This is a genomic window from Gordonia sp. WA4-43, assembly GCF_020520305.1.
Classification (GTDB): Bacteria; Actinomycetota; Actinomycetes; order Mycobacteriales; family Mycobacteriaceae; genus Gordonia; species Gordonia hongkongensis.
In genome coordinates this window covers 1-57,671 of the sequence record NZ_CP084736.1, presented here as the reverse complement: position 1 = coordinate 57,671, position 57,671 = coordinate 1, and the positions used below count along the sequence as shown (strand labels likewise).

At 67.7% G+C, this 57,671-nt stretch carries 45 protein-coding genes, 1 tRNA gene, 2 rRNA genes and 1 other annotated feature (1 of these 49 running past the window's edge); of the genes, 21 read left to right on the top strand and 27 right to left on the bottom strand.

Annotated elements, in window-relative coordinates; genetic code table 11:
• On the bottom strand, positions 1-4,008 hold the 5' end (the start) of the coding sequence (locus LEL84_RS00240) for a type I polyketide synthase (protein ID WP_226513027.1). It extends 5,256 nt beyond the left edge of the window; only the first 4,008 of its 9,264 coding nucleotides appear in the window; the start codon lies at positions 4,006-4,008; its stop codon lies beyond the left edge, outside the window.
• A 584-nt stretch (positions 4,009-4,592) separates the two neighbouring features.
• Between LEL84_RS00240 and LEL84_RS00235 the strand changes: the two genes are divergently transcribed.
• Together LEL84_RS00235 and LEL84_RS00230 are read left to right on the top strand one after the other, a co-directional pair.
• Complete coding sequence (locus LEL84_RS00235; RefSeq protein ID WP_065629038.1) at positions 4,593-5,018, top strand: HIT family protein; 426 nt, start codon at positions 4,593-4,595, stop codon at positions 5,016-5,018.
• A complete protein-coding gene (locus tag LEL84_RS00230; RefSeq protein ID WP_226513026.1) occupies positions 5,015-5,821 on the top strand; it encodes an SIR2 family NAD-dependent protein deacylase in 807 nt (268 codons plus the stop codon). Before LEL84_RS00235 ends, LEL84_RS00230 begins: the two co-directional genes overlap by 4 nt.
• Positions 5,822-5,833: 12 nt before the next feature.
• Here LEL84_RS00230 and LEL84_RS00225 read toward each other — a convergent pair whose 3' ends face one another.
• The 3 genes from LEL84_RS00225 to LEL84_RS00215 all read right to left on the bottom strand — a co-directional run bounded on the left by LEL84_RS00225 (position 5,834) and on the right by LEL84_RS00215 (position 12,427).
• Positions 5,834-10,015, bottom strand: coding sequence for an AAA domain-containing protein (locus LEL84_RS00225; protein WP_226513025.1), 4,182 nt, complete (start codon positions 10,013-10,015; stop codon positions 5,834-5,836).
• A gap of 105 nt (positions 10,016-10,120) precedes the next feature.
• Complete coding sequence (locus LEL84_RS00220) at positions 10,121-10,453, bottom strand: rhodanese-like domain-containing protein (RefSeq protein ID WP_058250009.1); 333 nt, start codon at positions 10,451-10,453, stop codon at positions 10,121-10,123.
• A 201-nt stretch (positions 10,454-10,654) separates the two neighbouring features.
• Positions 10,655-12,427, bottom strand: coding sequence for a DEAD/DEAH box helicase (locus LEL84_RS00215; RefSeq protein WP_065629041.1), 1,773 nt, complete (start codon positions 12,425-12,427; stop codon positions 10,655-10,657).
• Between the two features lie 236 nt (positions 12,428-12,663).
• Here LEL84_RS00215 and LEL84_RS00210 point away from each other — a divergent pair, with 236 nt between their 5' ends.
• From LEL84_RS00210 to LEL84_RS00200, 3 genes are all read left to right on the top strand, one after another.
• Positions 12,664-14,451 carry an AMP-dependent synthetase/ligase gene (locus LEL84_RS00210; RefSeq protein ID WP_065629042.1) on the top strand — a complete coding sequence of 596 codons (1,788 nt, stop codon included), beginning with the start codon at positions 12,664-12,666 and terminating at the stop codon, positions 14,449-14,451.
• A gap of 71 nt (positions 14,452-14,522) precedes the next feature.
• A complete protein-coding gene (opgC, locus tag LEL84_RS00205; protein ID WP_226513024.1) occupies positions 14,523-15,824 on the top strand; it encodes an OpgC domain-containing protein in 1,302 nt (433 codons plus the stop codon).
• 8 nt (positions 15,825-15,832) lie between these two features.
• A complete protein-coding gene (locus LEL84_RS00200) occupies positions 15,833-16,990 on the top strand; it encodes a trans-sulfuration enzyme family protein (RefSeq protein ID WP_068971349.1) in 1,158 nt (385 codons plus the stop codon).
• 1 nt (position 16,991) lies between these two features.
• Here the strand turns inward: LEL84_RS00200 and LEL84_RS00195 are convergent, their stop codons facing one another.
• A complete protein-coding gene (locus LEL84_RS00195) occupies positions 16,992-18,545 on the bottom strand; it encodes a methyltransferase (RefSeq protein WP_226513023.1) in 1,554 nt (517 codons plus the stop codon).
• A gap of 46 nt (positions 18,546-18,591) precedes the next feature.
• Complete coding sequence (locus LEL84_RS00190) at positions 18,592-19,350, bottom strand: HNH endonuclease family protein (protein WP_319005252.1); 759 nt, start codon at positions 19,348-19,350, stop codon at positions 18,592-18,594.
• 191 nt (positions 19,351-19,541) lie between these two features.
• Between LEL84_RS00190 and LEL84_RS00185 the strand changes: the two genes are divergently transcribed.
• The 3 genes from LEL84_RS00185 to LEL84_RS00175 all read left to right on the top strand — a co-directional run bounded on the left by LEL84_RS00185 (position 19,542) and on the right by LEL84_RS00175 (position 22,294).
• On the top strand, positions 19,542-21,227 hold the full coding sequence (locus LEL84_RS00185) for a hypothetical protein (protein WP_226513022.1): 1,686 nt from the start codon (positions 19,542-19,544) through the stop codon (positions 21,225-21,227).
• Between the two features lie 112 nt (positions 21,228-21,339).
• Complete coding sequence (locus LEL84_RS00180) at positions 21,340-21,699, top strand: histone-like nucleoid-structuring protein Lsr2 (RefSeq protein WP_226513021.1); 360 nt, start codon at positions 21,340-21,342, stop codon at positions 21,697-21,699.
• A gap of 310 nt (positions 21,700-22,009) precedes the next feature.
• The gene (locus LEL84_RS00175; RefSeq protein ID WP_068971347.1) at positions 22,010-22,294 is read left to right on the top strand and encodes a hypothetical protein; all 285 of its coding nucleotides are present in this window, start codon (positions 22,010-22,012) and stop codon (positions 22,292-22,294) included.
• Between the two features lies 1 nt (position 22,295).
• Here LEL84_RS00175 and LEL84_RS00170 read toward each other — a convergent pair whose 3' ends face one another.
• A complete protein-coding gene (locus LEL84_RS00170) occupies positions 22,296-22,514 on the bottom strand; it encodes a hypothetical protein (RefSeq protein WP_058250001.1) in 219 nt (72 codons plus the stop codon).
• A 2,355-nt stretch (positions 22,515-24,869) separates the two neighbouring features.
• Positions 24,870-24,954 (bottom strand) — tRNA-Leu (locus LEL84_RS00165).
• A 96-nt stretch (positions 24,955-25,050) separates the two neighbouring features.
• Here LEL84_RS00165 and LEL84_RS00160 point away from each other — a divergent pair.
• The 5 genes from LEL84_RS00160 (at position 25,051) to LEL84_RS00140 (ending at position 28,345) form a co-directional block, all read left to right on the top strand.
• Positions 25,051-25,488: a hypothetical protein gene (locus LEL84_RS00160; RefSeq protein ID WP_058250000.1), complete on the top strand. Its 438-nt coding sequence runs from the start codon at positions 25,051-25,053 to the stop codon at positions 25,486-25,488.
• Positions 25,485-25,835, top strand: coding sequence for a DUF3817 domain-containing protein (locus tag LEL84_RS00155; RefSeq protein WP_058249999.1), 351 nt, complete (start codon positions 25,485-25,487; stop codon positions 25,833-25,835). Before LEL84_RS00160 ends, LEL84_RS00155 begins: the two co-directional genes overlap by 4 nt.
• 49 nt (positions 25,836-25,884) lie before the next feature.
• Entirely contained in the window at positions 25,885-26,991 is a 1,107-nt protein-coding gene (locus LEL84_RS00150) for a glycosyltransferase (protein ID WP_137810872.1), read from the top strand.
• A 146-nt stretch (positions 26,992-27,137) separates the two neighbouring features.
• Positions 27,138-27,710, top strand: coding sequence for a TetR/AcrR family transcriptional regulator (locus tag LEL84_RS00145; RefSeq protein WP_137810873.1), 573 nt, complete (start codon positions 27,138-27,140; stop codon positions 27,708-27,710).
• Complete coding sequence (locus LEL84_RS00140) at positions 27,707-28,345, top strand: GNAT family N-acetyltransferase (protein ID WP_058249996.1); 639 nt, start codon at positions 27,707-27,709, stop codon at positions 28,343-28,345. The genes LEL84_RS00145 and LEL84_RS00140 overlap by 4 nt, the downstream gene beginning before the upstream one ends.
• A 29-nt stretch (positions 28,346-28,374) precedes the next feature.
• Here LEL84_RS00140 and rdgB read toward each other — a convergent pair whose 3' ends face one another.
• From rdgB to clpS, 11 genes are all read right to left on the bottom strand, one after another.
• Complete coding sequence (gene rdgB, locus LEL84_RS00135) at positions 28,375-28,989, bottom strand: RdgB/HAM1 family non-canonical purine NTP pyrophosphatase (protein ID WP_226513020.1); 615 nt, start codon at positions 28,987-28,989, stop codon at positions 28,375-28,377.
• Positions 28,989-29,744 (bottom strand): ribonuclease PH, encoded by a 756-nt coding sequence (rph, locus tag LEL84_RS00130; RefSeq protein ID WP_058249994.1) that lies wholly within the window; start codon positions 29,742-29,744, stop codon positions 28,989-28,991. Before rph ends, rdgB begins: the two co-directional genes overlap by 1 nt.
• A gap of 35 nt (positions 29,745-29,779) precedes the next feature.
• Entirely contained in the window at positions 29,780-30,544 is a 765-nt protein-coding gene (locus LEL84_RS00125; RefSeq protein ID WP_058249993.1) for a cyclic nucleotide-degrading phosphodiesterase, read from the bottom strand.
• A 78-nt stretch (positions 30,545-30,622) separates the two neighbouring features.
• Positions 30,623-31,429 carry a glutamate racemase gene (gene murI, locus LEL84_RS00120; RefSeq protein ID WP_226514206.1) on the bottom strand — a complete coding sequence of 269 codons (807 nt, stop codon included), beginning with the start codon at positions 31,427-31,429 and terminating at the stop codon, positions 30,623-30,625.
• Positions 31,429-32,058, bottom strand: coding sequence for a rhomboid family intramembrane serine protease (locus LEL84_RS00115; RefSeq protein WP_137810875.1), 630 nt, complete (start codon positions 32,056-32,058; stop codon positions 31,429-31,431). Before LEL84_RS00115 ends, murI begins: the two co-directional genes overlap by 1 nt.
• A 25-nt stretch (positions 32,059-32,083) precedes the next feature.
• Entirely contained in the window at positions 32,084-33,055 is a 972-nt protein-coding gene (locus LEL84_RS00110; protein ID WP_137810876.1) for a PLP-dependent cysteine synthase family protein, read from the bottom strand.
• 2 nt (positions 33,056-33,057) lie between these two features.
• Positions 33,058-33,345 (bottom strand): MoaD/ThiS family protein, encoded by a 288-nt coding sequence (locus tag LEL84_RS00105; RefSeq protein ID WP_065629054.1) that lies wholly within the window; start codon positions 33,343-33,345, stop codon positions 33,058-33,060.
• A gap of 2 nt (positions 33,346-33,347) precedes the next feature.
• Positions 33,348-33,755, bottom strand: a complete 408-nt coding sequence (locus LEL84_RS00100) for a Mov34/MPN/PAD-1 family protein (RefSeq protein ID WP_137810877.1) — start codon at positions 33,753-33,755, stop codon at positions 33,348-33,350.
• A gap of 112 nt (positions 33,756-33,867) precedes the next feature.
• Positions 33,868-34,968, bottom strand: coding sequence for a P1 family peptidase (locus LEL84_RS00095; protein ID WP_137810878.1), 1,101 nt, complete (start codon positions 34,966-34,968; stop codon positions 33,868-33,870).
• Between the two features lie 48 nt (positions 34,969-35,016).
• Positions 35,017-35,592 carry a DUF2017 domain-containing protein gene (locus tag LEL84_RS00090; protein WP_137810879.1) on the bottom strand — a complete coding sequence of 192 codons (576 nt, stop codon included), beginning with the start codon at positions 35,590-35,592 and terminating at the stop codon, positions 35,017-35,019.
• A 70-nt stretch (positions 35,593-35,662) separates the two neighbouring features.
• Positions 35,663-35,986, bottom strand: coding sequence for an ATP-dependent Clp protease adapter ClpS (gene clpS, locus LEL84_RS00085; RefSeq protein WP_058249987.1), 324 nt, complete (start codon positions 35,984-35,986; stop codon positions 35,663-35,665).
• A 19-nt stretch (positions 35,987-36,005) separates the two neighbouring features.
• Here clpS and LEL84_RS00080 point away from each other — a divergent pair, with 19 nt between their 5' ends.
• From LEL84_RS00080 to glgB, 5 genes are all read left to right on the top strand, one after another.
• Positions 36,006-37,310 (top strand): nicotinate phosphoribosyltransferase, encoded by a 1,305-nt coding sequence (locus LEL84_RS00080; RefSeq protein WP_065629058.1) that lies wholly within the window; start codon positions 36,006-36,008, stop codon positions 37,308-37,310.
• 49 nt (positions 37,311-37,359) lie between these two features.
• The gene (locus LEL84_RS00075; RefSeq protein WP_068971708.1) at positions 37,360-37,971 is read left to right on the top strand and encodes an isochorismatase family protein; all 612 of its coding nucleotides are present in this window, start codon (positions 37,360-37,362) and stop codon (positions 37,969-37,971) included.
• Between the two features lie 124 nt (positions 37,972-38,095).
• Positions 38,096-40,192: an ATP-dependent DNA helicase gene (locus LEL84_RS00070; protein ID WP_137810880.1), complete on the top strand. Its 2,097-nt coding sequence runs from the start codon at positions 38,096-38,098 to the stop codon at positions 40,190-40,192.
• 163 nt (positions 40,193-40,355) lie between these two features.
• Positions 40,356-42,356, top strand: a complete 2,001-nt coding sequence (locus LEL84_RS00065) for a maltotransferase domain-containing protein (RefSeq protein WP_068971709.1) — start codon at positions 40,356-40,358, stop codon at positions 42,354-42,356.
• A gap of 7 nt (positions 42,357-42,363) precedes the next feature.
• Positions 42,364-44,586 (top strand): 1,4-alpha-glucan branching protein GlgB, encoded by a 2,223-nt coding sequence (glgB, locus tag LEL84_RS00060; RefSeq protein WP_068971710.1) that lies wholly within the window; start codon positions 42,364-42,366, stop codon positions 44,584-44,586.
• Between the two features lie 74 nt (positions 44,587-44,660).
• On the opposite strand, the gene LEL84_RS00055 is transcribed toward glgB, so the two are convergent.
• The 4 genes from LEL84_RS00055 to LEL84_RS00040 all read right to left on the bottom strand — a co-directional run bounded on the left by LEL84_RS00055 (position 44,661) and on the right by LEL84_RS00040 (position 48,617).
• Positions 44,661-45,617, bottom strand: a complete 957-nt coding sequence (locus tag LEL84_RS00055; protein ID WP_189340122.1) for a tetratricopeptide repeat protein — start codon at positions 45,615-45,617, stop codon at positions 44,661-44,663.
• A 95-nt stretch (positions 45,618-45,712) separates the two neighbouring features.
• Positions 45,713-46,864 carry an MFS transporter gene (locus LEL84_RS00050; protein WP_171011699.1) on the bottom strand — a complete coding sequence of 384 codons (1,152 nt, stop codon included), beginning with the start codon at positions 46,862-46,864 and terminating at the stop codon, positions 45,713-45,715.
• 92 nt (positions 46,865-46,956) lie between these two features.
• Complete coding sequence (locus tag LEL84_RS00045; protein WP_226513019.1) at positions 46,957-47,352, bottom strand: DUF3817 domain-containing protein; 396 nt, start codon at positions 47,350-47,352, stop codon at positions 46,957-46,959.
• A 62-nt stretch (positions 47,353-47,414) separates the two neighbouring features.
• Positions 47,415-48,617: an acetyl-CoA C-acetyltransferase gene (locus LEL84_RS00040; protein ID WP_226513018.1), complete on the bottom strand. Its 1,203-nt coding sequence runs from the start codon at positions 48,615-48,617 to the stop codon at positions 47,415-47,417.
• Positions 48,618-48,702: 85 nt separating this feature from the next.
• Here LEL84_RS00040 and mce point away from each other — a divergent pair, with 85 nt between their 5' ends.
• Complete coding sequence (gene mce / locus LEL84_RS00035; protein WP_058249978.1) at positions 48,703-49,173, top strand: methylmalonyl-CoA epimerase; 471 nt, start codon at positions 48,703-48,705, stop codon at positions 49,171-49,173.
• Positions 49,174-49,325: 152 nt separating this feature from the next.
• A complete protein-coding gene (locus tag LEL84_RS00030; RefSeq protein ID WP_065629063.1) occupies positions 49,326-50,294 on the top strand; it encodes a hypothetical protein in 969 nt (322 codons plus the stop codon).
• A gap of 77 nt (positions 50,295-50,371) precedes the next feature.
• Here LEL84_RS00030 and nucS read toward each other — a convergent pair whose 3' ends face one another.
• Together nucS and glsA are read right to left on the bottom strand one after the other, a co-directional pair.
• Positions 50,372-51,055, bottom strand: coding sequence for an endonuclease NucS (nucS, locus tag LEL84_RS00025; RefSeq protein WP_058249976.1), 684 nt, complete (start codon positions 51,053-51,055; stop codon positions 50,372-50,374).
• A gap of 46 nt (positions 51,056-51,101) precedes the next feature.
• On the bottom strand, positions 51,102-52,535 hold the full coding sequence (gene glsA / locus LEL84_RS00020; RefSeq protein ID WP_226513017.1) for a glutaminase A: 1,434 nt from the start codon (positions 52,533-52,535) through the stop codon (positions 51,102-51,104).
• 90 nt (positions 52,536-52,625) lie between these two features.
• Here glsA and LEL84_RS00015 point away from each other — a divergent pair, with 90 nt between their 5' ends.
• Entirely contained in the window at positions 52,626-53,504 is an 879-nt protein-coding gene (locus LEL84_RS00015) for a universal stress protein (protein ID WP_226513016.1), read from the top strand.
• A gap of 67 nt (positions 53,505-53,571) precedes the next feature.
• On the opposite strand, the gene rrf is transcribed toward LEL84_RS00015, so the two are convergent.
• Positions 53,572-53,688, bottom strand: a 5S ribosomal RNA gene (gene rrf / locus LEL84_RS00010).
• A 113-nt stretch (positions 53,689-53,801) separates the two neighbouring features.
• A 23S ribosomal RNA gene (locus tag LEL84_RS00005) occupies positions 53,802-56,935 on the bottom strand.
• Positions 56,936-57,363: 428 nt separating this feature from the next.
• Positions 57,364-57,671, bottom strand: a sequence feature (16S ribosomal RNA rRNA prediction is too short).

Genomic DNA, 57,671 nt, shown 5'->3' with positions numbered 1-57,671 from the left:
CGGCGCGGCGAGCAGGCCGGTCGCGCTCATCACGAGGTTGTCGCCGACCTTGGCGCTGACCTCGACGACCTCGCGGCCGTTGTCGAGACCCACGCGGTCGACGCGCACCGAGATGCGGTCACCGAGCCGGACCATGCCGAGATAGCGTGCGGTCCAGCCGATCAGCGGACGAGGCGACGGCGTCGGATTCTTCGCGTCGGTCGCGGTGACGACCTGCTGCGCGGCGGCCGACAGCCACATCCCGTGGACGATCGGGTCGCCGAGACCGGCCAGCTTCGCGGCCGCGGCGTCGGTGTGGATGGGGTTGCGGTCACCGGACACGACGGCGAAACCGGTCATCCGGTTCGGCGCGGTGATGGTGGCCGTCCGGAGCAGCTTGCGGGTGGCCGACTGTTCGGCGGCGGGTGCACCGCCGGCCCGGGCCGGGTCGGTGAGCTCGGCGGCGCCCAGACGCCCACGGATCGCGAAACGCTCCTCGAGCGTCGCGATCGGGCCGGCTGGTCCGGCGATCTCCACCGTGACCTCGACGACACGACCGACGTCGGCATCCCGGACCGCGCCGGTCCGTGCGGTGACGGTCAGTTCGGTTGCGGTGGCGGGGATCTCCCCGGTCAACGCGATCGCGTGATCGAGGTGGACCAGGTCGAGCAGACCCTCGACGACCGGGTCACCGGAATCGGTGCGGGCGGCGCCGATGACGCTGAACACGCTCGGCCAGCACGCGCCGACCAGGGTGTCGGGCACGGCGAAACCGAACGGGTCGGTCGGGGTGGTCGGACGCAGGTGCGGCGGCAGGGAGAACCCGGTCACCGCAGCGTGATCGGCGACCGAATCCGGCTGCCAGGAGACGGTCGTGACCGACACGCCGTCGGTCACCTCGGCCAGGCTGCCGCCGGCGGCCACGGTGAGGATCTCGCGCATCGCGGTCGACGCATCGTCGAGGCCCACCAGCGGCGAACCACCGTCGCGCAGGCTCCCGCCGGCCAGCAGTGGGATACGCACGGAAGCGCCCGAGATGGTGACGACGAGGTCGAAACGGGTGGCGTCGGAGTCGGCGGAGACCTGCTCCAGGACGGCGCCGCTGACGGCGTGTTCGGCCCGCTCGGGTCCGACCACGGTCCAGGCGTCGCGATCGCCGAGCAGCGCGATCGGGCTCGCCACGATCCGGCCGGCCCAGCTGACGTCGTCGGACTCCAGCACCGAGGTCAGCACGCCGGCTTCCTCGGCCAGCCCGGCACGGTGCCGGGAGGCGACGGCGACCGGGCGCTCCCCGGCGGCCTGCAGATCGGACGCGACCCGGGCCTCGAACCGATCGAGCAGTTCACCCACGGGCTCGTCGACGCGGGTGATGCCCGCGACGGCGACCGGCCCCGGGATGACGCAGACGGCGTCGGCGCCGTAGCGCGGGTCGTGGGCCTGCCACAGGGAGTCACTGCGCCACCAGCGGCGCACGTCCTTGTCGATCACCGGCACGAAGTTGACGGGCTTGCCGGGGGTGCGGCACAGCTCCAGGAAGAACGCGACGTCCGCGGGATGCAGGATGTCGGTGTCGATCTCGGGGTACACACTGCCGAGCGCGTCGATCGCGGCATACGCATCGGCGGCGGCGGTGACCTCGGCGAACATCGTCGGGATGGGCCCCGAGTCCTGCGGGTGCATGCGCGCCTCGGTGCGCTGCAGCATCTCCACGAAGCGCTGCTGCCAGGTGATGTCGGCCCACGGGACCTGCTCGCCGCGGGCGTCACCGACGGCCAGCGCGGCGTACCGGTCGAGCCACTCGCGGTAGATCATGGTGGCGACGTCGCCGAAGTACGGCTTCGCGGTGTCGGCCATCGCGGCGATGATCTCGTCGCGGCGGGCGGCCACGGCGTCGGCGTCACCGGCGACCTCGTCGAGCAACCGGCCGCAGCGCGACGCGGTGTTGTCGACCTCGTGGATGTCGGCGCCGAGCTGCGAACGGCCGGAGGCCATTCCGGCGGTGGCGTGACCGGCACCGATCCACTCGTCGATGCCGGCGGTGTCGACGAGGAGCTGCTTGACCTCGGGGGTCGTCGTCGCTTCCTTGGCCGCCATGGCGGCGGTGCCGATGAGGATGCCGTCGAGCGGCATCGTCGGGTAGCCGTAGCCGGCCGACCAGCTGCCGGTGAGGTATTCACTGGCGCGCTCGGGTGTGCCGATGCCACCGCCGACGCAGATCACGACGTTCGGGCGGGCGCGGAGCTCGCCGTAGGTCGCGAGCAGCAGGTCGTCGAGGTCTTCCCACGAGTGGTGGCCACCGGCGCGGCCGCCCTCGATCTGCACGATGATCGGGTGATGCGGAACCTCGGCCGCGATGCGCACGACGGACCGGATCTGCTCCACGGTGCCGGGTTTGAAGGCGACGAACCGGAGTCCGGCCTCGACGAACTCGTCGACGAGCGCGACCGCGTCCTCGAGTTCGGGTATGCCCGCCGAGACGATGACGCCGTCGAGCGGGGCTCCCTGCGCGCGGGCCTTCTGCACGATGCGCTTGCCGCCGAGCTGCAGCTTCCACAGGTAGGGGTCGAGGAACAACGCGTTGAACTGCGCCTCGCGGCCCGGCTCGAGCAGATCGGTGAGCGTGGCGATGTTGCGCGCGAAGATCTCCTCGGTGACCTGACCGCCACCGGCCAGCTCGGCCCAGTGTCCGGCGTTGGCCGCGGCGGCGACGATGGCCGGGTCGACGGTCGTCGGCGTCATGCCGGCCAGCAGCATCGGCGAACGTCCCGTGAGGCGGGTGAAGGAGGTCTCGACGACGGTACGGCCGTCGGGCAGCTCGACAAGGGTGGGCGCGAACTGCGACCACGGGGTCGCGACCTCGGGCACGCCGCCGGGGCTGAACAGGTTGCGCTGTCCGACGCGCAGGGCGGCGGGCACCAGGCCGACGCCCTGCCCGCGGACCAGTGATGCGGTGAGACGGGTCGCGATGTCCCCGGGACCGAAGTCCAGGACCCACTTGGCGCCGCCGGCCACGATCGAGTCGACCGAGGCGACCCAGTCGACGTGCCCGACGAGGATGTCGTGGGCGTGGCGGGTGGCGAGGTCACGGTCGATGCCACAGCGGTCAGCCCACTGGCCGACCAGCTCGACAGCCTCGGCCATCGCCGGGTGGTGGAAGGCCACCGACACCTGCAGGTGGTCGAACTTCGGCGCGAACGGCGCCCCGCCGGTGAGCTTGCGCTTGCGCTCGTCGGCCTCGGTCGCGGCGACCCGCTCACAGAGGGCGGCGAACGCGGCGAGGTGCCGCGGTGCCCCGGACAGCACGACGGCGGTGCGGCTGTTCTTGATGGCGACCACCGGGGCGGTCGTCAGATCGTTGTCGGACAGGCCGGCGCGGTACTGCGCCAGGATCTCGTCGACGCGAGCCGGGCTGACGTTGGTGAGTGCGAGCATCGGCGTGCCGTCGGTGGTGACACCCAGCCCGCGGCGACGCGCGGTCAACGAACCGGCGGCGCCGATGAGGTGCGCGACGGCCAGCAGCAGGCCCTGACCGGACTCGGCGATACGGCCGTCGGCGCCCACCGCATCGGTGGCCAGCGAGCCCTGGGAATGCCCGACCACGGCCTTCGGCGGGAGCACGGCGGTGTCCAGGCCCTGCTTGCGGAGTGCCTCCACGGCGGCGAGCTGGGTGAGCAGCACACCCGGACCCGAGAGGGTGAAATCGGCGAGAGTGGCCTCGGCGGGCACGTCTTCACCTGCGTCGTGCGCGTGCACCCAGGTGAGCGGGTGGAACCCGGACACCCGTGCCACGACGAGTTCGTCGGCAACCGGCTCGACGAGCCGTTCGGCGGAATCGACGATGGTGGCGACCCGGTGTTCCAGGTCGGCGTCGACGACCAGCTCGGTCAGCGTGGGCAGCCATGCGCCGCCCTGCCCGCCGAAGCTGATCGCGTAGGGCTCGCCCTGCGTGAGCCGCTCGATGAGCGTGGTGGTGGGCCGTTCTGCGTTGGCGGCGCCCTGCGAGCCGGAGCGGAACTGGTCGACGGTCACGGATACTCCTCTGTGGTGGTCGGTCTCAGAGTGTGGATTTGCGGAGTGCGTAGGTGCGGTGCAGTAGATGTCTGTGGGTGTTGTGCGGTTGGTCTGCGAGTCGCTGCGGCGCGAAAAACGCTGTCGGCAGCGGCCTTTCCGTGCGCTGACGTGATCGGTCTCGCCGCCGTCGCGCACGACCGGCCGCGGTGGCGACACCGCCGGGTCGAACTAGCTGGTACAACAAAGGAACACGCCTGCCGCACAACAACATTGGCGCGCACCGGTTTTGTCCCGAGCCGGCGTCGGCGTGAACGTGCCACCTATGATGACACACGAAAGTGAGGGGACCCTCATGTTTGTCGGTGACCTGTCGGTATACCGACCAGTAACCGCGCGGGTAACTTTTGGCACCGTGTCAACCACCATGGGAAGCGTCGGAAAACCGCCAGGCCAGGCAACATACCCAGGGGTACGCGTGCGCCCGAACTCTCGCTCGGTCAACCGTTATCAAACCGTTATGTGATGTGGGGCACCCTTGCGCGTCGCGGTCCAGCCGTGCCGCAGGCCGAGTGCCCTCGAGACACCCCACTAGAGTCGGCCGCATGAGCAGTTGCATCTTCTGCGCCATCATCGCGGGCACCTCCCCGGGTCGCATCGTCTACTCCGACGACGACGTCCTCGGGTTCCTCGACATCCGGCCCGTGACCCGCGGGCACACCCTCCTCGTGCCCCGGGTCCACTCCTCCGGGCTCGACGACCTCGACCCCACCCTCGGCGCCGCTCTCTTCCGCGCCGGTCAACGAGTCGCCACCGCGATGAAGACCGGACCGGTGTCCGCCGACGGGGTCAACCTGGCACTGAACGACGGCCGCGCGGCCTTCCAGACCGTCTTCCACACCCACCTGCACGTCGTCCCCAGACACGACGGGGACAAGCTGAGTTTCGCCAAGGGCTTCCTCGTCCGCCGCGACCCCGACCCCGACGAGACCGCCGCTGCGGTGCGCGCCGGGATCGAGTCCGTCGGATGACCTTCGGCGAGCCCGACCCGGACACCGGGGCCGAGACCCGGATTCCGGACGCGGTGGCCGACCTCGTGCGCCGCGCGGAGTGGATCACGGTGTTCAGCGGCGCGGGTATGTCGGCCGAGAGCGGCATCGCCACCTTCCGGGACGCCCAGACCGGTTTGTGGGAGAAGTTCGATCCCGCCGAACTCGCCACCCCGGAAGCGTGGGCGCGCGACCCCGCACTGGTCTGGGGGTGGTACCGCTGGCGCGCCCGCGAAGTGCTTGCCGCGCAGCCCAATGCGGGCCACCGCGCGCTCGCCGAACTCGCCACGAGCCGCACCGTCATGATCGTGACGCAGAATGTCGACGATCTCCACGAGAGGGCCGGCAGCGACGTCGTCAGCCACCTGCACGGCAGCCTGTTCGCCCCCCGGTGTTCGGTCTGTGGGACCCCGTACGACGGCCCCGGCGCATTTTCCGATCCCGGCGACACCGGTACCGCGCCGGATGACCCGCGCGTCGACCCGCCCACGTGTCCGCGCTGCGGCGGGAGGGTGCGGCCCGGCATCGTGTGGTTCGGCGAAGCACTGCCCGAATCGGATTGGCAGCGAGCGGATCAGGCGTTCCGTGCGGCCGAGGTCGTGCTCGTCGTGGGGACCAGCGGGATCGTCTACCCGGCAGCCGCGCTACCCGAACGCGCGGTGCGTGCGGGCATCCCGGTCATCGAGTTCAACCCGTCGCCGTCCGCGCTGTCCGACATCGTGACCCACAGTCTGCGGATGCCCGCCGCCGTCGGTCTGCCGGCGTTGCTCGCGTCACTCGGCTGACGTGGTGCGGCGTCACTCCCCCGCGGTGAGATCGATCGGCTGCCATCTCCCGGCGCCGTCTGTCGTCTGAACCGCGACGAGCGACCCCGGCTTGCACCCGCGCTCGTCGAGCACGGCGGCGACATGATCGAGCACGCGATCGGGATCGAGTTCGAACTCCGACTCGCGCACGCGGACGAATTCCCAACCGCAACGGCGCAATTCACGCTCGCGTTCCAGATCCGACCGAGCCTGCTGCCCGGTCCCGGCGAACTCGTCGGCATCACACTCGACGGCCATGCGCGCATCGGCCCCCAACACGACCAGGTCGACGATCCGGTTGTTGACCGTGACCTTCGGGGTCACGTGATAGCCGAGCGCCGCGAGACGGTTGAACACGCGCTGTTCGAGGAGGTTGTCGAACGGGCTCACGCGGCGATCATCGGGCACGTCGGACGGCATGGCCCCGATCGACGGACCCTCGTTGGCGGACACATAGGACAGCAGCGAGGCACGAAGGTCGTTGGGGCGCAACTCGTCGAGTCCGATCGAATGGAACAGCCACAACTGGTCCATGGCCCGGGTGGCCGCCACGTTGACCCGGCGTTGGGACTCCGCGCGGGTCAGCGCGGAGATCGCACCGGCGTCCGAGACGACCATCGACAGGAAGACCACACGCCGCTCGTCTCCCTGGAAATCCGGGGGTGAGCCGACGCGGATACGACGCGAGCGCCAGGTCTCGGTGTCGATCGCGGCGCGTAGCGCCTTCTCGATCGTCTCCACCTGCTTGACGCCCTGCAACGCGATCACACCGAAGTCCAGATCGTCGTATGCCGGGTCGGCCAGACACCCCCGGAGGGCATCGACGATGGCGGCCGCCTCGGCCTCGTTGCTGATGCCGTTGCCGGTCCCGGTGGCCGTTCCGTCGACCGCGACCGTCCGCAATGGTTCGAGCCGGTCGGAACCGTACTGGCGCACCGGGATCAGCGGCGCGGACCCGTAGAATTGGCGCGACGAGAACTCGATGATCTCGGGCATGGACCGGAAGTGTTCCCGCAGTCCCACGACGTTGCCGAAACGGCTGCGCAACAACGAGAACAGGCTGGACCGCGGCGTCAACCCGTCGCGCAGGTATGTCGGGAGGTCGGGCAGCGCGGCATCGAGTTCGGCGAACGCGGAATCGAGGTTGGTGCCGCTGAGACCGACGGGCGCGCACTGCTTGTCGTCACCGACGACGATCACGCGCGGGGCCAGCCAGAGAAGGAACGCGCTGGTGATGTCGGCCTGGGACGCTTCGTCGACGATGACGACGTCGAAGGAGTTGCGGCGCGGTGGGAGGGTCTCGGCCACCTGGCTGATCGACATGATCCAGGCGGGCACGGCGTTGCGCGCCTCGGCCATGGCCTCGCGCGCCGCGCGTCGGAAACGATTGGCATGTTTGCCCGATCCCTTGCCCAGGTTGATCATGTGGTCGCGGTAGGACTGGACGGCCTGCAACTCGCCGGCCGTGGTGCGCGCCAGCACCTCGCGGACGGCGCGCGCAGAGGCCAGCCGGGTGGTGAGGGCCGCGATGTCGACCTCGACGGCATCGAGGTCGGACTGCAGCCGGTCCTCGGCGAACGGATCGCTGCGTTCCTCCGCCCAGGTGTGGGCGAACCGCCACGCCCACGCCGCGCCCATGTCCCGGGCGCGTTCGGTCCAGATCGGGTCCTGCGCGCTCGACCACATCGTCTTCGCGAGTTCGGGTGCCCGGCTGCGCAATCGGAGCCCGAGAAGCTCCAGGGCATTCTGCTCGTCGGCCTCGGCTGCGGCGGCCGCGAACGCGCGCCGCGCGTCTCGGATCGCGACCGGGTCGGCCGTGGCGAGTGCCGAGAGCAGCGCGTCACCCTCCGGCGACGGCCCCTGTTCGAGTTCGGTCGTCAGGCCGTACACGCGGTCGGCGAGTTCCTGTTCGGCGAGGACCGCGTCGTTGGCGGCCGCCACCGATCGCGCCTGATGGGCCACCTCGGCTGCCTCGGCGACGGTGCGTGGTCTCGGGCCGCCGGGGCTGATCGCCTCGAGTTCACGGACGAGATGCTCCCGGCCGGTGAGCAGCCTCGAGATCCACGCCAGTTGGTTGTCGAGGCGGACGAGGTTGTCGAGCTGCGCCGACCGCGACCCCGACGCGTCCACCGGGACGTGCAGGTCCGCCAGGATGCGATGCACCTGATGTACCGCGTCGATGACGGTGAGGTGATCGGCGACCCGGCGCAACGATGCCTCGTCGCGAGGAGGCCGATCGTCCACGGTGGCCCGCACCGGCGACTCCTCGATTGCGCGCTGCTCGGGCGAACGCCGCAACCGTCCCCGCCACTGACCGCCGTTTCGCAGGAAGTCGGCGGCGGCGTCGAACAACGCGGCGTCGCCGGGCCGCGCCCCGTCGACGACGACCGCGTGCGCGCCCAGGTCACGGTCCCGACGAGCGGCCTCGGCGATGACCGGCGACAGCGTCGTCACCCGCGACCAGAGGTGCGCGGCGCGTCCGGCGAGCAGCCGGTCCGCCATGTCGACGATCGGCTCCGGGTACGACGCCACCTCGCCGGAGGCGACGGCGAGTTCGTCGCAGGTGTCCTTGATCCGGACCAACCGGTCACTGTCGACCCCGTCGAGCACCGACAGCAGCGTCCCGGCGCCGGCCATCGGCTCGCGGGGCCGCGCGGCGATCCGGGTGCAGATGGAGTCCATCTCCGCCGGCTCGGGCAGGTGGTGGTCGAGGTCGACGAACCGTTGCGCGAGACGCGATCCGGAGCCACCGGTGCTCGCGAGCAGGTCCGCCAGCCGGACGAACTCGGCCGAGTCCAGCGGGGGCACCGCGCCGTGGACCGGCCCGGGCAGCCAGTCGAACGCGGCGGCGTCTGCCCGCACCCGGCGGACGATCTCCGCCGGGGATCCCCGATAGTCCCCCGCGACCCATTCGTGGACCTCGGTCTCTTCCGCACGCAGGTCCCAGAGTTCGCGGAGCAGCTGATCCCGTTGTCGCAGAGCGTGATCGCGGCGCGCGGCCAGGTCGGCGATCTCCGCGTCGGCGACCCCGGGCGTGAACGACGCCTTGCGTTCGGCGAGCTCGGTCACCGCATCGACGATGCCCTCGGAACTGTCCTGGGACACGTCGGCGATCGACACCGTGAGCGCCCGCAGAGCGGGCGGCAGCATGTCCCGGAGCACGTGGAGCGCATGGGCTTTCTCGCTGACGACCAGGACGCGCTGTCCTTTCGCCAGCAAGGCCGAGGTCACGTTGGCGATGGTGTGGGTCTTGCCGGTTCCGGGCGGACCCTCGACCACCACACCGGTGTCGGACCCGAGCCGGGCGAGCACATCGCGCTGTTCGGCATTGGACGGCAGCGGGAACAGCGCATCGGCGACCAGGTCCGCTGGATCGAGGACGCCGGGGGCGCGGAGGGCGGCGAGTCGGTCGGGCGCCTCGATCGGGCGGACGAGCTGGGTCAGTGCGACCGGTACCTCCGACTCCTCGTCCCGCAGGTCGTCGATGATGGCGTCGTAGAACGCGAGGGAACTCTCCACCCCGCGACGGCGGAGGACCACCGCGGGCCGGCTCTCGACCGTCAACGACACACGCTCGGCGTCGACCTCGATCGCCTCGCGCCACTCGGCCATCAGCTCGGCGGTCTTCGGCGACAGCACCGAGGTCAGCGCCGACAGCTTGCCGCGGATCCCGACCGCGCCCGCGAGATCGAGACCGTCGAGAGCAGCGAGCAGATGGGTATCGCGAACCGCGGGAGACGAGCCCGCCCCGAGCGAGAACCGGATCGTGTCGTCCGCGTCGCGGTCGGCGACCAGAACCTGACTGAGGAGGTGTTCCCGGACCATCGGGTCGGCGTCCGCGTCTGTTGCGTCCCGCACCGTGACCAGTGCGGACGCGATGACGAGTTCGAGTTCTTCGGGCTCCGCGCCGAGCGCATCGACCAACGCGGCGAATTCGGCATGGACCGCGCCGGCCCGAGCGGCGTCGGGGTCGTCCGGTCCGACCTCCACCACCACCTGGCCCGGCACCGCGTTCGACCGGACGGCGACGGCGGTGGACGGCCCGACCCAGACATGGCCGGGGTGGTCGGAGATGTCGTGGACGTCTCCGGAGCGAGACCGGACCAGATCGGCCAGAAACGTCATCAGCCGGGTGACCTGATCGCGCAACGTCTCGCGCGTGTCATCCTGCATACCGATGTGTTCCTCTCGTCGCCGGCGACTCCTACGCTACAAGACGCTGGTCAGAGGAACTCCGTGCCGCCGCGCGGGTCGGCCGGATTCCCGACACCGAGCCGGTCAGCCGACGGAGCTCGAACGCAGCGCGCGGTATCCGCCGTCGACATAGCGCACGTTGGTGTATCCGCACTCGGCGATCTGTTCGGCGATCCGCGGGGCCTCCGAACGGACCGACACCACGGCGATCTCGGTGTCGCGGTCGCGGATCACCGGGAAGGTGCCCGACGGAGTCGGGGTGAACCGCTTCGGCACCTCGGTCGGGTCGACCACGAGGGCACCGGGCAGACTCCCCTGATGCCGAACCACCTGGGGACGCGCGTCGACGACGACCGCGTTCCCCTCGCGGCTGTGATTCATTGCCTCGACTGCCGAAATCGAATTCACCACTGACACCGGTGACTCACCAATCCTGTTGCTCGAATTTGTCCGTGTTCATGCGTTCGCGACGGCCATCGGGTGACGGCCGCGGCGTGAATGACCCCCGTCGACCAGGTTACGGAACGATCTCGAATTGACAAGTTTTCTCACACAGCTCTCAGAAGGGCGCAGTCATGCGCTCCTTCTGGTAGGCGACCCGCAGCGGAACCGTCAGGGTCAGGAATGGCGGCCGCGCCCAGCGACACGCGGGGACGGACGCTTACCCCAGTTGTCGCCACGACGACCGTCCCGACCGCCGCCGTGCCCGCCGGCTCCGCGCTTGGCGCCCCCGCGCGTGCGCGGTGCGCCCATGTCCTTGCGGATGTCGATCGGGTTCTTCCCGATCTTCGTGTGCCGCAGCGACGAGAGGGTCTCGTTGTCGAGATCATCGGGAAGCTCGACGAGGCTGAAATCGTCGCGGATGCTGATGTTGCCGAAGTCGGCACGGGTCAGGCCGCCCTCGTTGGCGATGGCACCGACGATCGCACCGGGCGACACCTTGTGCTTGCGGCCGACGGCGATGCGGTACGTCGCGAAGCTCGCGCCCGGGCGCCGCGGAGCACGCTCACGCTCGGGGCGCTTCTCCGACTGCGGCGGGTCCGGCGTCATCAGGAAACCGCCGTCTCGTGTCTCGAGCGCCAGCGCGGCCGCGATGTCGGCCATCGCGACGTCGTTGTCCCGCGCGTAGTTCTCGATCAGCCCGCGGAACAGATCCAGGTTGTCCGAGGACAGGTTCTGGGTGATCGAGTCGGCGAACTTCGCGACCCGCTGTGCGTTGACATCGTCCACGCTGGGCAGGCCGATCTCGGTCAGCGTCTGCCGCGTGGCGCGCTCGATCGCACGCAGCAGGTGGCGTTCGCGCGGCGAGACGAACAGCAGCGCGTTGCCCGAGCGGCCGGCGCGCCCGGTACGGCCGATGCGGTGCACGTAGGACTCGGTGTCGTGCGGGATGTCGTAGTTCACGACATGCGAGATGCGGTCGACGTCGAGCCCGCGGGCCGCGACATCGGTCGCGACGAGGATGTCGATCGAGCCGTTCTTCAGCTGGTTGATGGTCCGTTCCCGCTGCGCCTGCGCGAGGTCGCCGTTGATGGCGACCGCGGAGAACCCGCGCGAGCGCAGCTTCTCGGCGAGTTCTTCCGTCGCCTGCTTGGTGCGGACGAACACGATCATCGCGTCGAAGGTCTCGACCTCGAGGAAGCGTGTCAGCGCGTCCAGCTTGCGCTGGTGGGAAACCTGGAGATAGCGCTGCGTGATGTTCTGCGCGGTCGCGGTCTTGGACTTGACCGTGATCTCCTGCGGCGAGTTCAGGTACTTCTGCGCGAGGCGCCGGATGGCACTGGGCATGGTCGCCGAGAACAGCGCGACCTGCTTGGTGTCCGGGGTCTCGGCGAGGATGCGCTCGACGTCCTCGGCGAAGCCCATCGTCAGCATCTCGTCGGCTTCGTCGAGGACCAGGAACTCCAGACCGGAGATGTCGAGGGTCTTGCGATCGAGGTGGTCGATGACCCGACCGGGTGTGCCGACGATGACCTGCGCGCCGCGACGCAGACCCGCGAGTTGGACGCCGTAGGACTGCCCGCCGTAGATCGGCAGCACCTTCACCTCGGGCATGTGCGCCGAATACTTGCCGAAGGCCTCGGAGACCTGCAGTGCCAGCTCTCGCGTCGGCGCGAGGATCAGCGCCTGCGGGGTACGCGCGGAGGTGTCGAGGCGGGACAGGATCGGGATGGCGAACGCGGCGGTCTTGCCGGTACCGGTCTGCGCGAGGCCGACGACATCGCGTCCGTCCATGAGCGGCGGGATGGTCGCCGCCTGGATGGGCGACGGGGTTTCATAGCCGACGTCGGTGATGGCCGCGCGTACCCGCGGGTCGATCTCGAGGTCGTCGAACGAGCCGACCTGCGGGTCGGCGGGGGCGTCGTGCTCGCCGTGATTCGAGGTACTCATGCGGCGGAAGTCTCATTCATCGCCCTCAACTGTAATGGCCGTCCACCAGAAAGTCGGCATCACGCCCGGGCGGGGTCGCATCCGCCCCCTGAGCAGGGCACGAGCCACGTTCGGTAACCGGTGTGATGCATCTAACGAATACTGGTACTGTCAGTGCCACTCATCCGGCCATCGGTCCCGGTCACACGCACACCGATGTCCGGAATGTCCATTTGTTCTCTCGTCTCAGGAGTGCCATGCAGCAGCAGTACGCCACCCCGTCCGATCTGACGATCGACGACAAGGCGACGACCGTCGACACGATCCTGCGCTACCGCGCGGAGCGCCCCACGATGCCGCTCTTCCGCAAGCGCTCGCACAACCAGTGGGTCAACGTCACCGCCAAGCACTTCACCGACGAGGTGGACGCGGTCGCGAAGGGTCTGATCGCCTCGGGTGTGCAGGCCGGCGACCGCGTCGCGATCCTGTCGTCGACGCGCTACGAGTGGACCGTGCTGGACTACGCGATCTGGCGCGCCGGGGCGTGCACCGTCGCGATCTACGAGACGTCCGCCCCCGACCAGGTCCAGTGGATTCTCGAGGACTCCGGCGCCAAGCTCCTGTTCGTCGAGAACCATGAGCACTACACCCGCCATCTCCGGGTCATCGACGAGACGCCCACCCTCAAGGAGACCCTGGTCATCGACGACCACGCGCTCCCCACGGTCACCAAGCGCGGCGCGAAGACCGCCGACGCGGACCTCGACCAGCGTCAGGCGAATGCGTTGTCGTCGGATGCCGCCACGCTGATCTACACCTCGGGCACCACCGGACGGCCGAAGGGCGTCGTCCTGACGCACGCGAATTTCCTCGCCGAGACGGCCGCGACCCGCGACGCGGTCGGCGCCGGTATGCGGGAGGGCAAGTCGACGCTGCTCTTCCTGCCGCTGGCGCACATCTTCGCCCGCGTCGTCGCCGTCGGCTGCGTCGAGAACGGCGTGATCCTCGGCCACACCAACGACCTGACGAACCTCGTCGCGGACCTGGGCGTGTTCAAGCCGAACTACGTGCTGTCGGTGCCGCGCGTGTTCGAGAAGGTGTACAACTCGGCCAAGCAGAAGGCCTACGACGGCGGCAAGGGGTCGATCTTCGACAAGGCCACCGACACGGCGATCGAATACAGCAAGGCGACGGCGGCCGGCAAGGTCGGCCTCGGCCTGAAGCTCCGGCACGCCGTCTTCGACAAGCTCGTGTACGGAAAGCTGCGCGACGCCCTCGGCGGCCAGTGCGAGGGAGCGATCTCCGGTGGCGCTCCGCTCGGTGCGCGCCTCGGCCACTTCTTCCGCGGCGTCGGCATCCCGGTGTACGAGGGCTACGGACTGTCGGAGACCACGGCCGCGGTGACGGCCAACAACGAGGAGAACCAGAAGGTCGGTTCGGTCGGACGCCCGATCCCCGGCGTCACCGTCGCCATCGCCGAGGACGGCGAGGTCCTGCTCAAGGGGCCGGTCGTGTTCGGTGGGTACTGGAAGAACCAGGCCGCCACCGACGACGCGATCCGCGACGGGTGGTTCCACACCGGTGACATCGGCACCCTCGACGACGGCTACCTCTTCATCACCGGCCGCAAGAAGGAACTGATCGTCACCGCGGGCGGCAAGAACGTCTCGCCGGCGCAGCTCGAGGACACCATCCGGGCGCACCCGATGGTGAGCCAGTGCCTCGTCGTCGGCGACAACAAGCCGTTCATCGCCGCGCTGATCACGATCGACCCGGAGGCCGTGCCCGGTTGGTTGGACCGTCATGACCTCCCCGCCGACACCCCGATCTCGGACCTGGTCGAGAACGCCGACCTGAAGGCCGAGATCGACGCCGCGGTGAAGGAGGCGAACACCAAGGTCTCCAACGCCGAGGCGATCAAGAAGTTCTCGATCCTGGACACCGATTTCACCATCGACACCGGTGAGCTCACCCCGACCATGAAGCTCAAGCGCAACGTCATCCACGACGCGCACAAGGAAGCGATCGCCGACCTCTACACCTGAGCGGATCTCTCTTCACGACTCGCCGCGGCCCGGGATGCCCCGGGCCGCGGCGCTGTCTATCGTGCAAGTCAATGAAACGAGACCTGGCCATCGATGCCACCCGCGGGGTGGCCATCTGGAGCATGATCACCGCGCACTTCGCGCATGAGTCCGTGCTGGCCACCCCGACCCACGCCTTTCCGTACGTCGACGGCATGTCCGCGTTCGTGATGCTCTCGGGCGTCGTGCTTGGTCTGGTCTATCAACGATGGGTCGCTCGCCATGGGCTGGCTTTCGCCTACAAGCGTCTTGCCAAGCGGATCGTCGTCCTCTATCTGTGCCAGCTGGCGATCGCCCTCGTCGCGGTCGCGGCCGCCCTGGCCGGTCACCGATGGCTGACGCTCCTGCTGCCGGTCGACGGGTGGGGTGACGGCCTGCGCCTGGCGCTGACCATGGACTATCTGCCCAGCGGGGGCAACATCCTGCTGCTGTACATGGTCTTGCTCATCTCCGCGTTCGGGCTGTTCCCCCTCCTGCGTCAGGGCTGGTGGCGCTGGGTGCTCGCCGGTTCGATCGCCCTGTACCTGATCTCGCTGGTCCACTCCCCCGACTGGTTCTATCTGAGCGCCTACCAGGCGGCACCGCACATCCAGAACGTCGCCGGCTGGCAGATCATGTTCGTCCCGGCACTGGTGATCGGCTGGAACTGGTCGCAGTGGCGTGTGCCGGAGTTCGTCGACCGCTGGATCATCGCGATCGTCGCCGTCGCGCTCGCGGTGGCACTGTTCTTCCACTTCGGCATCGACTACGGGCCGTGGGCCCATCTCGAACCGGCGGTCGCCGACAAACTCGACTTCCGCCCGGCCCGCGCGATCGGCGCCTATCTGGCCATCCCGGCCGTCTACGGGATCTTCCGACTGTTGCTCAGGTGGTGGCATCACGACTGGCTGCGTCCACTGGTCATGGCCGGCACCCGCAGTCTCGACTCCTACGTCATCCAGGCGATTGCCCTCGTCGTGGTGCCGATCCACATCGCACACCGCCCCTGGAACACCGTCACGATGGACGCCGTCGCGCTCCTGGTGTTCGCCGCCTGCTGGGGGTGGGCCGAGTTCCGGTACTTCGCGCACGTCGACAAACTGCACAAACTACCGCTGCGGATGGTCCGGCTCGTGCGTCCGCATCGACCCGACATCGTCCTCGGCCCCGAGCCCGGCGTCCCCACCCCGGAGAGCTCGGACGTCACCCGGGAACCCGGACCGGTCGTCGACGACCTGCCCGGCGTCGACCGGACCGGGACAGCCGGAGACGGGCCAGAACGAGACGGGCCAGTCCGGGCCGGAACAGCACCGGCCGGGACACGTGCGACCGAGCCGATGGGAGTTCATCCGTGACGGGTGAGATGACACGCAGCGTGCACGCCGGGAACGACTCGTCGGGCCCGTCGGTGCGGACGCCGATCACGATGGCGAACTCGTATCACCTCCCGCCCGAACCCGAGGCGATGAGCTGGTCGGGCACCGAGCAACTGTTCTACACACGCAACACCGGCGCCAATCAGGTTGCGCTGCAGAACAAGTTGGCCGCGCTGGAAGAGGCCGACGACGCCGTCGTCCTGGCCTCGGGCGTGGCCGCGCTGCACGCGGTGTTCTTCACGTTCCTGTCCGCCGGGGACCACGTGGTGGTGTCCGACACCACCTACGAGGCCACCTGGAAGCTCTGGTCGGAACTGCTGCCGACCAAGTACGGGATCGAGGCGACCTTCGTCGATGTCGGCGATCTCGACGCCACCCGGGCCGCCCTGCGCCCCGGCACCCGCATGCTGATCGCCGAGACGATCGCCAATCCGACGACGAAGGTCGCCGACATCGGCGCGCTGGCGCAGATCGCCGCCGACGCCGAGGCCCTGCTGCTCGTCGACGCCACCTTCACGCCGCCCACTCTGTACCGTCCGCTCGCCGACGGCGCGGACCTCGTCGTCCATTCGCTGACCAAGTACATCAACGGGCACGGCGACGCCATGGGCGGTGCCGTGCTCGGCCGGTCGGAGCTCATGTCGCAGATCCGGGAACAGGCGATGGTCGACGTCGGCGGCGTCATCTCGCCGTTCAACGCATGGCTGATCGCCCGCGGCGCGATCACCCTGCCGCTCCGGTTCGCCCAGCATCAACGCAATGCCGAGCGGGTCGCGGCCTTCCTCGACGACGACCCGCGCATCACCTACGTGCGGTACCCGGGTCTGGCGTCGCATCCCGAACACGACCTCGCGGCACGACAGTTCGGCGGCCGCGGCTTCGGGGCCATGATCGCGTTCGCGGTGCGCGGCGATCCGGCCACCCAGAACCGATTCGTCGCGGCGCTGACGACGATCACCTCGGCGGTGTCGTTGGGACACGACGAGTCACTCATCGTCCATGTCGGCACCGACGGCCCACGGGTCGCGGCCTACCCCGAACCGTTCCGCGAGTGGGGACATCTGCGGTTCTCCGTCGGGCTGGAAGACGCCGACGATCTCATCGCGGATCTCGCCGCGGCGCTGGACGCGACCTTCCCGGCCTGAGTCACGTCGCCTCGTACAAAATCCCCCGGCCGATCGCCTCGCGCACCACGGGCAGCGCCGCCTCGGCGAGTGCGTCGGCGTCGACGCCGTGGAAGTCGGCGAGGAGTTCGAGCAGTACGCCCAGCGGGACCTGCCCCCGACTGCCGGCGAGCAGTGCGCGCGAGACCTCGTCGACACCGAGAACGGCGCCGGGACCCCCGGGCCGGCGGACGGCGGCCGACACCTGTTGCCAGCCCTCGTCCCCCGGGAGCGAGAGCTCCTCGAGCATGACCGGGGCCACCGACAGCCGCCGAGCGAGCAACTGTTCGTCGGAGGTCTCCCGCAGGTAGCGCCGTCGCGCGAGGAACGCCTGGGCCTCGGGCCCGGTCACCTCTTCACCGGCGCCGGTGATCTCCTCGATCACGACGTCGGGCTCGCGGTGCTCACCGTCGAGCGGGGCGCGGGCGGTGATCGAGCCCATCCCGATGGCGACGATGCCGTTGGCCTCGAACCATTCGAGCCACTCCGCACCTCGCCGCGCGGCGGTCGCCTCGTCCTCACCGGCATCGGACAGCCACAGCGACACATAGCTGATGGGGTCGGCGACCTCCCGCTGGACCACCCAGGCGTCGAGTCCGGTTCCGGCGAGCCAGGACCGCACCCGTTCCGGCCAGTCGTCGCCGTCGCGAATGACCCAGTTCGCCAGGATCTGTGCGGTGCCACCAGGATTCAGGTGCCCGGGCAGCTCGCGGACGAGTTGTTCACACAGCCCGTCCCCGACGACGCCCGAGTCGCGGTAGATGTAGTCCTGCCCGCCCGCGCCGACGACGAACGGAGGGTTGGACACGATGAGGTCGAACCGTTCCCCTGCAACGGGTTCGAACATGCTCCCCGCCCGCAGATCCCACGACATCCCGTTGAGACGGGCCGTCGCGGCGGCCAGCGCCAGCGCCCGGTCGTTCGTGTCGGTGGCCACGATCTGCTCGCAGTGCGCATCGAGATGCAGCGCCTGGATGCCACATCCGGTTCCGATGTCGAGAGCGCGGCGGACGGGTTCGCGGATGACGGCCCGGGCCAGCGAGATCGACGCGCCGCCGATCCCCAGGACGTGGTCGTGGGCAACGGGTCCGGGTCGCATCGCGGCATCCTGGTCGGCGATCACGTGGTAGTCGCGGGTGTCGTCGGCGTGCGGACGGATGTCAAGGCGGGCCCGTAGAAGCGATTCATCAACCCGGGCCAGCACGCCCTGCGTGACCAGCACATCGACGCCCGTCGTCGGAACCGCCTCCGCGACAGCGGCTTCGGGTTCGTCCGAGCCCAGCAGGAACAGCCGGATGAGGGTCGCCAGCCGACGGTGGTCGCCGGCGACATCACGCGTCGCGGCGAGGGCCGGCCACCAGACACCGCGGACGAGGGCATCGTGAGCGCCTTCGCCGAGCAGTTCGGTGACACCGTCGTTCGTGTATCCCGCCGACCGCAGATCGGCACCGAGGGCCGCCACGGCGGCGGGCTCGGACAGAGGATGACGATCCGCGCGGTCGGCGAGTGGCTGGGGTCGTCCCTGGTCCGCGGTCACGGTCCCCAAGGCTACCGACGACCGGCGCGCCCTCGGCTCGACGGGTTCAGCACGACGCGAGGACCCGACTCATCGCGTCGCGTTCGGCAGGCGTCACCCACAGCCCGTAGGACTTCTTGACCTCGATCTGCCGGCTCACGTAGGTGCACCGGTACGACTTGTTCGGGGGAAGCCAGGTCGCCGCGTCGCCGTCTCCCTTCTGCTGGTTCACGGCTCCCGAGACCGCCTGGAGGTTTCGCGGGTCGTTCGCGAACTCGACGCGCTTGCCGGCGGGCCACACGGCCGCGCCCTTCTGCCAGGCGTCCGACAACGCGACGACGTGGTCGATCTGGACCAGCGCCGAGGTGTCCTCGCCTCGGGTGAACGGCATCGTCGTACCTGTGTACGGATCCGCCAGTGTGCCGGCGAGCACCCGGCACCCGTCGGCGTGGAAGGTGATGCCGGTGAGGTCTCGCCGCAGGATGTCCTCCCGGGTCCGGCAACCGTTGCGGCCGTACTGCACGTCGACCGCGTCGTCCCATGCCCTCCCGAATCGCGACCGTTCATATCCGGTCTTGGGTGCGCGACCCTTGACCTGCAGCGACGCGAGATCGGCCTGTTCCCGGCCGACCGCCGGTGGCGGCGTATCCGGCGACGCACCAGCCGGCGGTGACGATGGCCCCGTCGTCGAGGGCATGGGCTGGGTGCGCTCGGATGAGGGGCGCTCGAGGCCCGGACCGGGTTCGACGTCGACGCACGACACGAGCACCACGGCGACCGGCACCGCGGCAAGTACTCCCGACAACCGTGCCGCTCGACGTCTCACCCCGGAATCGTTGCACGGCGCACCGACATCCCCGTTCGCCGACCCGGTGCGGGGGTTCTCGCCGCGCACCTTGAGCTTCGTTCGACTAACTTTCCCTTCGCGGACTGCTGTGGTCACGCACGACGCCGCGGCGGCGCACGGTCGCCGGCGGTGTCGCCGGGTCATCAGACGACTATTCGGGTAGTGGGTGCATGAGTTCAGGTCGGGGCAATGCGGCGCGGGGTGTACCGCCATGGGTTCTGCGGATGTTCGCCGTGTTCACTCTGGCGATGTCGTTGCCCACTCTTGCCGGCGGGTCGGGCACCGCCGCGGTGCTCGGCAGCCCGGCACCCTTCTCCGCGTCACCCCTGCGTGCGACGCCGGTCCACGAACTGACACCGACCGTCGACCCGGAGACCGAGACCTACCCCGAGCGACTCGAGCGCATCGAGACCATGAGCCGCCCGCTGCTGCCCACGCCGAAGTCAATTGAGGGCCCCGAGACACGCTGCGCAAGCGGCGATTTCACGACCCTCGCAGTGGTGTACGACTCTGTCTTCGACGCGGTGTACGAGGTCCTGCCGCCGTCTCTGCGTGCCGCGGCGAGGCAGAGCCGGGTCGCGGCGCACCGCGACATGCGCCGTCTGCACGTGTCGACCCTCGCCGTCACCGAGCACCCCCTCACCCTCGGCGCCGACGACGACGATCCCGCACTCGACTACCGCGACCCGATCTCGCAGCTCCTCGTGTCGAACCTGCTGAAGATCCGCGACGGCCGGCACACCGAGGCCATCCCCCTCGGGAACATCACCGTCATCCAGGCCGTGGAGACGGTGTGGCTGTACCTGTTCACCACGGTCCTGATCCCCGCGCGCGTCCTCGCCGGTTCGACCCCCGACCTCGTTAGCCCCTTCGCCGGCACGGACGCCGACTTCCTGGCCCCGTTCGTCACCTACAACTGGCTCATCTCGGCCTTCGTCTTCTCGTCGGAGTTCGCGGTGAAGGCCCTGCTGCGCGCCACCGCGAAAACGGTCCTCGAGCAGTGCCTCGCACGCGTCACCGATGAACAGCGCGCCCTGGCCGGACGCGCGAGCGACACCGTGCATTTCGACATCCCGATCCCGCCGATGGTGGCCGATATCGCCGACCACCTCGCCCTGGCGGATGTCGAGACGTGTACGCCGATCGGGTCGCTCACACTCGGCCGGCTGGTGCGGTATGTGTCTGCGCAGGCGCAGGAGAACAATCCCGCCGACGCACCCCGCATCCGGGCCGAGACCACCAGAATTCTCGGCGCCATGCGCGGAATCCGCATTCATCACAACCTCATTCCGCTCGATCCCGCGGAGGACCGCTCGGTCGGCGAGTTGGCGGCGTCGTTGTTCGGTTCGCTGATCCCGATCTTCGGCGGGGCGCCGCTCGACATCCTTCTCGGCATCGGGCACAACATCGGCCACGGGGCGGACCCATGGGAGACCGTGTCCCTGGACGAGCTCACGGTCAGCAAACCGATCACCGCGGCGCATTATGCGTACAAGTTGGCGCTGCATTTGATCCGGGAAGTAGGCAATGTCATCGAGCCGTCGATCGTCGGTGACAGCCCGCTACGACCCACCAGACTGCTCGTCACGGCCCTGGGCCTGCCGATGACCTACGGACTGGTGACCGCGCACCACGTAATTCGGTCGATGTGCCTACGCGTCGACGACACGACGGGCAGCGGACTCGGCGCGGAGGCCAATCGGCGGACGACAACCGACTCGACTCCCCGCATCAAGCCGACGCGAAAGCCGGAAGCCTCCCGGTCATCGGCGTCGAGAACATCGGAACCGTCACGTCCGGAAGAATCCATTCGCCATCCCGAACCGCCCCGATTCGCCATTCCCGGCCGCAATTGACTCCGTGTTGCGCATTCGGTAATCGCGATGTCGGACGATTCGCCCGAGAATCCCGACACCGGGAAAGCGCAGGTTCATGCTTCCCGCGCGTCTATCGACTACCGTTGGGGGCGTGTCGAAAATTCAGACGGTGACCTTTGTCGACGACCTGGACGGTCGCGAACTCGATCCCCAAGACGCACAGACCGTTTCGTGGTCGTGGCTCGGCGTCGACTACGAGCTCGACGTGTCCGCGGCCAATCTCGACAAGATCGAGCAGGGCAAGGTGACAGTCGCGAAACTACTCAAGGCATCGACCCGGGTCGGCGGCCGACGACGGTCGCCATCAGCACGGACGAAGACCAATTCCGCCGGGAGTGGTGCGTCGGTGAATGCCTCGATTCGAGACTGGGCAGCGGAGAACGGATATGAGGTGTCCGCACGCGGCCGCATTCCGAACGACATCGTCGAGGCCTACAACTCCGCACACTGATATAGCCCACCGTATTGTCACATTGATCGCCAGAGCCCGATTCTTCGGACTCTGGCGATTGTTCTTCCGCGGGGCTGATTGTCGATCCCCCGCCGATTACGTTCTGCCCTAAGGAGTTCCGCCGGCAGGGCGGAAAAACCCTGCGGCGGCGTCGAATCGAGATGCCGCGCGGATTCCGCCACCGATCAGCACCTTCCCCGTCTTCATCCTGTCAATGGACATCTTTGATAAACTGATGTCCACGCATGGTGTGCCACCGACGTGCAACGCAGTCACCGTCGGAGGCCACCCGAGGGGACAGGACAACCGGATGAGCACAACGGAGAACGAGTCGGTCGACGCCGACCACGCTGACGGCGAGGCCCCAGGGGAGGTCTCCGTGGCGGCCCGGGTCAGGGTCACGCTCGACGACGGTTCGACAAGGGAGGGCGAGGTCGTCGACGACTTCGCGGACCTGGCCGGCGACACCACCGTCGAGACCCGTATCGACGACGAGCACACCGCACGACTACGCCGCTGGGCGATCTCGACCGACGATCACCAGATCGTCTTCGCCGACGACGACGCGGTCGAGGTCATCTCGGCCGAGCTGTGACTCAGAGCGGCGCGAGCCCGATCATTCGACGGTCCGACGAGAAGATCCACCCGTCGCCGTAGGGCTCGAGTGCTTTGCCGGTGACTAACGCATCCGCGTCGAAATCGATGGCGAGGAACGGTGCTGTCCACGCGACCTCGCCGGTGGTCACGTCGACAGCCGTGAGGGTGACGCCATCGCTGCCGGCCAACAGACGGTCGCGATAGCCGTCTGGGTTCACAATGGGCCGCCTAATGCACAGCGGTGCAGTACCGAAGCCCACACCCTGCTTATAGCGCTCATGAAGCCCCCGAGCCAACGCCCGCTCGCGCGACCTACACGAGCCATGAGCCCTCGCCGCATGGACTCTCAACCACCCTCGCACCCGAACACGCCATCACGACCCACGGGTTCCGGCTTATCATCAACGCCCCGGCCTGGTCGCCAACCACCATGAACATGTTTCTTCACTGACCTACTCGCCGCCCGCGCGATCGTATGCGAAGACGGTGACGATGCAGGGTCGCCTTCTCCGCACGGATCTACCGCCCGGTATAGGGGGTTCGCAGACTCCCGCTGCAGGTCAGCACGTGACAACAGTTCGGATTGGTCCAGCCTCGCGTGAACTCGTACCCAAACGGGCAGCGAGAACCATACGGCCAACTGATACAGCCGACGTCGGCGTAGGTGAACCTTGCCGGCCCGTGAAACTCTAAAAAGACTGAGTATTGCTAGTGGGAGACCGAATAGCAGAAAACCGACAAATGCGCCAGAGGAGATCCCGCGCTCTACGGCTGCGACCATGGTAGTCGGCAGGGCTACGCTACTCCAAAGAATCCAGGCTGCGAATGGCTGCAACACAAAATGCAGCTTCATTCTCTTCGTGTTGAATGATGACCAGGATGTAAGAGCGCAGAATCCGATCACAAACAGAAAGAATGTGACGACGGTGGGTACGAGTATCGCCGTTTGCCAGAGGTAACTCCCGGCCATCGCCTGATCCCGAAGCACCCTCACGACTGAGACATACAGTACAACGCCCACCCATAACGGGGCACTCACCGCTGCGGTCCTAACGAAGAGGGCGCCGACAAGGGAATGCCGCTGGCCGTTCGAGACACTTGGCACTCCCTTGTCTCGCAGGACTGTCCGCCACTTGTGCAGTCGGTCGAGTCGCTGCTCTAGTACTTTCTGGCGGCGGTAGCGACTCGCCGAGCTGAAGTCATCGAGCAGGATGCTGCTCATCAAGAAGATAGCGATCGTCCCAAAAGTCGCCAGCACCATCGCGCCGACGTCTGACTTGTCATGCACACCAAGCCAACCGACTGTCATTACTACAACGCACGCGCATGCTAACGCCGATGTCATCGCATCCATACACTGTCGCCATAGGGCCATTGCGGCTTGCTCAATGTAGGATTCGCTCCCCTTGTTTCGCATCGACAGTGTGATGCTTATCGACACCGAAGCAGCCAGCGCGATACCGATCCAGTTTCGCGCGGTCTCAGGTGTTACGAGGCCATCTAAGTGTGGTCGGATGTCAGGAACCCACTGATACGGCTCAAACATCTGAGCGTCCGTCTGCCCCGGGTGTCCCAAAAGCCAGACCAAATAGCCTGCGCCGTAGGTGACTACGAAGGCTCCGATCACGTCCCCGATTACGCGAGAGCGAAATCGATCGCGGACGTGGCGCCTGGCTTCCGCTGACAGTCTTCGGGCCTCGAGACGGGCTTCATCGGCGCAAGGCTTTTTTCTTCGTTCTAGACGCGGTCGTAGGAATCCAAAACGCAGACAAAGTAGAGCGATCATCGTCAATAGCAGACGTTGCGCTCTTGTTCGAGTCATTCTGTACCGCTCTTCCCGTCGAGTGCGGCTTGCATCCTAAAAGCGACGCAGAAACCGCAAAGGTAAGTTGCAACTGATTGGAAAGGTGACCATATCGAAGACCCCTGACATTCATGGAGTGATCTGGCGCCGCCAGTCGAAGGCGCTAGCCGGCCGCCGAGTCCGCGTCCATTGAGAACGGGTCATGGCATCGAAAGCGGAACTCCGCGAGATGCATGCAGCGGCCACGGCGCTCCAAGGGTTCGCGACCGTCCGCCCAAGATGATCGAAGAACGGGCGACGAGCATGTTGAGCGCAATCTCGATATGCACGCCGGTCGACTGAATTCGACGACGTCATCGGCGCTGCACTCGACGACACAATTCCGTCTGTTGAGGTCGATCCAGTCCCGACAACAGACCTTGCCGGCGCCGTTCCCAGATCGGAGTTTCTTCTCTGTGCGACGGTTCGCTACCGCCAAACTATGTCCAACATCCAGACAGTCGCAGTCATTGACAATCTAGATGGGCGGAATCTGAGATGCCCAGCGGGCGTCACTGCCAACCGTTGCCGCAAGTGTTTCCGTTCTGAGAAGGCTTGAAATGTTGGCATGCCGGATGCCGACGGGTGCTCGGCGCGTCGGTAGTTCTGCTGCGCCGAGTGCGCCGCGACTTGAGCTGTTACCTAGGCAAGGCTGCACCAGGCGCGAGGAGCACTGTCACCGTCGACTCACGATGCAGGGCTTTCGAGCGCAACTGCGGGTGCGAGTTTATGGTGCGCGAGGGGGGACTTGAACCCCCACGTCCTGAGACACTGGAACCTAAATCCAGCGCGTCTGCCAATTCCGCCACTCGCGCGTGGGCGCGACTCGCCGGAGTGTGAGTCACGCAGTGTAACGGCGACCACCCTACCGGCCGCGTTCTGATCATCGCAGGCCAGGTACCGTCGTAGCCATGTCCCCCACCCGTCGCCGCACCCACCGGCCCGCGCTCACGGTGCTCGCCGTATCCGCTGCGGTGGTGTGCCTGGTGCTCGCGTGGTGGCAGTGGTCACGGTACGAGTCCGCATCCGGTTCCGGACTCAATCTCGGCTACGCCCTGCAGTGGCCGGCGTTCGCCGCGGCCGTGATCTATGCCTATCGCCGCTTCGTCATCCTGGAGAGCGATCCCGAGGAAGCCCGCAAGGTCGCGGCGAAGAACTCCGTCGCCGAGATCCCGGAGGGCATCCTGCCCGAGCGACCCACCACCCCCAGCGCGTCGTCGTTGGCATCGCCGGACCCCGCCAACGATGTCGCCCTGGTCGAATACAACCGCTATCTCGCCGAGCTCCGCGACGCGGACGCTCACACCACCGACGCTCGACCCACCCCCTCATCGAAAGGCCCGCAGTGACCGAGACCGACCCCACCGCCCCCGCCCTCGCCGCCCCGGTGGAGAAGGTCCGCGGCGCGTTGTTGCGGTATCGCGTCCTCGCCTGGATCACCGGCGTGTGGTTGCTGCTGCTCGTCGTCGAACTCGTCCTGACCTACGGCTACGACAACCACGCTCTGGACTTCGTACCGTTCGTGCACGGCTGGGTGTACTTCGTCTACTTGATCATGGCCATCGACCTCGCTATCAAGGTCCGCTGGAGCGTCGGCAAGACCATCATCACCGCGATCGCGGGCACCATCCCCTTCCTGTCCTTCTGGTTCGAGCACAAGCGCACCAAGGAAGTGAAGGCGCAGTTCAACCTCTGATCTTCTCGCGCTGGTCGGCCGTTCACCCGGGTCGGGCTGACTGGACCCCGTGCGGATCGTCCAGCTCGCGAACTTCTACGGCGGCCGCTCCGGCGGTCTGCGCACCGCGGTGGACCGCTGGGGCGCCGGGTATGCCGGGGCCGGTCACGACGTCGTCCTGATCGTTCCCGGCGCCGATCCCGGCGAGGAGACGCTGAACTCTGGGGTCACGCGGATCACCGTGGCCGCACCGCGGATTCCCGCCTCGGGCGGCTACCGCCTGGCGTCGGCCCGCCGCGTCGCCGACGTCCTCGCCCATCTCCGTCCCGACGCCCTCGAGGTGTCCGACCGCCTCACCCTGCGCGGCTTCGGCCGGTGGGCTCGCAGGCGAGACATCCATTCGACGATGGTGTCCCATGAACGCCTCGACCGGCTGCTCGGCCAGGTCATGCCCGGCCGCTCCGCACGTGCACTGGCCGACCGCGCGAACGCGGCCACCGCCCGTGACTACGACACCGTCGTGTGCACCACCGACTTCGCCGCCGCGGAGTTCAATCGAGTGAGGGCGACCAACGTCGTCCGCGCCCCGCTCGGCGTCGACCTCGATGTCTTCGACCCACGACACCTCGACCCGAACCTGGGCGCACGGTGGTCCGACGGCACCAGTGCGCTCATCGCCCACTGCGGACGCCTCTCGGTGGAGAAGCGCGCCGACCGCAGCATCGCCGCGCTCGGCAGACTCCATCGGTCGGGAACGCCGGCGCACCTGGTGATCGCGGGCGACGGGCCGATGCGAGCCCCGCTGCAGCATCTGGCCCGCGGATTGCCCGTGACCTTCCTGGGCCATCTCTCCGAGCGGAGTCAGGTCGCCGCCCTCCTCGCCAGCGCCGACATCTCCCTCTCCCCCGGTCCGCACGAGACCTTCTGCCTCTCCGCGCTGGAATCACTGGCCGCCGGCACACCGGTCATCGGGTCGCAGTCGTCGGCGGTCGCGACCCTGGTCGACGACACGTGTGGCGCGGCTGCCGAGGACTCCGGCCCGGGCTTCGCGAGCGCGATCCGGCAGGTCCTCAGCCTCCCCCGCGTCGACCGCGAACGGGCGGCGCGTCATCGAGCGACCCAGTACCCCTGGCCCGACTCGGTCGCGCGGATGTTGGGAGTCCACGCGGGCTGCTGAGCGCCCCTCTGCTTCGCCCCGTGCACAGGCGATGCATTTCGACGCCCGGTCGACGGGATCGAGCGCACAATTGAAACTGTACCGTCTGGACGGTATAGTTATATGTGATCCGGGAAGTCCCCGGGACATCGAGCACGGAGGGTCCGATGGCACGCACGTCCGGGCGGAGTGCTGCCGACACCCGACGGTTGATCCTCGACGCCGCGGCCCGGCTGATTGCGCGACACGGTGCCGCCGTGTCCGTCTCCGAGATCGCCGCCGCGGCCGGGGTGTCGAAGGGCGGACTGCTCTACCACTTCCCCGCCAAGGACGGCCTGCTCGAAGAACTCGCGGCGGACCTGATGGCCCAGTTCCGGTCGAACGTCGAACGGACCGCCGACGAGGAGGACGACGCGCCGGGACGGCTGACCAGGGCCTACATCCGGGTGAGTTTCGCCGACGCGCGAGACTCCGCCGGCCTGCGCGACCAGATCGCGCTGGCCGCCAGCCTGATGTACGAACCGGGCCCGGCCGCGCTCGCCCAGCAGGACGCCGATCACTGGCGTGCCGCGCTGTCCGACGACGGTCTCGACCCGGCGGTCACGCGGCTGATCATCGCGGCCGCCGACGGCTCGAACACCGCTCCCCTGTGGGGAGCCGTCCTCGACGACACCGAACGGGCCGCCCTCGAAGCAGACCTCATCGCTCTCACCCACACACACGCAAAGAAGGGATCATGACCGACATCACCTACCGCCCCTACCGTTCCACCGACGCCGAAGACGTCAAGAAGATCATCGACGAGGCGTTCTACATCCACCGCTACGTCCACGGACAACACGTCCTGGACGCGGCACTCGAGGTCTACCTCCGCGAGCAACTCGTCGCGAGTACCTGGAGTCGCGTCGCGGTGAAGGACGGCCGCGTGGTGGGAATCATCCTGGGACGGATCGACGGCGAGCCACATCTCGGCGAGCGGACGAAGAACCGCGCGCTGCTCTGGGCGCATACCGCCAGAGCTGCGATTCTCGGACTGCCCCAGTGGAAGTCGCTGCGGGCCCTGTTCGCTTTCGAGTCGGTGGCCCACCGGCTCGGCGCCGCGACGGGCACGTCGCTCGACGACGAACTGACCCTGTTCGCCGTCGCCTCGACGACGCGCGGACACGGCGTCGGAGCGGCGCTGTACGGCGCGTTCCTCGACCATCTCCGAAGCCGCGGCCGCTCCGACTTCCACCTGTACACAGACTCGCTGTGCACCTTCGGATTCTACGAGCGGCAGGGCATGTCACGTGCCGGCGCCGACGATATGGACATCCTGCTCGACGGCGAACCGCACACGCTGGGGGTCTACATCTACACCGGCGCCGCGAGCTGATCGGAGTCCGGACGCCGACGCAAGGGGGGTCAGCCCGCGAGCGCCCGCAGCGCCGGAACCAACTGCGCCAACGCTTTTCCGCGGTGACTGAGCCCGTCCTTCTCCGCCGGCGACAGCTCCGCCGCGGACCGGCCGTCGGCGATCTCGTCGTCCGGGGCGAACAACGGGTCGTACCCGAAACCGTGCGGCCCGCGCTCCTCCCGCAGGACCCGCCCACGCCACTCGCCGCGCACCACCGTCTCCGTCCCGCCCGGCAGCACGAGCGCGCAGGCCGAGACGAACGCGGCGCCGCGTCGTTCGTCCGGGGTGTCCGACAGCTGGGCGAGCAGCAGCGCGTTGTTGGCCGGGTCGTCCCCGTGCCGGCCCGACCAACGCGCCGACAACACGCCCGGCATGCCGTTCAGGGCATCCACCGCGATACCGGAATCATCCGCGAGACATGGGATTCCGATGGCCTTCGCACCCGCGCGGGCCTTGATCAGCGCATTGTCCTCGAAGGTGGCACCGGTCTCGGGCTCCTCCGGGTAGTCCGGCACCGCGTCGAGGCCGACGATCTCGACCCCGGTGATGCCCGCGGCGTCGAAGACGCGCTGGAGCTCGGCGAGCTTCTTGCCGTTGCGGCTCGCGAGAAGCACCGAGGACATCAGGCCCGTCCGGGAAGTTCGCCGGGGTACGGCTCGGCGAGTACGGCTCGCTGCGCCTCGAACAGCTTCTCGGTTCCGATCGCGGCCACGTCGAGCAGCGCATCGAGCGTCGAGCGCGGGAACGTCGCACCCTCGCCGGTGCCCTGCACCTCGACGAGCGTGCCGGCGTCGGTCGCCACGACGTTCATGTCCACCTCGGCGCGCGAATCCTCTTCGTAGGGAAGGTCGAGTCGGACGCGGCCGTCGACGACCCCCACGCTGACCGCGGCGATCGCGCACGAAAGCGGTTGCGGGTCGGACAGTTTGCCCGCGGCACGCAGGTAGGTGATCGCGTCCGCCAGCGCGACATAGGCACCGGTGATGGCTGCGGTGCGGGTACCGCCGTCGGCCTGCAGGACGTCGCAGTCCAGGGCGATGGTGTTCTCGCCCAGGGCACCGAGATCGACGCACGCACGCAGCGACCGGCCGATGAGTCGACTGATCTCGTGGGTGCGACCACCCACCCGGCCCTTGACCGATTCACGTGACGACCGGTCGTGGGTGGCGGCGGGCAACATCGCGTACTCCGCGGTCAGCCAGCCCAAGCCTGAACCACGACGCCACGGCGGGACACCCTCGGTGACACTCGCGGTGCACATCACCCGCGTCTTGCCGAATTCCACCAGGACCGAACCCGCCGGATGGCTGGTGAAACCGCGGGTGAACGTGATGGGACGGAGTTCGTCGTCGGCTCTGCCGTCAGCTCGTGTGGTCACGGGTCTCACTGTAACGACCGGCGCGGACACGATAGCTAGGTGAGGTCGAAGACCTGTCCCTGGCTGACGAGCTCCGTCGGACCGGAGAACGTGCTGCGGGCCTCGGCGAGGATCTCCGCCGAATCGGACCACGGGGCGACGTGGGTGATCGCGAGTGTTCGGACGTTCGCCTTGGTCGCGGCCTCCCCCGCCTCGATGCCCGACATGTGCAGATCCGGTGGGCGCTCCGAGGGCGCATGGGTCCACGACGCCTCGCACAGGAACAGGTCGGCGTCGGCCGCGAGGTCGATGAGTTCGTCGCACGGCGCGGTGTCTCCGCTGTAGGCGATGACCTGTCCGTCTGGACCGGTGATCCGCAGACCGAAGGTGTCGGGCGGATGATTGACGTTCATCGCCCGGATGCGCATCCCGCCCAGGGTGATCTCCTGGTCGTCGCTCCACTCGTGGACGTCGAAGGTGTCGGTGATGTCGTCGAGCTGTCCGGGGAATTCCGACGACCCGTAGCCGATCCTGAGGGCGGTGCCGGGTGGGCCGTAGAGCGGCGCCCGCCGCCGTGCCGGCTGTGGTGCGTACCGACGCCAGACGAGCATCGCGGGCAGATCGAGGCAGTGATCGGCGTGGAGATGACTGAGGACGACGGCGACATTGTTGGGGTCGGTGACGCGCTGCAGTTCGCCGAAGACACCCGGGCCGCAGTCCACGAGGACCGGTTGTTCACCGGGTACGGAGAGCAGGTAGCCGGAGCACGCGGCTCCCGGTCCGCCCACACTGCCCGAGCACCCGAGGACCGTGAGACGCATAGGCCCCACTGTGCCACGATTCCGCGCGCGGGCGGCGGCATACGGGTCACAAGTGCGCGGCGATGCGCGGTTGACCCCTCACACGTGCTGCACGGCTCCGATCACCGGCCCCAGGAATCGGTTCGACAGTTTCGCGAAGAGCTCCGGGTCACCGGTCGCCTGGAAGACGCGGGTGGCGTCGCGGCCGGTGTGCGGGTGCAGCAGGTCGGCCTCGGTGAGGACCCGGAAGAGGTCTTTCGCCGTCTCCTCCGCGCTCGACACCAGGGTGACCTCGTCGCCCATCGCCAGCTGGATGACCCCGGACAGCAGCGGGTAGTGGGTGCAGCCGAGGACCACGGTGTCCACGCCGGCCTGCTGCAGTGGTTCGAGGTAGCCCTGCGCGAGCCCGAGGATCTGTCGGCCGCTGGTGATCCCGCGTTCGACGAAGTCGACGAACCGCGGACAGGGCACCGCGGTGATCACCGCATCGCGTGCCGCCGCGAACGAATCCTGATATGCCCGTGAGAAAATCGTCGCCTCGGTGCCCAGCACGCCGATTCGGCCCGTCTTGGTGGCGACCACCGCGCGGCGCACCGCCGGCAGCACGACTTCGATGACCGGGATGGGGGCGTATCGCTCGCGCGCGTCGCGGAGGCAGGCGGCCGAGGCGGTGTTGCAGGCGATGACGATGGCCTTGACCCCTCGCTCGGCGAGGTCGTCGCCGATCGCGAGGGCGTGGCGTCGGATCTCGGGGATCGTCAGCGGACCGTACGGCCCGTTGGCCGTGTCTCCGATGTAGACGATGTCCTCGTCCGGCAACAGATCGATGATCGCGCGCGCCACCGTCAGTCCCCCGACACCCGAGTCGAAGATCCCGATGGGTGCGTCCTGGCCGCCCGCCGCGATTATGGCGCAACCCCCGGTGCGGTGACCGCCGGCTTCCGTCGATCCCGGGCCGCGAGTGCCCACGCCGCGAACACGCCGGCGATCGCGCCGAACAGGTGGGCCTGCCAGGAGACCAGGGGATCCGAGGGCAGGACGCCCCACAGGATCGATCCGTACACGAGGAACAGCACAAGGCCGCCGAGGATCTGCCACAGATCGCGGTTGAACAGGCCGCGGACGATGAGGAAGGTGAGCCAGCCGAACACGATGCCCGACGCCCCGACGGTGATCGAGTACGGCGCTGCGAACAGCCACACACCGACCCCCGACACCACCCAGATGATGCCGGTGACGATGAGGAACCGCCGCGTCATCAACACGAGAAAGCACAGCACCGCGCCGGGCATCAGGTTGGCGAACAGGTGTTGCCAGTCGCCGTGCAGCATCGGCGCCCACAGGATGCCGTCCAGTCCGTCGACCTGTCGTGGTTCGATGCCGTTCTGGTCGAGGTCGTAGTGGGTCGCCACGTCGATGGCCTCGATGACGAACAGCACCGCGACGATGCACGCGGTGATGATCGCCGAACGCAGCCACAGCGGACGCGCGCGTCGCGCGGGCTGCTGCCCGACCGGCGGGGTGTACGAGCTCATGGCTGGAAAGTCCTCGGTAGCGGGGTCAGGCCCAGAGCTGGCCTTCGAGTGCCTGCTCCGCGTCGTCGAGACTACCTTCGTACGCCCCGGTCGACAGATACTTCCATCCCGCGTCGGGCACGACGAAGCCGATGTCGGCGCGGGTCCCGGCCTTCAGTGCCCGTCGGCCGATACCACGCGCGGCCTGCAGGATCGCACCGGTGGAGATCCCCGCGAAGATGCCCTCGAGGTCGATCAGTTCCCGCACCCGCGCGACCGCGTCGACGCCGGTCACCGAGAAGCGGCGGGTCAGCACCGAGTCGTCGTAGAGCTCGGGGATGAAACCCTCGTCGATGTTGCGCAGGCCGTAGACCTCGTCGCCGTACCGGGGTTCGGCGGCGACGATCTCGATATCGGGGTTGCGTTCGCGCAGGAACCGCCCGACGCCCATCAGCGTTCCGGTCGTGCCGAGCCCGGCGACGAAGTGGGTGATCTCGGGCAGGTCGGCGTACAACTCGGGGCCGGTGCCCTCGTAATGCGCCGCGACGTTCGCCGCGTTGCCGTACTGGTAGAGCATCACCCAGTCGGAATTGTCCGCGGCGAGGCCCTTGGCCACCGCGACCGCGGTGTTGGAGCCGCCCGCCGCGGGTGAGGAGATGACCTGCGCGCCGAACATCCGCAACAGCGAACGGCGTTCCTCCGAGGTGTTCTCGGGCATCACGCAGATCAGTTGGTAGCCCTTGAGTTTCGCCGCCATCGCGAGCGAGATGCCGGTGTTGCCGCTTGTGGGTTCGAGGATCGTCGAGCCCGGCCGCAGCAACCCGTCGCGTTCGGCCTGTTCGATCATCCGCAGCGCGGGGCGGTCCTTGATGGATCCGGTCGGGTTCCGGTCCTCGAGCTTGGCCCACAGGCGGACGTGCGGGCCCTCGTCGGAGTCGTCCCAGCGCGGCGAGAGCCGTTGCAGACCGATGAGCGGGGTGTTGCCGACCGAGTCGATCAGGGAGTCGTAGCGGGCCACGCTCAGCCGCCGGCGACCGCGGGCAGGATGGTCACCTCGTCACCGTCGTCGATCGGGGTGTCGAGGCCGCCGGAGAAACGCACGTCCTCGTCGTTGACGTAGATGTTGACGAACCGGTGCAGTTTGGCGGTGCCGTTCTCGTCGGGCGCGACGAGTCGTTCCTTCAGCCCGGCGTTGCCCGTCTCGAGGTCGTCGATCAGGGCGGCCAGCGTCGAACCCGACCCCTCGACGCGCTTCTCCCCGCCGGTGTGGGTACGCAGGATCGTCGGGATGGATACGGTGACAGACATTCTCAGCTCCTGATCTCGATCTCTTCTTCGGTGACCGCACCGTCGACGATGCGATAGCTACGGATCTCGGCGGTCTCGGGGTCGCGCGTGGACACCAGCACGTAATGGACGCCGGGCTCGCCGGCGTAGGAGATGTCGGTGCGGCTCGGGTACGCCTCGGTGGCGGTGTGCGAGTGGTAGATCACGACGGGTTCCTCGTCACGGCGGTCCATCTCCCGCCACACCGCGAGCTGCTCGGCCGAGTCGAAACGGTAGAAGGTCGGCGACCGCTCGGCGTTGATCATCGCGATGAAACGCTTCGGATCGTCGGAACCCTCCGGCCCGGCGATCACCCCGCAGGCCTCGTCGGGGTGGTCGGCGCGCGCGTGCGCGACCATGGCGTCGACCAGCTCCTGCCCGATCTTCAGCATCGGTGTCGCATTCTCCTGTCCACACGTGTCCGCACCCGGGAACCCCGGGTTCCCCGAGGCGCAACATCGTCGCCGCGGCACCTATTCCGTTCGCCGTCCCGACGACCCCCGGTCAGCGGAATGCCGACGGCGCCGTCTGTGCGTAGGTGGGGATCGATGCGACCGGTTCCGCCGCGAGGACCGCGTTCACGATCGCCCGCTGGACGACGTCGGCCGCGGCCCGGCACACCTCGGCGACTACCGCGACGTCGGCATGCATACCCGCCGGCGCCGGCATCGGTGTCGCCGGCCGGACCGCGCCCGTGGCGATGCCGAAGATCGTGTCACCGTCGAGCGGGGAGTGCGCGGGCCTGATCGCCCGCCCGAGACCGTCGTGTCCGGCCATCGCCAGCCGCTTGGTCATCGGCGCGTCGAGCACGGCATCGGTGGCCACGACACCGATCGTCGTGTTGAGCACGGTGTGCTTCGCCGCGAGGTCGGCGAGCGAGTCGATGTCGGCGGCCGATGGCCGGCGCAACCCGAGGCGGCCCAGTTCGGTCTCGCCGAGGTCCCACGGCAGCCCGGTCTGCGGGTCGATGACCGCCCCGACCGGGTTGGCGACCATCAGTGCGCCGACGGTGATGCCGGCCGCGGGACCGGCGTCGAACGTCATCGACGCCGTTGCGACCCCGCCCTTGAGCGCGCCGGCCCGGGCGCCGACACCCGCACCCACACACCCGACGGCGAATTCCGTGTCCGCCGCGCGGACCGCGTCCACTCCGAAGTCCGCGTCGGGTCGGTGGTCCCAGGCACCGACGGGGAGGTCGAAGATCACCGCGGCGGGGACGATCGGCACCACGTGCCCGCGGTCGTCGAGCGGGAGTCCGATCCCGTCGGCCTCCAGCGCGCGCATGACCCCGTCGGCGGTGGCCAGTCCGTAGGCACTACCTCCGCTGAGCACGATGGCGTGCGCGGTCTGGACCGTGTTCGACGGGTCGAGGAGATCGGTTTCGCGGGTGCCCGGACCGCCACCGCGGACGTCGACGGCGGCGATGGCGCCCGGCGCCGACACCCGTACGACGGTGGTCCCGGTGGCCCACCCGTGACCGTCGGGGGCCTCCGGTGCACCGGCGACCCGGGCGTCGGGGTCGACGCGGTGCGCGTGCCCGACGGCGAGGCCGGCGATGTCGGTGATGCGATTGCCGGCCGGGGCCGGTCGGCCGAGTGTGCTCACGAGACCCCTGACGTCGAAGCGGACGAAGTTCCCGAACGGAACCCTAGATCACATCAGGGCTTCGACGAGGAGGTCCTGCATCACCGTGAGCCAGTGGTAGACGTCGAGATGCGCCGCATGCGGGTGGTCGGGCGGCAACTGCTCGGGCGTGTCCTCGGAGATCCCGAGCATCGCGCCGAGTGCCAGTCGCACGTCGTTGAGCGAGGTGAGCCACGCCGCGGCCTCGTCGGGAGTCAGGGCGAAGTCCCCGCCCCCGGCCGGCAGGGTGTCGAGCAACACCCGGGCGGCGCCCAGCTTGGCGTCGATGATCTGTGGTTCGTGAACGCTCCGCAGCGCCGAGTTCAGTTCGCCGTTGACGACCTCGGCGGAGAGTTCGTCGTCCTGGTCGGGCCGGTGGAAATCCGGGAGGAGACGGCCCAGGGTCACATCGTCGGGTGCCTGCGAGTGCCCGACGTCGATACCGGTCAGCCTCGCGAGGTCGTCGCGGGGCGCGGAATCGGCTCGTTCGGTGAGCAATTCGCACATCGACGTGACCATCGACGCGAGCAGCTCTGCTTCGTGCGCGTCGAGTTGCGATGCGATGCGCATCGTCTCGCCGCGCCCCTTGCGTTTCCAGGTGCGCACGCGTCCCAGTGTGCCTGCCGCGCCGCGAAGGCCGCCCGACCGGTTCGGAGTCGTCCACGGCCGGTCCGGGTCACGAATCCCGCTGCATCGTCGCCCACAGGCCCGCGGCGTGCAGCTTCGCGACGTCGGCCTCGACCTTTTCTCGGTCCCCGGAGGAGACCACTGCCCTGCCCTCGGTGTGGACCTGCATCATCAGTTCGTTGGCGCGGGACTCGGAGTAGCCGAAGATCTTCTGGAAGACGAAGGTGACGTACCGCATCAGATTGACCGGGTCGTCCCACACGATCGTCATCCAGGGCTTGTCGAGTCCCGCCGCGCCGTCGGCGACCTCTGGTTCGGCAACCGCCGTACCGCCGGGGGTAGCCTCGTGCGCACGAGTTTCGTCAGGCGCCATGAGGACAGGGTAGGCGATTGTGAGCAACGACAACACCGCGCTGCTGACCGATCAGTACGAACTGACGATGGTCGCAGCGGCACTTCGCCACCCGGTTGCGCACCGCCAGTGCGCATTCGAGGTCTTCGCGCGCCGCCTCCCCGACGGCCGGCGCTATGGCGTGGTGGCCGGAACCGGCCGCGTTCTCGACGAGCTCGCGGCGTTCCGGTTCGGCGACGAGGAGATCGCCGTGGTCGAGCGATTCCTCGACGCGGACACGGTGGCCTGGCTGCGGGACTATCGGTTCTCCGGTGACATCGACGGCTACCGGGAGGGCGAACTCTACTTCCCCGGTTCGCCGATCCTCACCGTCCGCGCGCCCTTCGCGGAGGGGGTCCTCCTCGAGACCCTGATCCTCTCGATCCTCAACCACGACAGCGCGATCGCGTCGGCCGCGGCACGCATGGTCAGCGCGGCGGGGTCGCGCCCGATCATCGAGATGGGCTCGCGGCGCACCCATGAGCGCGCCGCGGTCGCCAGTGCGCGCGCCGCCTACATCGCCGGTGTCGCCGCCACCTCGAACCTCGAGGCGGCCCGGAGCTTCGGCGTACCCAGCGCGGGCACCGCCGCCCACGCCTTCACCCTCGGTTTCACCGGCCCGGACGGGCCCGACGAGAAGGCCGCGTTCGCCGCGCAGATCGAGGCCCTCGGGATCGGTACCACGCTGCTGGTCGACACCTACGACATCACCCAGGGCGTGCGCAACGCCATCGAGGTGGCCGGCCCCGGACTCGGTGCCGTGCGCATCGACTCCGGCGACCTCGGGGTGCTGGCGCGCCAGGTCCGCGCGCAACTCGACGACCTGGGCGCGACGGAGACGAAGATCGTCGTGTCCGGTGATCTCGACGAGTACGCGATCGCCTCGCTGCGCGCCGAGCCGGTCGACACCTACGGGGTCGGGACGTCCCTGGTCACCGGGAGCGGGGCGCCGACGGCGGGGATGGTGTACAAACTCGTCGAGGTCGACGGCCTGCCGGTGGCCAAACGGGCGAGTCACAAGGAGTCGCGCGGCGGCGCCAAGTCGGCCGTGCGGGCGGCCCGGTCGAGCGGCACGATCGTGGAGGAGATCGTGTATCGCGCCGACGGCACCCGCCCCGCGCCGGACGGGCTCGGCATCCGGGACCTGCAGATCCCGCTCGTCCGCGGTGGGACGCCCGTGGCGTCGCTGCCCACTCTCACCGATGCCCGCGCGCACCTCGCGGCCGGCCTGGTCAGCTTGCCCTGGGAGGGTCTCGGCCTGTCCCATGGAGATCCCGCGGTGCCGACCCGCTACGAGCTCGGCTGACCGCACCCCGACGCCCGGAACCGATGTCCCCCGACGACAGGAGAATTGGATGAGCGCCGAACGCAGCGACGGCACCCGTCCCGCCGACGCGCTGATCGTCGTCGACGTACAGAACGACTTCTGCGAGGGCGGCGCCCTCGGGGTGAACGGTGGCGCCGCGGTCGCACGGGCGGTCACGTCGATCCTCGACGAATACCAGACCGTCGTCGCGACCCGCGACTATCACATCGACCCCGGTGCGCACTTCTCCGACGACCCCGATTACGTCGACACCTGGCCACCGCACTGCCGCGTCGGCACCGACGGTGTCGCGTTCCACCGCGAATTCGACGCCGCGGCGGCGCACGAGGTCTTCTCCAAGGGCGAGTACAGCGCCGCATACTCCGGCTTCGAGGGCGCGGCCGCCGACGGCTCCACCCTCGCCGTGTGGTTGCGGGAACGGAAGGTGAAGTCGGTCGACATCGTCGGCATCGCCACCGACCACTGCGTGCGCGCGACCGCGCTCGACGCCGTGGAGGCCGGCTTCACCACCCGGGTCCTCCTCAACTTCACCGCCGGTGTCGCGCCCGAGACGACGTCGAAGGCTCTCTCGGCGCTGCGGCAGGCGGGTGTCGAACTCGTGGGCGACCTGCTCTACGACGGGTCGAGTCGGACCGGGTAGCAGCGCCGTGGTCCCGACCACGATCCCGATCTCGACAGCGGGAACCGACCGGGCCCGCGATACGTCTGAAAGAACACCGTTCCCGCGCACGGCGAACCCAGCAAGGACAACCGGAACACACCTCATGCCCAACACACCCCCGGTGACCGACCTTCTCGACGCGGCGGTCACCGCACTCGGCGGTCGCCGCCGCGACGGTCAGGTCGCGATGGCCTCCGCGGTGGCGCATGCCATCGACACCGGCGAGCATCTCGCGGTCCAGGCCGGCACCGGCACCGGCAAGTCGCTGGCCTACCTCGTGCCGGCCATCCGGCACGCCGTCGAGAGCGGCCGCACCGTCGTGGTGTCCACCGCGACGATCGCGTTGCAGCGCCAGCTCATCGAGCGCGATCTCCCCCGCCTGGCCAAGGCGCTGAAGAAGCCGATCGGCCGCGAGCCCACCTTCGCGATTCTCAAAGGGCGCGGAAACTATCTGTGCCTGAACAAGATCCACTCCGGTACCGCCGACGAGCCGGACACCGAGCTGTTCGACCCGTTCGAGCTGTCGCGCACCGGCCGGGAGGTCACGCGTCTGCGGGAGTGGAGCAGCGAGACCGAGACCGGCGACCGGGACGACCTCGTCCCCGGCGTCTCCGACCGGTCGTGGCGGCAGGTCAGCGTCACCGCCCGCGAGTGCCTGGGCGCGGCCAACTGCTCCTACGGCGAGGACTGCTTCGCCGAGCAGTCCCGCCGTCGGTCCGGGAAGGTCGACGTGGTGGTGACCAACCACGCGCTGCTGGCCATCAACGCCACGAGCCCGGCCAACGTCTTGCCCGAGCACGACGTCGTCGTCATCGACGAGGCCCACGAGCTCGTCGACCGGATGACGTCGGTGGCCACCGACGAACTGTCGGCGGCCTCGGTGGCGCTCGTCGCACGCCGGTGCGGGAAGCTCGTCGACGAGGAGACCGCCGACGCCCTCCTGGGCGCCGGTGAACAGCTGGGCGAATTGCTCGACAACGCGCCGATGCGCCAGTGGACCGGCCTGCCGTCCGACGCCACCGCTGTCCTCGTGATGCTGCGGGACCGGCTGTGGCAGGCGCGCACCGCGATCGGACCGGTACGGATGGCCGGCGCCGACGACGGCGCGACGGCCGCCCGCTCGGCGGCCCTGACCTCACTCGAGGACATGCACGACACCGTCGTCCGCGTACTCGGTGCGTTCGACGAACCCGACGAGGCGAAGCGGCGCGACGTCGTGTGGGCGTCACTGGACACCTCACGCCGCGGGGCCGAGCCCCGGCCCATCCTGCACATCGCACCCCTGTCGGTCGGCGGCCTGCTCCGGGCCTCCCTGTTCGGCGACGCCACGGTCATCCTGACCTCGGCGACCCTCACGATCGGCGGCTCCTTCGACGCCCTCGCCGCGACCTGGGGACTCCCGGCGTCGGGGCGCGGGACCGACCGTCCGGTGACAGACGAGACGAGCCCCGCAGCGGGGTCGAGCACAGCCGACGTCACCGCCAGCGGGAAGGCGGTCCCGTCCGATTCGGGTTCGGCACGCTGGACCGGCCTCGATGCCGGCTCGCCCTTCGACTATCCGCGGTCGGCGATCCTCTACGTCGCACGTCACCTCCCCCGACCCGACCGCTCGGGCATCTCGTCGCGGACGATGGACGAGATCGCCGAGCTCGTGAACTCCGCCGGCGGACGCACGCTCGGTCTGTTCTCCTCGATGCGCGCGGCGCGCGAAGCCGCCGACGCGATCCGCGACCGCACCGACCACCCGGTGCTGTGTCAGGGCGACGACACGACGTCCACCCTGGTCCGGCGGTTCGCCGACGACCCGGCGACCTGCCTGTTCGGCACCTTGTCCCTGTGGCAGGGGGTCGACGTGCCGGGCCCGTCGTTGAGCCTCGTGCTCATCGACCGCATCCCCTTCCCTCGTCCCGACGATCCGCTGCTGACCGCCCGGCAACGTGCGGTCGACGCGCGCGGCGGCAACGGATTCCTGTCGGTGGCGGCCAACCACGCCGCACTGTTGCTCGCCCAGGGCGCCGGCCGCCTGCTGCGTTCGGTCGACGACCGCGGGGTCGTCGCGGTCCTCGACTCCCGACTGGCCACGGCGGGGTACGGCGGCTATCTGCTCGCGTCCCTGCCCCCGATGTGGCGTACCACCGACCCCGCGGTCGTCCGTTCGGCCCTGGCGCGATTGACCGATCCCGCCCGTTCGGTGGGCTGACCTCGACCAACCCCGCCGCGCCCGGCCCGCCCGACACGGCGGGCGATCCATGACAAGACAATCCCGTCCGCGGGGCACTAGGTTGGGTACCGGTGATACCAACGAAGGCGAGACCGACAGCGCACCCCGGCCACTCACGGGAGCTGACGACAGGAGGCTCCACGTGATCGGGCGCATGGGTATCGACGACATCGCACCCCTTGTGTCAGCGGGCCAGCAACCTGCCAAAGCCGTTGTGGGAGAATACTTCCCGGTCAGCACCACGGCCTGGCGCGAAGGACACGACGCGCTCGGCGTCACACTGCACGTCGAGGCTCCGCGACGCGGGCCGTTCGATGTCCGGATGGTTCCCGCGCCGGAACCGGACACCTTCAACGCAGCCTTCGTCCCCGACGCCGTCGGATTCTGGTCGTACCGGATCGAGGCCTGGAGCGACCCGTACGCCACGTGGCGTTCGGCCGTTCTGAAGAAGCTCGACGCCGGGCAGGGCGCCGCCGACCTCGCCAACGACATCGAGACCGGCGCGCGGGTACTGGACACCGCAGCCGACCTGGTCGCCGGTGATGACCGAGAACTCCTGCTCGACGCCGCGCGCCAGCTCCGCGCACGTCGTCGCCGTGTCGAGAACCGGGTGGGTCTGGCGGTCTCCGACGAGGTCGTCGAACTGCTGACCGCCCATCCCGTCCGGGAGCTCGTCACCAAGAGTCGTACCTACCGGGTGTGGGTCGATCGCAAGCGCGCACTGTTCGGCTCGTGGTACGAACTGTTCCCGCGCTCGACCGGCGGCTGGGACGGTGAGGGCAATCCCGTCCACGGCACGTTCCTCACCGCCGCCCAGGATCTGCCGCGCGTCGCGGACATGGGCTTCGATGTCGTCTACCTGCCGCCGATCCACCCGATCGGCGAGATCAACCGCAAGGGCCCCAACAACACCCTCGTCGCGGGACCCGAGGATGTCGGTTCGCCGTGGGCCATCGGATCATCCGACGGCGGGCACGACGCCATCCATCCCCTGCTCGGCACCGAGGAGGACTTCGAGTACTTCGTCGGCCGGGCTCGCGAACTCGGCCTCGAGGTCGCGCTCGATCTGGCCCTGCAGTGCGCACCGGATCATCCGTGGGCGCTCGAGCATCCGGAGTGGTTCACCACCCAGCCCGACGGCACCATCGCCTTCGCGGAGAACCCGCCGAAGAAGTACCAGGACATCTACCCACTGAACTTCGACAACGACCGCAACGGCATCTACCGCGCGGTCCTCAAGGTCGTCCTGCACTGGGTCGGGCTCGGAGTCGACATCTTCCGCGTCGACAATCCGCACACCAAGCCGCCGAACTTCTGGGAGTGGCTGATCAGTGAGGTGAAGAAGCGGCACCCCGACGTGCTGTTCCTCTCCGAGTCCTTCACCCGGCCGGCGCGGCTCTACGGCCTCGCGCGGCTCGGCTTCAGCCAGAGCTACACCTACTTCACCTGGAAGACGCTGAAGTGGGAGCTCGAGCAGTTCGGCCGGGAGATCGCCGACCACGCCGACGAGGCCCGCCCCAACCTCTTCGTCAACACCCCCGACATCCTGCACGAGAGTCTTCAGCACGGCGGTCCGGGCATGTTCGCACTGCGCGCCGCGCTCGCCGCGACCCTGGCCCCGACGTGGGGTGTCTACAGCGGATACGAGCTGTACGAGCACGTCGCCGTGACCGAGGGCAGCGAGGAGTACCTCAACTCGGAGAAGTACGAGCTGCGGCCCCGTGACTACAAGGCGGCGGCGAGCCGCGGCGAGTCGCTCGAGCCGTGGATCACCTCGCTGAACGAGATCCGGCGCCGGCACCCCGCACTGCAGCAGCTGCGCAACATCCATTTCCACCATGTCGACAACCCGTCGCTGATCGCCTACTCGAAGATCGACCCGGTGTCGGGCGACCGGGTCATCGTGGTGATCAACCTGAACCCGTTCGGCCCCGAGGACTCCACGGTGTGGCTCGACCTGCCGAAGCTCGGCTTCGAGTGGTACGACCGCTTCCCCGTCCGCGACGAGGTCTCCGGCGAGGAGTACTGGTGGGGCCAGGACAACTACGTCCGGCTCGAGCCATGGCGGGCGGTGGCGCACATCCTCGCCCTACCGCCCCTCGAACCTGTTGCCGCACAACAGCTCGCCTATCGGATCCAGTGAGGTATCAGTGACCGATCGCACCGATCCGCCAGACCTGCCCGACCCCTACGCCACCGACCACGACCTCCGTCGGCTCGCGGCGCAGACCCATCCCGATCCACACGCCTTCCTCGGCGCCCACGACGCGCCCGGCGGCGCGACGATCCTGCGCACCCTGCGCCCGAACGCGATCTCGGTGTCGGCGGTCATCGGCGGTGTCGATCATCCGATGACCCGCCAGACCGACGACCTCTGGGTGGTCACCGTACCGATGGCCGACCTCATGGATTACCGGTACCGCGTCGTCTACCCCGATTCGAGTGGCGGCACCTCGGAATTCGTCGTCGCCGACGGTTACCGGTTCCTGCCGAGCCTCGGCGACGTCGACATCCATCTGTTCAGCGAGGGCCGCCACGAGGAACTGTGGAACGCCCTCGGTGCGCGGGTCACGTCGTACACGACCACCGACGGCGAGGTGCACGGCACCGCCTTCTCCGTGTGGGCGCCGAATGCCCACGGTGTCACCGTGATCGGCGATTTCGATGACTGGACCGGGCGGGTTGCACCGATGCGCAAGGTCGGGGTCAGCGGCGTGTGGGAGGTCTTCATCCCCGACGTCGGCGACGGGACCCACTACAAGTTCCGCGTCCATGGCGCCGACGGCGTCATCCGCGACAAGGCCGACCCCATGGCCTTCCGCACCAGCACGCCCCCGGCAACCGCGTCCCGGGTCACCGTGTCCGAGCACGTCTGGACCGACGACGCGTGGATCGCGCGCCGGGAACGGTCCGCGCCCGAACGTGAGCCGATGAGCGTCTACGAGGTCCACCTCGCCTCCTGGCGTCAGGGCCTCGGCTACCGCGAACTCGCGCACGAGCTGGCCGATTACGCCGTCGAGAAGGGCTTCACCCACGTCGAGTTCCTGCCCGTCGCCGAGCACCCGTTCGGCGGCTCCTGGGGTTACCAGGTCACGTCGTACTACGCGCCGACGGCACGCTTCGGAACGCCCGACGACTTCCGCTACCTCGTCGACCACCTCCACTCCCGGGACATCGCCGTGATCGTCGACTGGGTGCCGGCCCACTTCCCCAAGGACGACTGGGCGCTCGCCCGATTCGACGGCACCCCGCTGTACGAGCACGCCGATCCGATGCGCGGCGAGCAGCTCGACTGGGGCACCTACGTCTTCGATTTCGGCCGGCACGAGGTCCGCAACTTCCTCGTCGCGAACGCCCTGTTCTGGTTCAGCGAGTTCCACATCGACGGTCTCCGCGTCGACGCGGTGGCCTCGATGCTCTACCTGGACTACTCACGACCGGCCGGGCAATGGCGCCCCAATGTGCACGGCGGTCGTGAGAACCTGGAGGCGGTGCAGTTCCTCCAGGAGACCAATGCGACTGTGCACAAACATTTCCCGGGCGTGATCACGGTGGCCGAGGAGTCGACCGCATGGCCGGGCGTGACCCGCATGACCGATCTCGGCGGGCTGGGCTTCAGCTTCAAGTGGAACATGGGCTGGATGCACGACACCCTCGACTACCTGTCCCGCGATCAGATCCACCGCAGCTTCCACCACCACGAGATCACCTTCTCGCTGGTGTACGCGTGGAGCGAGAATTTCGTGCTGCCGCTCTCCCACGACGAGGTCGTACACGGCAAGGGCACCCTGTGGACGCGCATGCCGGGCGATTCGTTCGCCAAGGCCGCGGGAGTGCGCGTCTACCTCGCCTACATGTGGTCCCACCCCGGCAAGCAACTGCTGTTCATGGGACAGGAGTTCGGGCAGACCGGCGAATGGGCCGACAACCGGAGCCTGGACTGGCATCAGCTGGAGGGCTGGGAGGGCGAACTGCACTCCGGCATCTCGGCCCTCGTCACCGACCTGAACCGGATCTACCGGTCCCGGCCGGCGCTGTACACCCAGGACATCGATCCCCTGGGTTACGAGTGGATCGACGCCAACGACACCGCCAACAACGTCATCAGTTTCCTCCGGTACGGCGCCGACGGATCGGTCGTCGCGTGCCTGTTCAACCTGAGCGGCTCCGACCGCGCCGATTATCAGGTCGGGTTGCCCTCGGCCGGTGTCTGGGACGAGATCCTCAACACCGATGCCGACGCCTACAGCGGCGCCGGACGCGGCAACATGGGGTCGGTCACGGCGGACGGGCCGTCGTATCACGGACGTCCCGTGTCGGCTCGGGTCATGCTGCCCGCCAACTCGGCGATCTGGCTGGCGCCGCGGGAGTAGTGGTGTGTTTCGGAATCAGTCGCCTGGTTCCGAAACACACCACTCAGACTGCCCGCGGCAGTGGCCTCAACCCGTCAGTAGAGGGCGCTGGCGAGCTTGCGCCGGGCGCTCACGACGAACTGCTCGGCGGGATCGAAGAGTTCGAACAGCTCGAGCAGCCGGGTGCGCGCCCGGGTGCGCTCCTCCCCCGCGGTCACGCGCACGACATCGATGATGCGGTCGAACGCGGCTTCGGGCTGTTGGTTGAGCAGCAGGACGTCCGCGGCCGCGAGCTGCGCATCGACGTCACGCGGGGACGCCGTCTCCACGATGGCGGGATCGTGCGCCTGCGCCCGCAGGATGAACTCGAGGTTCCGCGCGGCGGACACCGCTTCGAGGTTCTCCGGCTCGGCCTCGGCGATCGCCCGGTAGTCGGCGAGTGCGCCGTCGAAGTCGCCGTCGTTCAGCTTCGTCTCGGCGGCGACCAGCCTCGGGTCCTCGGGCTCCGGCTCGGGTGCGGGCCCGTCGGGAACGCCCGGGAGGATGTCGCCGATCTGGGCGAAGATGTCGTCGATCCACTGGGTGATCTCGGCCTCGGAGCGCACCCCGTTGAAGGCGGTCACCGGCTGTCCCTGCACGATCGCGACGACCATCGGGATCGACTGCACCCGAAACGCCTGTGCGATACGGGGATTGGCGTCGACGTCGACCTTCGCCAGCACCCAGCGCCCGCCCGACTGCGCGGCGAGCCGTTCGAGGACCGGCGACAACTGCTTGCACGGCCCGCACCATTCCGCCCACAGGTCGATGACCACGAGCTGCTGCATCGACCGGTTGAGCACCTCGGCCTCGAACGTCTCCTCGGTGACGTCGAGGACCGCGGTCGCCGCGGTTCCCGCACCGGCGGCCGGCGATTGCCCGCCCTCGGCGGGCGGCTCACCGGGCGCGGCAGGTCGTGCTGCGGCCTGCGACTGGGCCCGTTGCGCTTGTGCGCGTTCGGCTTCGGCCCGCTCCTTGAGTACGCCGAGATCCACCGCGCCGGACATGGCCATGGCTGCTGCCGCCTGCTGTCGGGCCGCGGCGGCGGCCTGCTGACGATTGGTTGGTCGCGTCACCCCTCCAGTGTGTCACGACCGCCCACGCGGAATCAGATGACGTCGGGCGAACGCGTTCCGTCCGGTGCGGCGGTGCGCGTGCGGTCCGGACGAACGACCGGCGCGAGAAAGACGGCAAGGACGAGTGCCGCCACGGCCGCGAGCAACCCGGTGTTCAGCGAGGTCCGGCTGCTGATGAAGCCGACGACCGCGGGACCGGCGAGCATGCCGAGATAGCCGCATCCGACGACGGCGGAGATCGTCCGGCCGCTCGACTCCCCCGACAGATTGCCCGCCGCGGTGAAGATCTGCGGGATCAGCCCCGCCAGACCCAGTCCGAACACGCCCCATCCCACGATGGCGAGCGCGGGTACGGGCGAGAGCACCGCGATCAGGATCCCGGCGGTGCCGAGCAGGCCGCCGTAGCGGACGACCGCCACCGGACCCACCGACCCGACGACCGGGTCGATCACGAAGCGCGCAATGGTCATCGTCGCGCTGAACGCGCCGAACGCGATGGCGCCGACGGCTTCGGCGGAACCGAAGGTCTCGACCACGTGCAGTGCACTCCAGTCGTAGGCGGTGCCCTCGGCGAGCATGAGGGCGAACGCGACCACCGCCAGCAGCACCAGGCGGCGCCGGTCCACGGTGTGCCACCACTTCCCGGACGCGGGGCCGTCGGTGTCTGCACCGCGTGCACTCGCATCGTCGGTCCCCACCTCGTCACCGGCCAGACCGCGCGCGTTCCACGCCACGACGCCGATGCCGGCCGCCGCGGCGCAGGCCACGGTGAGGACGACACCGACGTCGGCCCACAGGGTTGCCGCGACCACTCCCGAACCCACGAGACTGCCCGCCGAGAAGAACCCGTGGAACGACGACATGATCGGTCGGCCGTAGGCCCGTTCGACCACGACCGCCTGCGCGTTCATCGACACGTCCAGGCAACCGTTGGCGAATCCGAAGGCGACGAGCGCGGCGGCGAGCGTCAGGGCGTCGGCGGCGAGCACCGGGGCGACGATGACCGCCGACAGCAGCAGCGCGGCACCGATCGTCACCGGGCGGGACCCCCGACGGTCGATCAGACGGCCGCAGACCTGCATGCCGACGAACGCCGACGCGCCGAGCAACAGCAACAGTCCGCCGAGTTGGTCGTGATCGACTCCGGTGCGCGCACTGATGACCGGGATGTGGGCCACCCACATCGCGGCGAGAAACCCGTTGAGCGCGAAGATCGCCCCGACGCTGCGACGGGAGCGCCGGAGCGTCGGGGCGATCGAAGGCGGGATCGGGGCGGTCAGGCCGTGGCCTGCCTGGGCGCGCGGTCGGTGGACAGTTCGGCGAGATGGCCGTTACGGCGCGCCCACCACTCGAACACGATCGTGCCGAACGGCGGGAGGCTCGAGACCAGCGCCAGCAGGGTGACGATCGGGATTCCGATCCGCCGCGAACCCACCGGCAGCTCCCACTTCACCGCGTTCCACTTGAGCTGCATCGCCGTGATCAGGGCGACGACCACGAAGATCACGAAGACGATCCCGTGGATCATGCCCGGCTTGGCGATGGCCTCGTCGTCGTCGTTGACCCGCTTGACGACCATGGCGACCAGCAGGACCGCCCAGGTGATCGCCTCGGCGACGGCGACGAACCGGAAGCGCTTGGCGGGAGTGGTCAGGTCGAAGAATGACAGCATGGCCCTCATTGTGCCGAATCGGACAGCAAACTACTACAAGATGTCGTAGACATCTCGTTCGTTCAGGACTTCGGAACCCGGATGATCAGCGCGTCACCCTGGCCGCCGGCTCCACAGAGCGCGGCTGCACCGACGCCACCGCCCCGCCGCTTGAGCTCGAGCGCGACATGCAGCGCGACGCGCGCCCCGGAGGTCCCGATCGGGTGTCCGACGGCGATCGCACCACCGTTGACATTGACGATCTCGGGATCGACGCCGAGCTGCTTGGTCGAGGACAGGCCGACCGCCGCGAAGGCCTCGTTGATCTCGATGAGGTCCAGGTCCGCGGGTGCGATGCCCTCGCGGTCACAGGCCTTGACGATCGCATTGGCCGGCTGCGCCTGCAGGCTGGAGTCCGGGCCGGCGACGACGCCGTGGGCGCCGATCTCGGCCAGCCACGTGACGCCCAGTTCCTCGGCCTTGGCCTTGCTCATCACCACGACGGCCGCCGCGCCGTCGGAGATCTGCGACGAGTTGCCCGCGGTGATCGTGCCGTCCTTGCGGAAGGCCGGCCGCAGCCCGGACAGCGACTCCACGGTGGTGTTGGCGCGAATCCCCTCGTCCTCGGCGAACTCGATCGGGTCGCCCTTACGCTGCGGGATGGACACCGGAACGACCTCGTCGTCGAAGACGCCGTTCTTCCACGCGGCTGCGGCGAGCCGGTGGCTCCGTGCCGCGAACTCGTCCTGTTGCTCACGGGTGAACCCGTCGGCGTCGTTGCCCTGCTCGGTCAGCGCCCCCATCGGCTGATCGGTGAAGGCGTCGAAGAGCCCGTCGAAAGCCATGTGGTCGACGAGTTCGGTGTTGCCGTACTTGAAGCCGCCGCGGCTGTTGGGCAGGAGATGGGGCGCCTGGGTCATCGACTCCTGGCCGCCGGCGACGACGACGTCGAACTCGCCGGCCCGGATGAGCTGATCGGCCAGCGCGATCGCGTCGATCCCCGACAGACACATCTTGTTGATGGTCAGGGTCGGGACGTCCCAGCCGATGCCGGCCTTGATCGCGGCCTGGCGGGCGGGCATCTGACCGGCCCCCGCGGTCAGCACCTGGCCCATGATCACGTACTCGACCTCTGATGCCGGAACGCCGGCCCGCTCGAGTGCGCCCTTGATGGCGACCGCGCCGAGATCGACCCCGCTGAAGTCCTTCAGGGAGCCCAGCAGGCGGCCGAAGGGGGTGCGTGCGCCGGCGACGATGACCGTGGTCTTGTCGGCAGTCGAAGTCATGAGGGAACCTCCGGGAAGTGTCTAGATAGGGGGCCAACCGAGCGCCCGCTCTGTGCGCCCAACACCTCAACGCTACCGTTGTCCCATGTCTTCCTCAGCAACGGACCCCAGCGCCACCGCACTCATCTCCGACCTGATCGTCGCCATCGATCACGTCGGCATCGCCGTCCCCGATCTCGACGCCGCCAAGGAGTGGTACGCCACCCACCTCGGGTTCGAGACGCTGCATCAGGAGACGAACGCCGAGCAGGGCGTCGAGGAGGCCATGGTCGGCCCGGCCGGCGGCACCGGTGCGGTCATCCAGTTGCTCGCCCCGCTCGACGAGTCGTCGACGATCGCCAAGTTCATCGACCGCAACGGTCCTGGGCTCCAGCAGCTCGCCGTGCGGGTGACCGACGTCGACGCGGTCACGGCCCGACTCACCGAAGCCGGCGTCCGGGTCCTCTATCCTGCCGCAAAGCGGGGCACCGCGGACTCCCGCATCAACTTCGTCCACCCCAAGGACGCGGGCGGCGTGCTGCTCGAACTCGTGGAACCCGCCGCCACCGCACACTGATCCGCCGCAACGGCCGAAAACCGTTGCGCCGCTAGCTGACTCGACATGCCGAGCCGGCCGCTCCCATCCGTGGACCGGCCGGCTCGGCACCTCCACGCACGGCGTCGCCGACGTCGAGGAGATCCCGCACTCTCTCCGATACACTGGCCGCCATGCCAGGTCCCGCACGGCAATTGCCCTTCGCGATCGTGATGCGCGGTTATGACCGTGAGCAGGTCGCCGATCACCTCCAGCGCCTCGACGCCGATCTGCGCGTCCTCGCCGCCGATCGCGACGCCGCCACCGCCAACGCACACGAACTCGCCGCGCATCTCGAGGACGCGCGCGACGAGATAGCCGAACTGCGCCGGGAGGTCGACAAGCTCTCGGTCCCGCCGACCACCGCGCAAGGGATGAGCGAGCGACTGTCGCGGATGCTGCAGCTGGCGTCCGACGAAGCGTCGGAGATGCGCGCCGAAGCGGCCGCCGAAGCCGCCGAGACGCTGTCCATCGCGCGCCAGGAGGCCGCCGACATGCGGTCGTCGGCCGCGGCCGACGCCGAGCGCGTCCGGGGCGAGGCACGCACGGCCGCGAAGAAGCTGGTCGACGAGGCCGCCGCCCGGGCACGGCAGGTCAAGGAGACCGCGGCCGCCAACGAGTCGGAGTCCGCCCGCCTCATCGCCGAGCGCACCGCCGCGATGGAGGCCGAACACACCAAGACCATGCAGGCCGCCAAGGACGAGGCCCGCCGAGTGGTGGAGAAGGCGAAAGCCGAGGTCGCCGAACTCGAGGCGGTCAGCGCCGCCGAACGCCGGGCCGAGCGGGAACGCCATGACGCCGAACTCGCCGATCAGCGCGAACGCGCACTCGACGAGGCGGCACACATCCGTCAGACCGCGCTCGACATCGCGACCGAACGACTCGATCGATCACGCGAACTCGCGCAGGCCGCTGACCGCACGCGTCAGGACATCGCCGCCAACCTCGGCCGGCTCCGCGAGGAGCTGGCCGAGTTGCCGGAACTGCTCGCCCAGCCCGACGACTCCGAGTACTCCGTGCTGTCCGACGCCGACGATCTCGACCTCCTGAACAGCAAGCTCTCGCCCGAGGCGCGGTCGCCGGAGGCCCGCTCCAACGCCTGACGGCCCTCCGCTAATCGAGCTTGTCCCCTCCGCTGGTTGAGCTTGTCCCCTCCGCTGGTTGAGCTTGTCGAAGCCCCTCAGAAGAGCCTGAACTCCGTGCTCTCCGCGCCGCGAAGCTCGTCGTAATCGAGCACCACGCAACGGATTCCGCGGTCCTCGGCCAGCGTGCGGGCCTGCGGCTTGATCTGCTGGGCGGCGAAGACGCCGGCCACCGGGGCAAGTGTGGTGTCGCGGTTGAGCAACTCGAGATACCGGGTGAGCTGCTCGACGCCGTCGATCTCCCCGCGCCGTTTGATCTCGACCGCCACCGTGGCACCCGATGCGTCCCGGCACAGCAGGTCCACCGGCCCGATCGCGGTCATGTACTCGCGGCGGATGAGCGTGTGACCCGGACCCAACGTCTCGACATGCTCGGCGAGCAGCTCCTGCAGGTGCGCCTCGACGCCGTCCTTGACGAGGCCGGGGTCGATGCCGAGGTCGTGCTGGGAGTCGTGCTCGATCGACGCGATGGTGATGCGGAGTTCCTCGCCCGCCTTGTTGGTGACGACCCAGTACGCCTCCGCCTGCGTGCCGTCGGGAACCTGCGCCTCGGTGAGCCAGCACGGCGGACTCATCCAGTTCAACGGCTTGTAGGCCCGGTCGTCGGCGTGCACGCTCACCGATCCGTCCGATTTGATCAGCAGCAACCGCCGGGCCATGGGCAGATGGGCGGTCAGCCGCCCGACGTAGTCGACCTGACACTCCGCGATGACGAGACGCACGTGCCCACCCTAGTGGTGTGTCCCGGGACCAGGCGGCGCGGCCCGCTCACTCGTCGTAGTAGTGCTTCAGCAGAAACGTCTCGGCGTCGACGACCGCGTCGTCCATCGTCGAGTGCACGTGCGGAAGCGCCGGGTCGAATCCCCGGAGTTCCGGCGGCGCATCGAGATCGGGCACCGCCGCGTCGTCACGGTGCCGATCGACGCTGGCGCGGACGACCCCGTCCGGGTCGACGAGCGCGGCCCGCCGGCCGCTGTCGTCCAGCAGCCGTTTGATGCTCAGCACCATCGTGCGTGCGACCGCGTCGATCACCCCGATGCGGGAGATCTCGACGATGACGACGGTGTATGCGTCGATGTCGGCCTCCAGTCGCCGCTGAACGCTCTCGGCGCCGGCGAAGGTCAAATCTCCCTGGAGTTCGTACACACGGATCCGGTCGCGACAGGTCCGCAGATAGCTGCGCTCCTGCTCGCCCCATTCCGCGCTGACGGGGGTGTCGGCGAGGTCGTAGACCGACCGAATCGTCACCCGACTCTCCCGTGTCACGTTGAACATGTGCAGGCCCAGATCGGTGGACAGATGCCGACACACGTCGACGCCGCGGACGCTGTTGCCGTGACCGTCGAGCCGCGGCGAGTACACGCCGATGCCGAGTTGCCCCGGCAGCACCGCGAGGATCCCGCCACCGACGCCGCTCTTCGCCGGCAGGCCGACGGAGGTGACCCAGTCCCCCGCGCCGTCGTACATCCCGCACGTCGTCATGACACTCAGCAACCGCTGCGCGGTCTCGTTGGAGAAGACCGTCCGACCCGTGCGGGGATTCATCCCGCCGTTCGCGATCGTCGCGCCGATCCCGGCCAGGTCGTCGGTCGTCACCCGAATCGAGCACTGTCGGTAGTAGAGGTCGAGAGCGGCGTCCGGGCTGGTCTCTAGAGCCCCGAAGCTGTCGAGCATGTAGGCGATCGCGCGGTTGCGCGAACCCGTCGCGGCCTCGGAGGCATAGACCCCCTCGTCCATCGTGAGGCGCCGTCCGGCACATCCGGAGTAGAACTCGAGCACCTCTCGGAAAGCGGCGTCGACCGCCGCCTCGTCCACGTCTCGGGTCGGCGGCAACAGCATCGATGCGGCGAAGATGGCCCCCGCATTGATCATCGGATTCTTCGGGCGTCGGCGCTCGTCCACGCTGATCTCGTTGAATGCCTCTCCGGACGGCTCGACGCCGATCTTCGCGTCGACCGCCGCGGTTCCGTGCTTCTTCAGGACCATCGCATAGGTGAGGGGCTTGGAGACCGACTGGATGGTGAACGCCGTCGCGGAGTCACCATGTGAGTAGGTGTGGCCGTCGTGCACGCACATCGACAGGCCGTAACCCTCGGGGTCGACGGCGGCCAGTTCCGGGATGTAGTCGGCGACATGACCGGACCGGTCCGAATGGCATTCGTCCATGATGTGGCTGAGGTAACCGTCGACGAGGGAGTCCATGACCCCATCTAAGCGTGTCCCCCGGCACCCCGTCGGAGATGACTAGGCTGGCGATGACCGGGGACCGAGACACCGACGCTGGGAGTACCGATGAAGCTGCTCGTCGCATACATCGCCACCTCGGGAGGCGACGACGCGGTCGCCCTCGGCGCATGCCTCGCGCGGACCTTCGACGCCGAACTCGAGCTCTGCATCGTCATCCCACCCGAGCCGGACAGCGCCGACCCGTCCGAACAGGTCTCGGTCGAACGCCTCGCCAACGCCCTGGACAGTGCGGCCCGCCGCTGGCTCGACGCCGCTGCCGCCAGACTCCCCGATGACATCGAGACCACCACGACGATCGCCGAACACGCCAACCCCGGGGAGGGTCTCGTCGTGCAGGCCCGGCGTACATCGGCGGACATGCTGATCATCGGCGGCGCAGGTGGCGGTATCCGCGGCCGGCACACACTCGGGACCGTGGTCAACGACATCTTGCATTCCGCATCGGTCCCGGTGGCGGTGGCGCCACCGGGGTTCGCGCATCTCGGGGCCGACGAGGTGCGAGAGATCTCGGTCGCGATCGGTAGCCGGCCAGGCACCCAGCTGTTGTTCCAGACGGCGTTGCGCAGCGGTGTCCGTGCACATCGGCCCATCCGGCTGATCTCGCTGGTGGCCGTCGACGACGTCCAACCCTGGCGCACCGAGCCGGAAGAACGGGCCCTCGACCACGCTCGCGAACACGCGCGACGCAGTCTCGAGGCGGCCAGAGAACAACTGCCACCGGACTTTCCGGTCAGCTCGGCGATCGCCCAGGGTTCGACCATCGAGGACGCAGTCGGCTCCCTGGACTGGCAGGACGGCGATGTGGTCATGGTCGGCTCCAGCCGGCTGGCGGCGCCCAACACGCTCTTCCTCGGCACAACCGCGGCGAAGATTCTTCGCACGGTGTCGGTTCCGATGATCGTCGTTCCGAAGGGCATCGACTGATCACGTCTCGACCTGGAAAAGCATTGTGGCCCCTCACGAATCGCAAGGGGCCACAATGGGATGTTGTGTTCGGCGGTGTCCTACTCTCCCACACTGATTAGGGTGCAGTACCATTGGCGCTGGAGGGCTTAGCTTCCGGGTTCGGAATGGGGCCGGGCGTTTCCCCTCCGCTATAGCCGCCGTAACTTTGTGAAACAACTGTCACACAACAGTGTTTATTTATCGTTGTGTGTTGTTTCAGAAGTACATAGTGGATGCGAACACACCAAAACCGTGTGTGGTGATGTTGTGGGTGTTGTTGGTAAGTCCTCGGCCGATTAGTACCAGTCACCTGAACACATTGCTGTGCGTACAGTTCTGGCCTATCAACCCCATGGTCTGTGGGGGGCCTTAACCCCGCGAAGGGGGTGAGAAACCTCATCTTGGAACAGGCTTCCCGCTTAGATGCTTTCAGCGGTTATCCCTTCCGAACGTAGCTAACCAGCAGTGCCCCTGGCGGGACAACTGGCACACCAGAGGTTCGTCCGTCCCGGTCCTCTCGTACTAGGGACAGGTTTCCTCAAGTTTCTTACGCGCGCGGCGGATAGAGACCGAACTGTCTCACGACGTTCTAAACCCAGCTCGCGTGCCGCTTTAATGGGCGAACAGCCCAACCCTTGGGACCTACTCCAGCCCCAGGATGCGACGAGCCGACATCGAGGTGCCAAACCATCCCGTCGATATGGACTCTTGGGGAAGATCAGCCTGTTATCCCCGGGGTACCTTTTATCCGTTGAGCGACACCGCTTCCACTTGCCGGTGCCGGATCACTAGTCCCGACTTTCGTCCCTGCTCGACATGTACGTCTCACAGTCAAGCTCCCTTGTGCACTTACACTCAACACCTGATTGCCAACCAGGCTGAGGGAACCTTTGGGCGCCTCCGTTACCTTTTAGGAGGCAACCGCCCCAGTTAAACTACCCACCAGGCACTGTCCCTGAACCCGATCAGGGTCCGAGGTTAGAAGTCCAATACGATCAGAGTGGTATTTCAACAACGACTCCATGAACACTGGCGTGCCCACTTCACAGTCTCCCACCTATCCTACACAAACCGAACCGAACACCAATACCAAGCTATAGTGAAGGTCCCGGGGTCTTTTCGTCCTGCCGCGCGTAACGAGCATCTTTACTCGTACTGCAATTTCGCCGAGTCTGTGGTTGAGACAGCAGAGAAGTCGTTACGCCATTCGTGCAGGTCGGAACTTACCCGACAAGGAATTTCGCTACCTTAGGATGGTTATAGTTACCACCGCCGTTTACTGGGGCTTAAATTCTCAGCTTCACCACCGAAGTGATTAACCGGTCCTCTTAACCTTCCAGCACCGGGCAGGCGTCAGTCCGTATACATCGTCTTACGACTTCGCACGGACCTGTGTTTTTAGTAAACAGTCGCTTCTCTCTGGTCTCTGCGACCCACACCAGCTCAGACCGAAAAGATCGTCACCAGGATGGGTCCCCCTTCTCCCGAAGTTACGGGGGCATTTTGCCGAGTTCCTTAACCACAGTTCTCTCGATCGCCTTAGTATTCTCTACCTGACCACCTGTGTTGGTTTGGGGTACGGGCCGTGTACCAACTCACTAGAGGCTTTTCTCGGCAGCATAGGATCATGGAATTCGCCACAACGGCTACGCATCACCTCTCAGGCTATGTGAGTGACGGATTTGCCTATCACTCGCCCTACAGGCTTACACCAGTACAACCACTGACTGGCCCCACTACCTTCCTGCGTCACCCCATCGCTTGCCTACTACCAGCCAAGGTCCCATGCATCACCCCACTCGGCACCCGAAGGTACTCCCGGGGGATCAGGATGGTTAGTACAACTGATTCAGCATGGGCGCGGATACACGGGTACGGGAATATCAACCCGTTGTCCATCGACTACGCCTGTCGGCCTCGCCTTAGGTCCCGACTCACCCTGGGCGGATTAGCCTGGCCCAGGAACCCTTGGTCATTCGGCGGCAGAGTTTCTCACTCTGCTTTCGCTACTCATGCCTGCATTCTCACTCCCACACCCTCCACACCTGGATCACTCCGGCGCTTCCACGGATGCAGGACGCTCCCCTACCCACCCACACACCTGGTCGACCCTCCGTAAAAGATCGACGGGCTAACGTGTGAGTGCCGCGGCTTCGGCGGTGTACTTGAGCCCCGCTACATTGTCGGCGCAGGATCACTTGACCAGTGAGCTATTACGCACTCTTTCAAGGGTGGCTGCTTCTAAGCCAACCTCCTGGTTGTCTTCGCGACCCCACATCCTTTTCCACTTAGTACACGCTTAGGGGCCTTAGCCGGCGATCTGGGCTGTTTCCCTCTCGACTACGAACCTTATCGCCCGCAGTCTCACTGCCACACTCTCACTTACCGGCATTCGGAGTTTGGCTGACGTCAGTAACCCTGTGGGGCCCATCGGCCATCCAGTAGCTCTACCTCCAGTAAGAAACATGTGACGCTGCACCTAAATGCATTTCGGGGAGAACCAGCTATCACGGAGTTTGATTGGCCTTTCACCCCTACCCACAACTCATCCCCTCCATTTTCAACTGAAGTGGGTTCGGGCCTCCACGACGTCTTACCGACGCTTCACCCTGGCCATGGGTAGATCACTCCGCTTCGGGTCTAGACCCGGCGACTCAAACGCCCTATTCAGACTCGCTTTCGCTACGGCTACCCCACACGGGTTAACCTCGCCACCGAGCACTAACTCGCAGGCTCATTCTTCAAAAGGCACGCCATCACCCGCAGCCACAAGGACTCACAGGCTTTGACGGATTGTAAGCGTCCGGTTTCAGGTACTATTTCACTCCCCTCCCGGGGTACTTTTCACCTTTCCCTCACGGTACTAGTCCGCTATCGGTCACCAGGAAGTATTCAGGCTTACCGGGTGGTCCCGGCAGATTCACAGCAGATTCCACGAGCCCGCTGCTACTTGGGGACACCGTCACGCAAGACCATGTGTTTTCAGCTACCGGACTCTCACCGACTACGGCAGACCATTCCAGGCCACTTCACCTAACACACAGCTTTTTGACTCACGCTTCCACAGGCAGATGGAAGAAGACGAACCCCACAACCCCACACACACAACCCCTACCCGGTATCACATGCGCATGGTTTAGCCTCCTCCGCTTTCGCTCGCCACTACTCACGGAATCACAATTGTTTTCTCTTCCTATGGGTACTGAGATGTTTCACTTCCCCACGTTCCCCCCACACAGCCTATACATTCAGCTGGTGGTAACACGACATCACTCGTGCTGGGTTTCCCCATTCGGACACCCTCGGATCACAGCTCGTTTGACAACTCCCCGAGGACTATCGCGGCCTACCACGTCCTTCATCGGCTCCTGGTACCAAGGCATCCACCGAACGCCCTTACACACTTACAACAACACCTACAAACAACCCCCCAACAAGAGGATCGAATGTAGACATCACAAAACACTACATTTCTGCTAAATCACAGACCAGCACTCCAACAACAGTCGAAGCATTGGTTTGAAATAAAAGATGCTCGCATCCACTATGCACTTCTCAAACAACACACACCATTCCACCTCCCACACCTCCGCACCCCATCACAGGGCACCTCAACAGCATGATCGGCCGAACAGCTAGGTCAGAGACAACACGCGTGTGTTCTCTCAGAACCCCGATAGCGTGACAATGAACCCGCCAGCCCTCACGGACCCGCGGTGACCCCCGATCCCTCTACCGGTGTAGAAGGTGGTGGGCCTGTCTGATGTTTCACCCTCGAACACACACCCACCGCACAGACATACGCCGGCAGAAATGGGTGATGTTGTGTGCTCCTTAGAAAGGAGGTGATCCAGCCGCACCTTCCGGTACGGCTACCTTGTTACGACTTCGTCCCAATCGCCGATCCCACCTTCGACAGCTCCCTCCCACAAGGGGTTAGGCCACCGGCTTCGGGTGTTACCGACTTTCATGACGTGACGGGCGGTGTGTACAAGGCCCGGGAACGTATTCACCGCAGCGTTGCTGATCTGCGATTACTAGCGACTCCGACTTCATGGGGTCGAGTTGCAGACCCCAATCCGAACTGAGACTGGCTTTAAGGGATTCGCTCCACCTCACGGTATCGCAGCCCTCTGTACCAGCCAT

Excerpts from the sequence above, each read along its gene's own strand:
- LEL84_RS00225 (WP_226513025.1), bottom strand. The coding sequence starts at position 10,015 with ATGCAGGATGACACGCGCGAGACGTTGCGCGATCAGGTCACCCGGCTG.
- LEL84_RS00175 (WP_068971347.1), top strand. The coding sequence starts at position 22,010 with ATGAGCACAACGGAGAACGAGTCGGTCGACGCCGACCACGCTGACGGC.
- LEL84_RS00105 (WP_065629054.1), bottom strand. The coding sequence starts at position 33,345 with ATGTCTGTCACCGTATCCATCCCGACGATCCTGCGTACCCACACCGGC.
- LEL84_RS00125 (WP_058249993.1), bottom strand. The coding sequence starts at position 30,544 with ATGCGTCTCACGGTCCTCGGGTGCTCGGGCAGTGTGGGCGGACCGGGA.
- LEL84_RS00200 (WP_068971349.1), top strand. The coding sequence starts at position 15,833 with ATGACACGCAGCGTGCACGCCGGGAACGACTCGTCGGGCCCGTCGGTG.
- LEL84_RS00070 (WP_137810880.1), top strand. The coding sequence starts at position 38,096 with ATGCCCAACACACCCCCGGTGACCGACCTTCTCGACGCGGCGGTCACC.
- LEL84_RS00100 (WP_137810877.1), bottom strand. The coding sequence starts at position 33,755 with ATGCTGAAGATCGGGCAGGAGCTGGTCGACGCCATGGTCGCGCACGCG.
- glsA (WP_226513017.1), bottom strand. The coding sequence starts at position 52,535 with ATGGACTCCCTCGTCGACGGTTACCTCAGCCACATCATGGACGAATGC.
- LEL84_RS00140 (WP_058249996.1), top strand. The coding sequence starts at position 27,707 with ATGACCGACATCACCTACCGCCCCTACCGTTCCACCGACGCCGAAGAC.
- LEL84_RS00015 (WP_226513016.1), top strand. The coding sequence starts at position 52,626 with ATGAAGCTGCTCGTCGCATACATCGCCACCTCGGGAGGCGACGACGCG.
- clpS (WP_058249987.1), bottom strand. The coding sequence starts at position 35,986 with ATGGCGCCTGACGAAACTCGTGCGCACGAGGCTACCCCCGGCGGTACG.
- LEL84_RS00075 (WP_068971708.1), top strand. The coding sequence starts at position 37,360 with ATGAGCGCCGAACGCAGCGACGGCACCCGTCCCGCCGACGCGCTGATC.
- mce (WP_058249978.1), top strand. The coding sequence starts at position 48,703 with ATGTCTTCCTCAGCAACGGACCCCAGCGCCACCGCACTCATCTCCGAC.
- LEL84_RS00160 (WP_058250000.1), top strand. The coding sequence starts at position 25,051 with ATGTCCCCCACCCGTCGCCGCACCCACCGGCCCGCGCTCACGGTGCTC.
- LEL84_RS00235 (WP_065629038.1), top strand. The coding sequence starts at position 4,593 with ATGAGCAGTTGCATCTTCTGCGCCATCATCGCGGGCACCTCCCCGGGT.
- LEL84_RS00055 (WP_189340122.1), bottom strand. The coding sequence starts at position 45,617 with ATGGCCATGTCCGGCGCGGTGGATCTCGGCGTACTCAAGGAGCGGGCC.
- rdgB (WP_226513020.1), bottom strand. The coding sequence starts at position 28,989 with ATGTCCTCGGTGCTTCTCGCGAGCCGCAACGGCAAGAAGCTCGCCGAG.
- LEL84_RS00145 (WP_137810873.1), top strand. The coding sequence starts at position 27,138 with ATGGCACGCACGTCCGGGCGGAGTGCTGCCGACACCCGACGGTTGATC.
- LEL84_RS00230 (WP_226513026.1), top strand. The coding sequence starts at position 5,015 with ATGACCTTCGGCGAGCCCGACCCGGACACCGGGGCCGAGACCCGGATT.
- LEL84_RS00030 (WP_065629063.1), top strand. The coding sequence starts at position 49,326 with ATGCCAGGTCCCGCACGGCAATTGCCCTTCGCGATCGTGATGCGCGGT.
- opgC (WP_226513024.1), top strand. The coding sequence starts at position 14,523 with ATGAAACGAGACCTGGCCATCGATGCCACCCGCGGGGTGGCCATCTGG.
- LEL84_RS00115 (WP_137810875.1), bottom strand. The coding sequence starts at position 32,058 with ATGAGCTCGTACACCCCGCCGGTCGGGCAGCAGCCCGCGCGACGCGCG.
- LEL84_RS00210 (WP_065629042.1), top strand. The coding sequence starts at position 12,664 with ATGCAGCAGCAGTACGCCACCCCGTCCGATCTGACGATCGACGACAAG.
- LEL84_RS00045 (WP_226513019.1), bottom strand. The coding sequence starts at position 47,352 with ATGCTGTCATTCTTCGACCTGACCACTCCCGCCAAGCGCTTCCGGTTC.
- LEL84_RS00215 (WP_065629041.1), bottom strand. The coding sequence starts at position 12,427 with ATGAGTACCTCGAATCACGGCGAGCACGACGCCCCCGCCGACCCGCAG.
- LEL84_RS00050 (WP_171011699.1), bottom strand. The coding sequence starts at position 46,864 with ATGTGGGTGGCCCACATCCCGGTCATCAGTGCGCGCACCGGAGTCGAT.
- LEL84_RS00185 (WP_226513022.1), top strand. The coding sequence starts at position 19,542 with ATGAGTTCAGGTCGGGGCAATGCGGCGCGGGGTGTACCGCCATGGGTT.
- LEL84_RS00040 (WP_226513018.1), bottom strand. The coding sequence starts at position 48,617 with ATGACTTCGACTGCCGACAAGACCACGGTCATCGTCGCCGGCGCACGC.